This window comes from Sphingobium sp. TomTYG72 (assembly GCF_055394715.1).
Genome location: NZ_AP027336.1, coordinates 2,017,131 through 2,073,025, shown reverse-complemented (window position 1 = coordinate 2,073,025; position 55,895 = coordinate 2,017,131). Strand labels below are relative to the sequence as shown.

Below are 55,895 nucleotides of genomic sequence, written 5' to 3'. Positions count from 1 at the left end.
CTCGACGCCAAGGACGCGGGCGCGCTCGCCGCGATCAGCCCGGCCGCTGCCGCCTACCTCCCGCTCATGGAAGCAACCGGCCCCTTCCACCCCGCGATGGAAAAGCTGGAGGCATTGAACGCCCAGCTCGGCGGCGCGATCGATAGCCGCATCGCGGGCCTGCGCGCCATCGCCAAGCCGATCGGCTGGGACATCACGCTGACCCTCGATCCGACCGAGCGTCACGGTTTCGAATATCAGAACTGGTTCGGCTTCTCGATCTTCGCGGAAGGCTTCATCGGCGAGATCGGCCGGGGCGGCAGCTATGCCATCACCCGCGCGGATGGCTCGGAAGAACCTGCGATCGGTTTCTCCCTCTACCCCGACCCGCTGATCGACGCGGGTTTCGGCGCGGAAGCGCCTCAGCGGCTGTTCCTGCCCCTGCACCATGACGAAAGTTGCGCCGCGCAACTTCGCGGGGAAGGTTGGCAGACCGTCGCCGCCCTCACGGCACAGGAAAATGGCGAGGCACTGCGCTGCACCCATTGGCTGGACGGCGACGAACCGCGCCCCTACTGACTTGACGCATAGGGGGCAGCGCGGCTAACGCGCGCCCCGCATAGGGCGTGATGCGTCCGCTTGATCCCACCGGCATGCCGAGTCCCGTCGAAGGGCATGGCCGGTCCCCGCGGCGGGCGGAGGACTGTATCTGTGGCTAACGTGACCGTGATCGGCGCCCAATGGGGTGACGAAGGCAAGGGCAAGATCGTCGACTGGCTGTCGGAGCGCGCCGACGTCGTCGCCCGCTTTCAGGGCGGCCACAATGCCGGCCACACGCTGGTCGTGGGCGAGAAGGTCTACAAGCTCTCGCTGCTGCCCTCGGGCATCGTACGCGGCACGCTCAGCGTCATCGGTAATGGCGTTGTCCTCGACCCCTGGCACTTCCGCGATGAAGTCGCCAAGCTGCGCGGTCAGGGCGTCGAAATCACGCCGGAAAACCTTCAGATCGCCGAAACCTGCCCGCTGATCCTGCCCTTCCACCGCGACCTTGACGGCCTGCGCGAGGACGCTTCGGGCGCGGGCAAGATCGGCACCACCCGGCGCGGCATCGGCCCCGCCTATGAAGACAAGGTCGGCCGCCGCGCCATCCGCGTCTGCGACCTCGCCCATCTGGACGATCTCGGTCCGCAGCTCGACCGCCTGACCGCGCATCATGACGCCCTGCGTGCCGGATTCAACGAAGCCCCGATCGACCGGGACGCGCTGATGGCCGAACTGCGCGACATCGCCGCTTTCATCCTGCCCTTCGTCAAGCCCGTCTGGCTGACGCTCAACAAGGCGAAAGCGGCGGGCCAGCGCATCCTGTTCGAAGGCGCGCAGGGCACCCTGCTCGACATCGACCACGGCACCTATCCCTTCGTCACCTCCTCCAACACGGTCGCGGGCACGGCGGCGAGCGGCACTGGCCTTGGCCCCAATGGCGCGGGCTTCGTGCTCGGCATCGTCAAGGCCTACACCACCCGCGTCGGCTCCGGCCCGTTCCCGACCGAACTGGAGGACGAAACCGGCCAGCGGCTCGGCGAGCGCGGCCATGAATTCGGCACCGTCACCGGCCGCAAGCGCCGTTGCGGCTGGTTCGACGCCGTGCTTGTGCGCCAGTCGGTCGCGGTTTCGGGCGTCACCGGCATCGCGCTCACTAAGCTCGACGTGCTGGACGGCTTCGACACGCTCAAGATCTGCGTCGGCTACAAGATCGGCGACCAGAGCTTCGATTACCTCCCCGCCCATGCCCAGGATCAGGCGAAGGCGGAGCCGATCTACGAGGATATCGAAGGCTGGCAGGACACCACCGCAGGCGCCCGCAGCTGGGCTGACCTGCCCGCACAGGCGATCAAATATATCCGCCGCATCGAGGAGCTGATCGGCTGCCCGGTCACGCTCGTCTCCACCAGCCCCGAGCGCGAGGACACCATCCTCGTGCGCGATCCCTTCGCGGATTGATCCCATGGCAGGCGATCGCTTCGAGCGGCACAAGCAACCTTGGACAGCGGACGAGCTGCAAAAGCTCCACACGCTGGCGAAAAAGGGCATGGCGCTGAAAGCGATCGCCAAGGCCCTGACCCGCAGCGAGGAATCGGTAAAAGCCCGCGCCAAGCAGGACGGGCTTTCCATCGCGAAGCTGCGCTGAGTCGCTGTTAAGGTGGTAATGCGACGCTCCCCTCCCGCAAGCGGGAGGGGCAGCGAGACTTGATGAGCGAAGCGAATTTAGTCGCAGCGGGGTGGGCAGTTGTTCCCGCGCCGCGCCTAAGCCCGCCTAAAGCGGGCATCTCGGGCCACTGTGTCGCGCCGATCCTGAGATGCCCTGAGTTCACGGAACAAGTGCAACACCTGCTAGGGGTGTTGTTGCGATGGGACAGAGATATGGCCAGCTCAGCCTTGAGGAGCGGATCGAGATTTACCGCCTGCATGCAGGCGGTAAATCGCAAAGAGCCATAGCGGCGCATCTCGGGCGGGCGCCAGCTACGATCAGCCGCGAACTGCGGCGCAACAGCGTGCGAACCAAGGTCTGGCCCGGTGGCTATGAGCCTGTCCGCGCCCAGCAGCTTGCCGAACGCAGGCGCCGATGGGATTGCCGCTTCAAGCTGGAACGCCAACCGGACCTGCGCGGCCTTGTGAGGAACGGCCTTGCGATGGGATGGTCCCCCGAGCAGATCGCAGGCCGATTGACGCGCGAGCACGGTCGCACCCTCATCAGCCCTGAGTCAATCTACCGCTTCATCTACCACCGTTCGGCGCAGAAGGATTATTGGCATCGCATGCTGCCACGCGCCCGCCACAGGCGCGGCCGCTATCCCCCTCAAGGCGGCAGCATGGTCGATATCATCCAGCAGCGCCGCCCGTTGACCGAGCGCCCGCCCGACGCCGACGACCGGCAAAGCCCGGGCCATTGGGAAGCCGATTTCATGCTGTTTGCCCGCTATGGCCAGGCCATCCTCGTCGCCCATGAACGCGCCTCCCGGTTCACGATCATCCACCGGCCACAGGATCGAAAGGCCCGCAGAACCGCAGGCCATCTGGCGGACATGCTGGCCGACCTGCCCAAAACCCTCCGACGCTCCATCGCTTTCGACAATGGACCCGAGTTCGCCCGGCATTACCAGCTCGCAAGCCAGATCGGCATCCAGACCTTCTTCTGCGATGTCCGATCACCCTGGCAAAAAGGAGGCGTCGAAAATGCCATCGGACGCCTCCGCCGCAGCCTCCCCCGCAAAACCAACCTCGATGCCATCACCCCCGAACATCCTCGCCGCCGTACAGCGCTATAATCATACGCCAAGAAAATGCCTCGACTTCCTTACTCCCGCAGAGGCATTCTCTCGCTTCAATCCAAATGTTGCACTTCAAACGTGAATCTACATCCCAGCTTCCGCTGGGATGACGAATGAAGGGGTGAGCGGACAGGCTGGACGAGCGCTCATGCCAATGCGACAATCCCCTGAACAGCAAGGGATTGCGCCATGCCACTCAACATCCTCGTCCTTTACGGCTCCTACCGCCGTGGCCGCATGGGCATCCGCCTCGCCGATTACCTGATCGACGGCTTTAAGCGGCTTGGCCACAAGCCGGAACTGATCGATGCCATGGCGATAAATCTGCCCATGCTCGACCAGCGTTACAGCGACTATCCCCCCGGTGAAGCACCCGCAGCCATAAGCGCGCTGGCTGACCGCCTCACTGCCGCCGATGCTTTCGTCTTTGTCGCAGGAGAATATAATCGCGGGGTCCAGCCGGGCCTCAAAAACCTCGTCGATCATTATCTGAAAGAATTCGACCGCCGCCCCGCCGCGATCGCCAGCTATTCTGCGGGCCGCTATGCCGGGGTCAACAGCCACGCCAACTGGACGGTCACGCTATCCGCCATGGGCATGGCGGTCATCCCCGAACGCCTCAGCGTCGGCCAGATCGCCCAGACGCTCGATGAACAGGGTCAGCCGCAGGGAGACGGCGGCGCGGCGCTCGAACGTGGGTTCACCACTTTCGCCCGCAGTCTCATCTGGTGGGCGGATGCGGCGAAGGCGGCGCGCTGACCTCCTCGGGAGGCTCGCCTGACGCGATAACCGTCGCCGCCACCAGATCGCCCGTGACGTTCAACGTGGTGCGACACATGTCGAGGAAGCGATCGACGCCCAGTACCAGACCGATCCCCTCGGGCGGCACGCCGACCATGCCCAGAATCAACGCCACCACCGGCAGCGAACCGGCCGGAACGCCCGCCGTCCCGACGCCGCCAAGAATGCACACCAGCATCACCATCAGCTGCTGCGTCCAATCCAGCTCGATGCCGAAGAACTGCGCTAGGAACAGCACGGTGATGCCTTCGAACATCGCGGTGCCGTTCTGGTTCGCCGTCGCCCCGATCGTCAGCACAAAACGGGTTATGCGGCCGGGCAGGTGCAACCGTTCCTCGGCCACGCGAATGGCGGTGGGCAATGTCGCATTGGACGATGCGGTGGCGAATGCCATCACCATCGCTTCCTGCGCGCCCGCGAAAAATGCGATCGGCGAACGCCGCGCGACAAACGCCAGCAGCAGCGAATAAACCACCACCATCTGCACCAACAGCGCCAGCAGCACCACCGCCACATAGGCCGACAGGCGTTCCAGCAATTCCCATCCGAACTGCGCGGCCAGGTTGAACATGAAGCAGGCGATGGCAATCGGCGCGAGCCGAATGACCAGCCCCATTAGCCGCATCGTGACCTGGAACAGCCCCTCCATCGCTGACAGCAGCAGCCGGGTCTGCTCCGTCTGCACCAGCATCAGGCCGATGCCGAAAAACAGGGCAAAGACCATGACGGCCAATATGTCGTTGTTGGCCATCGCCTTGATGATATTGTCCGGCACCATCGCGATCAGGGCGTCCATGCCCTGCGGCGCGTCGCCGCCCCGCGCCAATATCGCCCGTGCTCCCGAACCGGCCTGATCCAGCATCGCTTGCGCCTGCGCCGGATCGACTCCGTCTCCGGGGCGCAGCAGGTTGACGGCGACCAGGCTGATCGCGACCGCAATGCTCGACACCAGCAGCGTGTAGACAAGCGTCTTCAGCCCTACCCGTCGGAGCGCGCGCATCTCCCCCATTTCCGCGATGCCGACGATCAGTGCCGACACCAGCAGGGGGATCACCAGCATGAACAATAGTCGCAGGAAAACCTGTCCGACCGGGCTTGTGACATAGGTCGTAACTTGATCGACCCAAGTTGCATCCCGCGCGCCCGCATGGACTATCAGGCCCAGGATCAAGCCAACGAGGAAGCCCGCCAGCATCTGCCATTGCAGCGACAAGGCCGTCTTGCCGAGCCGGGTCATGATGTGCTTGCCGGAATGCGCATCTCCCTCAAACCGTTAAGCGTGCGTAATGTTGCAGCGCGAGCGGATTATGGCGGCGGTCAGCGTCTGCGATCCTCCTCCACCATGTCCGCCGCCAGCTCCAGCCCCGCGCGGCCATGCGCGGGCGTATGGGCAGGCGCCTTGGGATGCGGCACATAATCGGGTTCCTCGACCTCCAGCATCCCTTCCCATTTGGTGATGACCGACGTCGCGATGGCGTTGCCCAGAACGTTGGTGGCGGTGCGGCCCATGTCCATGAAATGATCGACGGCCAGGATGAAGGCTATGCCCTCGACCGGCAGGTCGAACTGGCCCAGGGTCGCCGCAACGACGACGAGAGAGGCGCGCGGCACGGCGGCGATGCCCTTGCTCGTCACCATCAGGACAAGCAATATGGTGATCTGCGTCGCGATCGGCAGGTCGATGCCATAGGCCTGCGCGATGAAGATCGTGGCGAAGGTCGAATACATCATCGACCCGTCCAGATTGAACGAATAGCCGAGCGGCAACACGAAACTGTAGATGCGACGGGGTACGCCGAACCGGTCGAGCTGCTCCAGCATCTTGGGGTAGGCGGCCTCCGATGATGCCGTGGAAAAGGCGATCAGCAGCGGCTCGCGCACATATTTGAGCAGCTTGACCATCCGCTGCCCCAGGAAGATCGCACCGGCGCCACAGAGCAGCAGCCACAACGCGAGGAGCGACAGATAGAATTCGCCGACAAGCTCGCCAAAGGTCTTGAGGACACCCAGCCCCTCGGTCGTGATCGCCGACGCCAGCGCCCCGAACACGGCAAGGGGCGCGACGCGCATCACATAGCCCGTCACTTGCAGCATCAATTCGACCATCGCCTCGATCACGGTGACGATCGGCTTGCCCTTCTCGCCAATGGCGGTCAGCGCGACGCCCACGAATAGCGAGAAGACGACGATCTGCAGGATCGAATTTTCCGCCATCGCGCCCACCATGGACGTGGGGAAGACATGCAGGACGAAATCCCTGAAATTGAGCGCTTCGGTATTCACGCCGGATTCCGCGCCCGACCGGACGAGGTTCAGGCCCTCACCCGGCGCAAAGAAATTGACGAAGATAAGGCCCAGCGTCAGCGAGATCAGGCTGGCGACGATGAACCAGGCCAGCGCCCGCCCGCCGATCCGCCCTAACGCCGCGCTGTCCCCCATATGCGCGATCCCCGCGACCAGCGTGGAAAAAACCAGCGGCGCAATGATCATCTTGATGAGGTGGAGGAAGATGTCGGCCAGCAGGTGGAAATATCCTGCCACATCCTTGGCAAGGGCCTTGTCGGCTCCGACCCACAAATTGGCCGCAAAGCCGGTGAGAACGCCCAGGATCATGCCAGCAAGGATGAAGGCCGTCAGTCGATTCCGCATGCAACCCCTCTTTGCCGTGCTGGCCGCACATCTAACAGGCGCTTGGGCAGCCGCCTATCATAATCCTCCCTGCGCCGGAGGCGTGGGGAGGGGGACCGCCGCGCAGCGGTGGTGGAGGGGAAATGCGCAACGTCGGCCCATATCACGCTTCGCGCGGCCCCCCTTGTTTCAAGGATAAAGCAGCCCCTCGCGCCAACCATCTCCGTCCCGCTCGAACAGCCGCCGTTCGTGCAGCCGATGCTCGCGGTCCTGCCAGAATTCGATCCGCTGCGGCACCACGCGAAATCCTGACCAATGTGGCGGGCGGGGCACCGGCCCGCCCTCGAACTGCGCGACCGCATCCTCATAGCGGGCCATGAAAACCTCCCGAGACGGCAGCGGCCGCGACTGGTCCGAAGCCCATGCGCCCAGCTGGCTGTCGCGGCTGCGCGTCGCGAAATAGGCATCGGCGGTCGCTTCATCGACCGTCTCCACCGGCCCTTCAATCCGGATTTGCCGCCGCAGCGACTTCCAATGGAACAGCAACGCCGCATGCGGATTGGCGAGCAGTTCCTCGGCCTTCCGCCCCTCGAAATTGGTGTAGAAGACAAAGCCGTCCGGCCCATGCCCTTTCAGCAGCACCATCCGCGCCGACGGCCGCCCGCGCGCATCGGCGGTGGCCAGCGCCATCGCGTTGCTGTCGTTGATCTCGGCCTCGCGTGCCTCGCCATACCATTGGTCGAACAGAGTGAAGGGGTTGGTCATGCTGCTGATCTACGGCTGGTTTCCGTTCATGTCGATGGCCGCGCCGCTTGAACGATCGTGACTATTTCGCCACATAAGGTGCAAATCAGCTTTCACGAACAAGGATAGACACTCGGCAATGGCGGATCCCTACTCCACTCTGGGCGTCGCGCGCGGCGCGAGCGAGGCAGAGATCAAGTCGGCCTACCGCAAGCTCGCCAAGGAGCTTCACCCCGACCGGAATCAGGATAATCCCAAGGCGGCCGAACGTTTTTCGGCGGTTTCCAGCGCCTATGAGCTGCTGTCGGACAAGGACAAGCGCGCGCGTTTCGATCGGGGAGAAATTGACGGCGACGGCAATCCCACCGCCCCCTTCGGATTTGGCGGCGCTGGCGGCGGCGGCGGTTTTCGTGGACGTCCGGGTGGCGGCGGTGGCTTTGAATTCAACGAAGGCGCCGACTTCGGCGATATCTTCGAAGGATTGTTCAGCGGTGGCGGCGCCCGGCGCGGTGGCGGCGGTTTCGGTGGCTTCGGCCGTGGCGCGCCTCCGCAAAAGGGCGCCAATGTGTCCTACCGCCTCGCCGTCGCGTTCGTCGATGCGGCCACCCTGGCGCCGCAGCGCATCACCTTGCAGGACGGCAAGAGCATCGACCTAAAGCTCCCCCCTGGCGTCGAAACCGGCACCCAGATGCGGCTGTCGGGGAAGGGGCAGGCCGGGCCAGCCGGGGCAGGGGATGCGATCGTCACCATTGAGGTGAAACCGCACCCATTCTTCACCCGCGACGGCGACAATGTGCTGCTCGACCTCCCCATCACCCTCGACGAGGCGGTGAAGGGTGGCAAGGTCAAGGTGCCCACCGTCGATGGCCCGGTTATGCTCGGCGTCCCTGCCGGAACTACATCGGGCAAGACGCTGCGCCTGCGCGGCAAGGGCTTCACGCATAAGGCGGGAGAACGGGGCGATCAGCTCGTCCGGCTGCTCATCGACATTCCCGGCGACGATCCGGCGATCCTGTCGCTCGTCGAAAGCTGGCAGGACAGCCGGGCCGTTCGCGCCCATCTGGGCGTCTAGGACGTTAGGAGGGCATGCCGCAGCCTTCACCCTATTCGCCTGAATCCCGCCGCAAACGGATTGCGGACGACGCTCGTGCACACCTCAACCGCAGCATAGCCCGCGTTCGACCCGGTAGCCACGCCTTCGAAATCATGAAGCGCGTGGCCGTCGGCACCTATAGCGACGGCTTCATCCATGCAGGGAACCTCGCCTATCTCTCGCTGATGACGCTCTTTCCCTTCTTCATCGTCGCGGCGGCGGTGGCCAGCATCTTTGGCCGGTCGCAGGATGGGCTGGCGGCGGTGGGCGCCTTCCTCGAAACCGTGCCGCCGGGCGTCGCCAGCGTGGTGAAGCAGCCCATCATCGATGTCCTCACCGCGCGCACCGGCCCGCTGCTTTGGCTCGGCGGCCTCGTGGGCCTCTGGACCGTAGGCAGCCTCATCGAAACCATCCGCGACATCCTCCGCCGCGCCTATGGCACCAAAAGCACGCGCCCTTTCTGGCACTACCGCCTGACGGCCATTGGCATCACCCTGATCAGCGTCTTTGCGGTGATGTTCGCCTTCTCGCTTCAGGTCATCATCACCGGCATCGACCAGTTCCTGCACCAGCTGCTGCCCTTCGCCGACCAGGCGATGCAGATCGTCACCCTGACGCGCGCCCTGCCGATGCTGATCCTCTGCGTCGCCCTTTATTATCTCTATTTCTCGCTCACCCCCAGCGCCTACAAGGACAAACGCTTCCCCAAATGGCCGGGCGCGGTCGCCACCGCCCTGTGGTGGTATGGCGTCACCATGCTGCTGCCCCCGACTCTTTCGCTGCTTGGCGGCTATGACCGCACCTATGGCAGTTTGGCTGGCGTGATGATCACGCTCATTTTTTTCTTCCTCGTCGGGCTTGGCGTGGTAATTGGCGCGGAACTCAATGCGGCGCTTGCCGAATTTCCCGAAGAGGAAGTCGAGCGTGGCATGGAGGATCGTAAAGGGAACGGGACGGTAGAATGACGGGCTTGATGGCGGGAAAACGGGGTCTCATCATGGGCCTGGCAAATGACAAGTCGCTCGCATGGGGCATTTCCAAGGCATTGCGCGCACAAGGGGCGGAACTGGCCTTCTCCTATCAGGGTGAGGCGCTGGCCAAGCGCGTGCGCCCGCTTGCCGAGGAACTGGGATCGGACTTCCTGCTCGATTGCGACGTGTCCGACATGGACAAGCTCGACGCAGCTTTCGACGAAGTGAAGGCACGCTGGGGCAAGCTCGATTTCGTGGTCCACGCGATCGGCTTTTCCGACAAGAATGAGCTGCGCGGCAAATATGTCGACACCAGCCTCGAAAACTTCCTGATGACGATGAACATCTCGGCCTACAGCTTCGTCGCCGTCGCCAAACGCGCCCGCGCGTTGATGGCGGAGGGCGGCAGCCTGCTGACGCTGTCCTACTATGGCGCGGAAAAGGTCATCCCCCATTACAACGTCATGGGCGTTGCCAAGGCAGCGCTGGAAACCAGCGTCAAATATCTGGCGATGGACTTGGGGCCTGAAAATATCCGCGTCAACGCCATCTCGGCAGGCCCCATCAAGACGCTGGCGGCCAGCGGCATCGGCGATTTCCGCTACATCCTGAAGTGGAACGAACTGAACAGCCCGCTCCGCCGCAACGTGACGATCGATGATGTCGGCGGCGCAGCCCTCTATCTCCTGTCGGATCTGGCATCGGGCGTCACCGGCGAAGTCCACCATGTCGATGCGGGCTACAATGTCATCGGCATGAAGGCCGAAGACGCGCCCGACATCGCTCTCGACAAGGCCTGATCCGGGAGCCAAAGGGCAGGGCATGAGCTTCAACACCTTCGGCCGCGTATTCCGCTTCACCACCTGGGGCGAAAGCCATGGTCCAGCCATCGGCGCGATCGTCGATGGCTGCCCTCCCGGCCTGCCGATCAGCGAAGCCGACATCCAGCCCTATCTGGACAAGCGCAAACCCGGCACGTCGAAATTCACGACCCAGCGCCGGGAGCCGGATGAGGTACGCATCCTGTCGGGCGTGTTCGAAGGCAAGACCACCGGCACCCCGATCAGCCTGATGATCGAGAATACCGATCAGCGGTCAAAGGATTATTCGGACGTCGCCAAGGCCTACCGCCCCGGTCATGCCGACTACGCCTATGACGCCAAATACGGCTTTCGCGATTATCGCGGCGGCGGCCGTTCGTCGGCGCGCGAAACCGCCAGCCGTGTGGCTGCGGGAGCCGTCGCCCGCCTCGTCCTGCCCGAAGTCGATATCTTTGCCTATGTCAGCGAAATCGGTGGCGACGCGATCGACTATGCGCGCTTCGATGCTGCGGAAATCGACAACAATCCCTTCTTCTGCCCCGACCCCGAAGCTGCCAAACGGTGGGAGCAGCTGGTCGATGGCGCGCGCAAGGACGGTTCGTCCCTCGGCGCCGTGGTTGAGTGCGTCGCGTCCGGCGTGCCCGCAGGCTGGGGCGCGCCGCTCTATGCCAAGCTCGACAGCGAACTCGCCGCCGCGATGATGAGCATCAACGCGGTCAAGGGCGTGGAAATCGGCGACGGTTTCGCCGCCGCCCGCCTGCGCGGCGAAGATAATGCCGATCCCATGCGCCCCGGCAACGACGGCAACCCAGTCTTCCTCGCCAACCACGCCGGCGGCATCGCAGGCGGCATCTCCACCGGCCAGCCCGTAAAGCTGCGCGTCGCCTTCAAACCGACCAGCTCGATCCTCATCCCGGTCGAAACCGTCACGCGCGAAGGCGATGCGTCGGACATCATCACCAAGGGCCGCCACGATCCCTGCGTCGGCATTCGCGGCGTTCCCGTGGTCGAAGCGATGATGGCCTTGGTCCTTGCCGACCAGAAATTGCTCCACCGCGCCCAATGCGGCGGCGAATAACGGGCCGAAACGAGCCGATCAGCCGGTAAATGCGCGATTTGGGCGAGACGACTCGCCCAATCTAGGTTAGTATCCACCCCACAGATCGCCCGCGGGAGGGCGAGCGGCAGTGCGTAAGCCTGGGGAGCGTCATTCCTCACCGGCCTTCGGGCCAAAATTGGATTGACGGTCAAAACGTCCCCTCAAGCCGCGAACACGGGCCAGCCATTTCATATGGCTGGCCCATTTCGTTTCCGCCCCCCGTCATGTCAGCGAAAGCTGGCATCTCAGGCCCCTGCATCGAACGCCAGATCACTCTCTCCCCTCGACGCACATCCAGACCAATGTCTCCTCGCTGGCCCTATCGCCCGGCGTCACCGCGCGTCATCATCCGCCTCACAAGCCAGCGGAAACCCAATCCATGACCAGCCTTCCTTTTACCCAGGTTGACGCATTCGCCGACGCGCCCTTCACCGGCAATCCCGCCGCCGTGATGCCGCTCGGCCGCTGGCTGGACGATGCCACCCTCCAGGCGATCGCGGCTGAAAACAACCTGTCGGAAACGGCCTTCACCGTTCCGACGCCCGATGATCCCGACGCCGATTATGCGCTGCGTTGGTTCACGCCCACGGTTGAGGTGAAGCTTTGCGGCCATGCCACGCTGGCCAGCGGCCATGTGCTGATGGGCGGCCGCACCGCGCTGCGCTTCCGCACCCGTGACGCGGGCGTGCTGACGGTTATGCGTGACCGGGACGGCTACGCCCTTTCGCTTCCCGCATGGCACATGGAGCCGCGCGCGCTGCCCGATCTTGCGGCCGGGCTCGGCGGGAAGCCGCTTGAGTCCCATTGGCGCGACGGCGGATACAGCCTGTTCCTCTTCCCCGATGCCGCCGCCGTTCGCGCGCTCCAACCTGATTTTGCGGCATTGCGAGCGCTTGGCGACATCATGCTGATAGCCACCGCGCCCGGCGAAGACAGCGACATCCTCAGCCGCGTCTTCGTGCCCGGCGGCGGGGTGGACGAGGATCCTGTGACAGGCTCGGCCCATTGCCTGCTTACACCTCTCTGGGCGTCCCGGCTCGATAAGGTAAAGCTCAGCGCCGTGCAGGCATCTGCTCGCGGCGGCCGCCTCGGCTGCCGTCTGGACGGCGACCGAGTCATCCTGACCGGCGCCTGCCGCACGGTGATAGAGGGGCAGTTCCTGCTTTAGGCGAGCGATATCAGCTGGGCGGAGTTCGGCCTCAAGCCTCGTCGCCGAGCATCCCGATGATCGGGAAGATATGCCGGACCTTGCTGCGGTGAATGGACGCGGTCACCCGGTCCTTATACTGGGTCAGGCCGATCAGGTTGCGGTCCCGCGCGCTCAGTCTGCCTATCGTCCAAAGCGACCGTTCCTCTTCGTCGCGCAGTTGCACGATTACGTCGGTATCGATGGACGCGGGCTTGATCCTGTCCAATATCACCCGCTCGCCTGCCCGGAACCTCGGCTCCATTGCTTCGCTGGGGATGTAGATCGCGAAATAGCGGCTCGCGTCGGCACGGCCGAATGGCGCGGGGATAAAGGCGGCCGGTTGGGTGAAGTCGCCCTCCCACATCTCCAGGTCGTTGGCCAGCGATATGCTGTCCTCGTCTGGGAACAGCAGCGACGCGGCATAGACCGGGATGGTCCTTTCACTCGGCATCGCAAAGGGCAGGGGCCGCTCTTTCACCAGATGAGTAGGTGCCGGTGAAGGGGTGGCAGTGGTCCCCCTTGCCTCGCACATGGCGAATGGCTCGGGGAATGCTTCCTTGAGCTTGGATATGCTCCGCGCCGAAAGGGAATAGCCGACCGAAGGTGTGGGATAAATCCGCGTCAGCGTGGATGGCGCCAGCCCTGATCGGCGCGCTACTTCCGTCGCCGAAAGGCCAGTTTCCTCGATCAGGCAGCTGATCAGCCCGCGCGCTTTCTGCTGATCCCACTCATAATCAAAAGGCATGTTTTCCTGCGCCTGCTCTGGGCACACCCGTGCGACCACCTGGAGAAACGACGATCGCAAATCTTGCGTCGCCTTTTGTTCGTCGTTGTTTCTAGAAGCGTTCACACCGCTGCCGCAAACCTGCCAAGTGCATATTGAACAATCATACAATTTGCGCACTCAAGAATCCAGAATTTTCCTGAAAACGGCCGATAACCGGCCATAAATCCATCAAATCTCGCAGCAATGTGCGCACACATGTGCGTCGCCGCAAAAAGCGATTGCGAACCAATGCGATTGCGCATAGGAGATTTGCGCAAGTTGCGCACACGCACGTGAAGTGCGTCTGGCAATGTGCAGGGGGTGAAGGGGATTTCACCGCGCATTTTAGATGCGGCAGGTCGGGTGGTGTCGTCCCGGCCCGGATGTCCCCTTGCGCCGTCTGGCTTTGCGGCTTTGCACGATGACTAGGGGAATAAAGAATGAGAAATAACTCGAAACTGCATCGGATGCTGCTCTTGTCAGCCTCGATGCCGGCGATGGCGCTCCTCGCCAACGCCAGTGGAGCCTCAGCCGCTCCCGCAACTGTGAACGTGCCCACCGGCGCGGGTACAAGCGCCGCGGTGAACGCCAGCATCGATGCCGCGATCACCACTCCTGCAAACCCTGATCTTACGGTAACGATCGCCGCAGGTGCGGACATCAGCGGCGGTAGCGTCGGCTATGATTTCGTCGCGGGCGGCTATGCCGCTGGCGAGGGTGATGGCGCTGTTTCACTGACCAATGACGGCCGGGTCACCGGCATCGCCTTTGGCGGCGTCGGCAGCACGGCCGCCGCGAACAGCTTCACCGCCACCAACAATGGTGAAGTCACGGGCGGCATCAGCGCAACGGACTTCGGCGGCACGGCTTCGGTCACCAATAACGGTTCGGTGGGCGGCAGCCTGTTCGGCTCGGCCTATGGCGACGTCGCGCTCGTCAACGGTGCCGCAGGCGAAGTCGGCGGCAGCCTGATCGGCTCAGCCCTTGATACCGCGAACGTCTCCGTCACCAACAACGGTTCCGTCGATGGCGACCTTGTCGGCACGGCAACGTCCGGCTCCGTCACCCTGGCCAACAGCGGCTCGGTCGGGGGCAGCGCCTTGGCCTCGACCACTGATGGCGCCATCTCGATCACCAATGCCGCCGCTGGCCGCATCAGCGGCGACGTCGATGCCGATTCGGACACCGGTGCGATCACCATCGCAAACAACGGCCAGGTCCTCGGCCAGACCAATGCGTCGAGCGGCAGCACGGTCTCGACCAGCACTGGCCCCACGGTCACCGTATCGGGGACGACCACGACCACGCAGTCGAGCAGCTCGAGCGAAACCGTCGGCGGCGATGTGACCGGCACCTATGCGGGCATCAACGGCTCGCTGAACTTCGGCACCGGCAATGACGGCAGCGTCAGCCAGTTCTCCGCCGCCAACAGCACGGCTACCGTCAGCGGCAGCGTCTACGGCAATGTGTCGTCCGTCGCGCAGGGCTTCTCGCAGGCCGATGCAAGCACGGATGTTGTAACCGACTCTCGCGATGGCGCGGGCACCGGCACGGTCGTCGCCACCAGCGTCGATACAATCGACTTCGCGTCAACCGGCGGCACCAGCACCGTCAATGTCAGCGGAACGGTCGCCCCCGGCGATTCCGGCCTCAATGGCAATGTGACCTCTGTCGGCACCGCAGGCAGCGCGGTCAACGTCAACGGCGGCCAGATCTCCGGCAACGTCAGCTCGACGAGCCAGGGTTTCGCCATCAATGTGACGACCAGCTCAGAAAGCACCGACACCTATGACGCTGGCGTCCTGCAGGGAACCGTCTCGTCCAACAACCAGCAGTTCACCCAGAGCCAGACCGGCGGCGCGGCTTCGGTCGCACTTCAGGGCGCTGCGAATGTAGGCGGCAACGTCAACGTCGCAGGCACCGCTTCGGCCTCCGCCGATATCGGCGCGGATGCAGCAGTGGGTGGCAATGTGTTTGTCAGCACCGCGGAGACCGTCGGGTTCATCTTCACGCCCGCTGACGTCGCCGCCGCCACCGCCGCAACGCGCACGGTAGACGCCGCTGGAGATGGTACGGCTACTGTCACCGACACCTTTACGGCAGTTGCTCCGGCTGTCGCGGGTAACGCCACGCTCAACAATGCCGGACGCATCGATGGTGATGGCACCGTCGTTTCGGCTTTCGGCAACGCGAGCGCAAACATCACCGGCTCGGTCGGCGGATCGGTCTTTGCCTCGTCCGGCACCGACCTGTTCAACAGCGAGAGCGTTGACAATTACAGCGTCACCGGCGGCATCGACACGCTGACGACCAGCACCGACAGCAGCAGCTTTACCTCCGCAGGCGGTCAGGCTTCGGTTGTCGTGGACGCTCCGTCGCAGCAGGGCGTGCCCAGCGTGGCAGGCAACGTCTTCGCTTCCGGCGTAGGCGGTGCATCGATCACCATCGGCGAAGGCAGCGTCATCGGCGATGCCAACAGCGGCACGGGCGGCAACCTGTTCGCCAGCAGCTCGGGCTTCGACAGCAGCGAAGAAACTGTCACCACCTATGCGGCTGATGGCTTCACCCCCGTCACCGAAGTGACGACGTTCACCGGTCAGCCGGTCGGCGCTGCGGCTTCGGTCACGAACAATGGCACTGCCCTTGGCAATGTCGATGTTGAAGGCCTGACTTCTGCCTCGCTCGTCAACAATGGTTCGCTTGGCACTTTTGGTGCAAGCAATGACTTCAGCGTTTCCGCGCTGGATCAGGGCGGCAGCGCGACGATCACCGACACCAACCCCACCAATGCGGGCACCCGCACGATCGCGGCAAACGTCACGGCGGCGCCGGTTGGCGGCAACGCCAGCTTCACCAACAACGGCATCGCTTTCGGCGACGTTGACCTGGAGGGTGTCACCGGCGCAGTCACGAACAACGGCATTCTGACGGGCAACACGACGCTCGGTGGATCGGTGTTCAGCGGCACGGCCACTGTCGATGCGACGGTCAACACGACCGCCGTCACCGTCACGGCTGCTCCTGCGGCTCAGACCTACACGGTCGATCAGAACGGTATCTCGCGCGGTTTCACCGTGACGGGTGCGGTATCGACGCAGGCCGAAGTCGCCTCCGAACTGGCTTCGCTGGTTTCCGGATCGGGCGTCCCGCTGAACGCATCGCAAGTCGATCCTGCCGCGTTCAACCTGACCGTCGATGGCGAAGCTGCCGTCAAGACAGCCGATATCAAGGCGACGATCAACCTCAATAACGGGTCGATCACGCTTGGCGACATCGACGCACAGCGCGACGATAGCGGTGCGTATCTGACCGATACGACCGTCAACCTGAACGGCAGCGGTTTCCTGGGCGCCAGCGAGCTCAAGATTGCCGGATCGACCGCAACGTCGAACTTCACGCCGGTCGCGACCCTGCCGGAAGAAGCGGAAGGGCTGTTCAACCCGACGGCGGTTCGCGTGCTGGGCGTCAACACCGTCAACAAGACGGGCGCTGGCACCTTCGTGGTGACGGGCGACGAATATGTTCCGGCTGAAGGCTCCTCGCCTGCAAACTGGACAATGGATGTCGGCAACCTCAACGTGCAGGCTGGGGAACTCCAGCTGGACGTTGCTTCGGACGATGCGGTCTTCGGAATCAAGGGCAACATCAACAATGATGCGACCCTCGTCCTCGGCCGCCGCGCGCCTACCTTCATCCGCACGGTCGGCAACAGCATCGTCACGCCGGGTCCCGAAGCCATCAAGGGTATCGAAGTCTATCAGCAGGGCAACTACACCCAGACTGCCAACGGCACGACGGTTGTGGGCGTCAACCCCTCACTGGTCCGCTTCGGCAGCCTGAACGTCAACGATGGCGGTTCGGCTCCAGAAATCCTGGGTCCGATCACGGGCGGCGTCGGCATTCCCTACTTCACCACCCCCGAAAATGCCGGTGTATTCTCGACCCCGTCATCCGTCACGGTGGATGGGAACCTGAACCTGGCTGGCAAGGTCGCGGTGACCGTGTCGAAGGACAGCCTCTATTCCACGGGCGACGGCTACACGCTGTTCACCTACACTGGAACGGGCGACGTCACGGCAACTGCAACGCCTTCGCTGAACTCGCAGTTCGTCACCTTCGGCCTCAACCATGACACGACCGCCAAGACCGTGTCGATCGAAGCAACCCGCAACAGCTATGCTGTCGGCGCGACCAACCGCAACGCGGCTGCTGCCGCTGTGGGCCTGGACAGCGCTCTGGCTGACGTCATCGCCCGGGTGAAGACGGACGCTGCTGGTGGCAATGGCTTTGCTTCGGTCACGGAGATCGCCAACGCTCAGGACATCGCCAACATCGCGGCCGGTCTCGACTGGCGCCTGAACAGCGCACAAGCAGCGCAGGTCTTCAACGAGCTTTCCTCGGCGGAGATCTACGGTTCGCTTGCTGCGGTGGATCAGAACGCGGTCTTCAACACCACGGTCAACCGTCTGGCGGCACGTCGCGGTTATGGAGAGGCTCTGGGTACCCAGCTCTGGTTCAACCCCTCGGCTAACTTCGCCAAGACGGGCGGCACCCGCTCGGGCGCGTCGAAGATCAAGACCAACAGCTATGGTGGCGCCTTCGGTATCGACGTCGCTTACCAGGAAGACGGCGCCTTCGGGATCGGCTTCGGCTATGGTCAGCATGACGTGTCGGCCAAGGGTTCGCCGGAAGAAGCGCAGGTCCGTACCTACACGATCGGTGCCTACGCGACCCAGGGCTTCGGTCCTTTCTACGGCAGCTTCCAGTTTGCCTACGGCTTCTCGAAGTTTGAAGTCGAACGCGACCTGACCCTGCTTGCCCGCACCATCGAAGGTGACTTCAAGGGTTCGCAGTGGGATGCCAGCCTGGAACTGGGCTATGACTTCGCGGCCGGTAACGGTCTCGTCGTAACGCCCTATGGTAAGCTGGCTCTGCGCCGCTGGTCGATGAACGGCTTCACTGAAGAAGGTGGCGCTGGCATCGGTCTCAACGTCGATGACGCGTCGAAGACGGTCTTCTCGCCGGTCCTCGGTGTGAAGGCAGGCGCTCTGCTGGGTGATGTCGAAGGCGTCGCTTACCGCCCCTATGCCAAGGTGCAGTACAGCTTCCAGGGCAACATCGGCAGCGATCGTACCGTCCAATATGTGGGCGGCGGCAATGCCTTCAACCTGAAGGGCGTCGATCCCGATGGTCATGGCCTGATCGAACTGGGCGTCGACACTTCGGTGAACAAGCGCGTCAACCTGTTCCTGTCCGGCGGCTACGGCTTCGGTGGGCACAACAGCCTGGCTCAGGTCCGCGGCGGCATCAGCTTCGGTTTCTGATCCAACCCTCCTCATGCACTGGGCGCGTCGATTTCGACGCGCCCTTTTTTTGCTCCAGCCACCGTGCTGGCAGAACATGACATTCCAGGATTGGAACGACGGGCATGAATATGAAATGGGAACACTATGTCGCTGACATGCTGATCGAGCGGCTAAGGCAACATCATGTCGAGCTTCTGACGGGCGAACAGGAAACGATATGCTTCTTCGTCGATCCAACGTCCCCGTCCACTCGCCGTGGGACAGTCAGTGATTATGACAAGGGTGTGGTCGATGGCGCCATTCGCGAACTACAACACCTCATCCACTCGTCCCCGTTGCTGAAACGTGCCATATTCGATCGACTGTCGGCGTTAGGCAGCGCCGAAGAGGCGCGCCGCCAACGGGTTCGAGGGTAAGCCGCGATGCCCAAAGGTACATGGCATGTGGAAACCGGAATATTGCGTGCCCGCCAATGGGGATACGCACTGGAGAGACATGACGGCGGCATGTGGCAACTCGACGTGCCAGGATCGGCGCGGCGCTATCTCGGCATGCGCGTGACGGTCGAGGGAAGGCGGTCGGGCTTCGACATGCTGGACGTGCATCGCATTTGGCAGGTCGATGAGCTGGGAAAACGCCCGCTTCGTGGCTGGTCGGCACTATTTCGGCGCTTCAGCCTCGGCTGACGTGGCGGCCTCTAACGGGCGGGTGCAGACCTGGAGAGTTCGCCATCATGCAACAGGAACATCATCAGCACGGCCCCACCATCCGTTCGCCCTGAGCCTGTCGAAGGGTTCTACTTCTTAAAAGGAAGGATAGGGGTCCGACACCAGTTCGAACGGCCAAGCGCAATGTCCTGGTCGCCGTTAAGCCGAAGCTTCGGTCCGATCACCGGAACATATTAACATCCGGCCGAAATCGCCCTCAGGCAGGGAACAACCGCATCAACCGCGCAAGCCCTTGCTTCACGGCCGTTCGCTGCTCCTTTTCCGGCGACGCACCGATCCGCACGACCGTCAGCGCCTGACCCGGCGACACCAATATATATTGCCCCCCATGTCCTACACAGCCGAACAGGCTGCGCGGCGCATCCCCCGGCATCAGCGCGCTTTCCTCGCTTTCGCGGTTCAGCCAGAGATGCGCGCCATAGGCTGCATTGCGCCCTGAAGGCGTACGCATGAAATCGACCCATTTTTCCGGCACGATCTGATGGCCGTTAGGACCGCGCCCATGGCTCCGTAGCAATTCGCCAAAACGCGCATAATCGCGCGCCGTCATATGCAGGAAACTGCCGCCGATCATCGTGCCAGCGGCGTCATATTCCACCGCCAGGCTCTTGATCCCCGCCGGAATCTTCAGCCGTCCATCGATGAATGTCTGCATCGCCTGCCGCCGTGCATCCGGATCGCGATTGCTGGTCAGCATGCGCGCCATCAGGTCGCCCAGGATCAATGTATTGCCGGTCGAATAGGAAAAGCGCGACCCCGGCGCATGCGCCAGCGGCTTCGCCTCGGCAAAGGCGCTCATATCCTGCGCGCCGTCGGTGAACAGCATCCGCACCGTGTCCGCCTCGGCCAGCGGCTCGTCATCCTCGACATGGTCCAGCCCTGACGTCATGGCGAGCAATTGCCGCAGCGTAATCTTTCCTCGCGGATCGCCCGGCTGACCCCATGCCGCGACCGGCACCGGTGAATCCAGCGCCAGGCGCCCGTCAGCAACCATCAATCCGACCAGCACCGCCGTCACGCTCTTCCCCATCGACCAGCCAAGCAGCTTGGTCTCCGGCCCGAATCCGGGCGCATAGCGTTCCGCGACGATCTCGCCCCGATGCATGACGATCAGCGCCCGCGTATCACCGACATCCTCGTCGCCGTCGAACAGCGGATCGATCGCGGCGCGCAAATCCCCTTCATTCACGCCCGTATCCGCCGACACGCGATAATCTGTCGCCGGATCGGCGGCGCGCACGGCGAGGCCCCCCGCCAGCGCCAGCAGCGACAAAATGGCAGCGCCTGCGCCAACAGCCTTTACGCTTTTCCGATCGAGCTTCATAAGCCGCGCCCTTAGCACGGCTCATCGGAAAGGGGAGCATGTCCGCACGCCCGAAATGGATTTATGCGCTCGCCGCCATTGCCGCGCTGCTCGTCCTGCTGCTGGCATGGAACTGGAGCGCAATGCGCGCCCGCGCGACGGTGGGGGCGGGTTTTGGCGCGCGCGTCACCTGCTCCTGCCGCTATGTGGAAGGGCGCGCAATGGACAGCTGCAAGGGCGACAAGGAACCCGGCATGGCCTTCGTCACCCTCTCGGACGACCCCGAATCGCACAGCGTCGAAGCCAGTGTCCCGCTCCTGGCTTCCAGGTCCGCCCGCTACCGCAAGGGCTGGGGCTGCCTCCTCGATCCCATCGACTGATCCGGGTCGCGCTCAGGGCCTAAAGCAAAAGCGTCTGACCCTTCTCCGCAAAACCTCGGCGCCTCTGCGCGCAAAAATTTTGCCCTCTTCCTTCTCCGCGTCTCCGCGTGAACCCAAAATATTGCCTCGCCAGCCGAACCCGCTACAGCCGCCCCATGCGCCCCGACATTCCAACGCTCCTCCACGACATCTTCGGCTTCCCCGGCTTCCGAGGTGTGCAGGAACAGGTTGTCGGCCGCATCATGGCTGGCCAGCCGACCCTCGCCATCATGCCCACCGGCGCAGGCAAGTCCCTCTGCTACCAACTACCCGCCGTCGCGCTCGACGGCTGCTGCGTCGTCATCTCGCCGCTCATTGCCCTGATGCACGACCAGCTACGCGCGGCCCAGGCGGTCGGCATCCGCGCCGCCAGCCTGACCAGCGTTGACGCCGACTGGCGCGAAACCCAGGACCGCCTGCGCAATGGTGATCTCGACCTGCTCTACGTCGCCCCCGAACGCGCCAGCGGCGAAGGTTTCCGCAGCCTGCTCCGCTCGGCAAAGATCGCCCTCTTCGCCATAGACGAAGCCCATTGCGTCTCCGAATGGGGCCATGATTTCCGCCCCGACTACCGCCTGCTCCGTCCCCTGCTGGACGAGTTCCCTACCGTCCCGCGCCTAGCGCTGACCGCCACCGCCGATCACCACACTCGCGACGACATCCTCGTCCAACTCGGCATCCCGCGCGAAGGCCTCATCATCGCGGGGTTCGACCGGCCCAACATCCGCTACGCCGTCCACCCCCGCGACGGCCTGCCGCGCCAGCTGTCCGACCTGATCGCCGCCAGCGAAGGCCCCGGCATCGTCTACGCCCCCACCCGCGCGGCCACGGAAAAGCTGGCCGACACCCTGACCCGCGCCGGCCGCCCAACCCGCGCCTATCATGCCGGGCTCGACCCAGCCGTCCGCGCCGCCAACCAAGCCGCTTTCATCGCCAGTGAAGATATGGTCATGGTCGCGACCATCGCCTTCGGCATGGGCATCGACAAGCCCGACGTCCGCTTCGTCGCCCACGCCGCGCTCCCCAAATCGATAGAAGGCTATTATCAGGAGTCCGGCCGCGCAGGCCGCGACGGCGAACCAGCCGAAGCGCACCTCTTCTGGGGCGCCGACGACTTCGCCCGTGCGCGACAACGCATCACCGAACTGGACCCCACCCGCCAGCAGGGGGAACGCACCCGCATCACCGCTCTGGGCGGCCTCGTTGAAACCGGCACCTGCCGCCGCGCCATCCTGCTCCGCCATTTCGGCGAGCACCCGCCTGCCAGCTGCGGCAATTGCGACAATTGCCTCAGTCCCCCTGCCAGCATCGATGCCACGGAAACCGCCCGCAAATTCCTCTCGGCCGTCTATCGCACCGGCCAGAGCTTCGGCGTTGGCCATATCGAACAAGTGCTGACCGGGGCCGTAACCGACCGCATCCGAGAGCGCGGTCACGACAAAATCTCCGTCTATGGCATCGTGTCGGGAGACGAGACAGCACTGCTCCGCCCAGTGTCCCGCGCCCTCCTCGTAAACGATGCTTTGCAAACTAACGAACATGGCGGCCTAGAACTAGGCCCCGCCGCCCGCCCGATCCTGCGCGGAGAGGAGGAGGTCAGCCTGGTCCTCCCCCCACGCCGCGAGCGCCGCCGCCGCAGCGCCCGAAACGGCAATCCGGAAAACCCCGTCGGTGATCCGCTGTTCGACGCCCTACGCACCTGCCGCCGCGAACTCGCGCAGGAACAGGGCGTGCCCCCCTATGTGATCTTCCATGATTCCACCCTGCGCGAAATGGCCGAACAACGCCCATCGAGCCTCGCCGAACTCGGCCACATCAGCGGCATCGGCCAACGCAAGCTGGACGCCTATGGCGACGCCTTCCTGGCCGCGATCCGCCCCTACCTCTAACTTCCTCGCCCCTTCAGGGGAGAGGATAGGGAGCTTTGCTGCTGTAAGCAGCTAGGCGAACTTGGAGAGGGGGGAGGGGCGGAGTTCTCCCAAAACCCCCTTGAATCCCTCCCCCCACAAGCGCATGGCTCCCCACAGAAGGAGTCCCGCCCCATGTTCCGCCAAATCACCCCCAACCTCTACGTCTCCCCCCAGATCAGCGTCGATCAGGTCGAGGAAGCCAAGGCCTTGGGCGTGACCGTCATCATCAACAACCGCCCCGATGATGAGGAACCGGGCCAGACCAACGGCGCGGAAATCGAAGCCGCCGCAAAAGCCGCAGGCCTCGCCTACGCCGCTGTCCCCGTCGCCCACGGCGGCTTCGCCCCCTGGCAGCTTGACGGAATGGCCGCAGCGCTTGGCCAAGCAGGCGAAGGCAAGGTCCTAGCATACTGCCGCTCCGGCACCCGCAGCACGCTCCTTTGGGCATTGACCCGCGCCCGCGCCGGTGAACACCCCGCAGCGCTCAGCGAAAAGGCGGAAGCGGCAGGCTATGACCTCACCCCCATCCGCCAGATCATGGACGCGCTCTCCGCAGGCTGATCTTGTCCACCACAGCCGATCAGTTTGACGCCATCGTCCTCGGCGCTGGCGGAGCGGGCCTCATGTGCGCGGCGGCGGCCGGGCAGCGCGGCAAGCGCGTCCTCGTCCTCGACCATGCCGATCAGCCGGGCAAGAAGATCCTGATCTCCGGCGGTGGCCGCTGCAACTTCACCAACATCCACACCGCGCCGGATCGTTACCTCTCGGCCAACCCCCATTTCGCCAAGTCTGCCCTCGGCCGTTACACCCCGTCAGACTTCATCGCCATGGTCGATCGCCACGGCATCGCCTGGCATGAAAAGACGCTGGGCCAACTGTTCTGCGACCAGTCCGCGCGTCAGATCGTCGCGATGCTGCTCGCCGAATGCGATGCGGGCGGCGTCACCCTCGGCCTCGGCCATTCGCTAGGCCCCATCACCCACGCCGATGGCCGATATAGCGTGACCTATGGCGGCAAGACCGCACAGGCGCCCGCGTTGGTGATCGCCACTGGCGGTCCCTCCATCCCCAAATTGGGCGCGACGGGCTTTGCCTATGACCTCGCCCGCCAGTTCGGGCTCAAGGTGGTGGAGCCGCGCCCCGCGCTCGTTCCGCTCACCCTTGGCGGCGAAGACATGCTGTTCCGCGAACTTTCCGGCGTTTCGACGCCCGTGATCGCCCGCCATGGCAAGACGGCCTTCCGCGAAGCCGCACTTCTTACCCATCGTGGCCTGTCCGGACCCGCGATCCTGCAAATATCATCCTACTGGCGTCATGGCGACACGCTCGCCCTCGACTTCCTGCCCGACATGCCCGCCAACTGGCTGACGGAAGCCAAGCGTAGCAAGCCGCGCACGTCGCTCGTCACCCTGCTACGCGCGCATCTGCCAGCCCGCCTGGCCGACGCCTTGGCCGAACGCCTCGCGCTCGCTGGCGACCTTGGCAACATCGCCGATCGTAAGCTGGAAGAAGCGCAGCGCCGCCTTGCCGCCTGGTCTTTCACCCCAAACGGCACAGAAGGCTTCGCGAAAGCGGAAGTCACGGTCGGCGGCATCTCCACCGCCGAACTTTCCTCCCGCACCATGGAGGCGCGCCGCGTCCCCGGCCTCTACGCCATCGGCGAAGCCGTGGACGTCACCGGCTGGTTAGGCGGCTATAATTTCCAATGGGCATGGGCCAGCGGCTGGGCAGCGGGGCAGGCGATCGCCGAAGGCTAGTTAAATCCGCAACACCTCAATACCGTTCGCCCCTGTCCTGAGCCTGTCGAAAGGCTAGCCCGAACGGGACTGAGTGCTTCAGTTTAAAGGCACTCTACTCTGACCGCCGACCCGCACCTCATCAATAATTCCACTGCACCTGCGTGCGGATCAAATCACCCGTCGCACGGCCCGTGCGGCGTTCATCTGCTTCGGCCCGCTTCATCCGCGCATAGGCCAGCGTGATCTCCAGCGCCTTCCACGGCTGCCATTCCAGCCCCAATTCAAACTCGTCCGTTTCCAGGCGAGGCGCGTTGGTCCCGGCCTTCCACCCGCCACGATAATGCTGCCACCGTCCGTAAGGCATTAGGACACCGACCGAATCCGTGGGCAGGCGGTACATCATCTGGACATAGCCGCCATTCAGCTTCTTCTTTTCGATCGACTGGCTTACCCGGTCGAACTCCGGCCCCTTGCCCCAATTCCATTCCGCCTGAATGCCGAAGGGCTGGGGATAGAGCATCGCATGGATGCCGACACGATCATCGTCATAGGACTGCTCACTGATCGCGACCGCCGATCCGTTGCGCACTTCCGGCTGGTAGTCGTTCATCATCGCCGACCCGCCGATTTCGAAGACCTGATCCTCGAACATGCCGCCCAGCCCATCCAGTTCGAACGGCCAGGTTGCAAAGGCAACCTTCATCAACCCGCGATTCTGCTCTGTCTTGTTGATGCCCTGACCATTGAAGACGCCCAGACCGAACGCACCATAATTGCCGAACAGCTTCTGCCCGTCATGCCCCAGCCGGTCCCAGATCTTCTGCACTGAAGGTGGCGTGTAATAGCCGACGATGCCCAGATCCCGCTCGCCCGGCACGGCGCTGTTGATCGCGTCGCTGCGATCGAGCGTCAGGCGATTGGAGGACGACTGCATATTCTCCCAGCCATAGGGCACCTTGGACTGGCCCAGGCGCACGCGGAATGTCTTGGCCTTGTCCAGGAAGACGTCGGCATAGGCGTCGCGCAGCTGCACAAAACCTTCCCGCCGCTCACTGCCTGCCTGATTGTTTACGGCAGCGGAGAAGTCGGACTGAAGGTAGAGCGACACGCGATCGGAAATGTCACCCTGAACGACAAGGCGCGTCCGGCGGAGCGAGAAGCTGCTCTTGTCGGAAATTCCGCTGTCATGGACCGAACGCAGCCGCGACTGGCCAGCGGGCGCCGTATCATCGCCCGACAGGAACGCATTATAGCGCATCTGGGTATAGCCGCGCAGCGACAGCCGCTCATACCAGGCCTTCTTCTGTCCGGATGACGATGCCTGGGTGACGACCGGCTGAGTGGGAGCTGCGGCAACAGCTACAGGAGCCGACCCTGCGGCTGGGGCAGGGGCGGCCGAAGTCGGCGCGGACGACGCGTTGCTGGCGGTTTCGGCATTTGTCTTGCTTGCGGCCAATGCGCTGGTCAGTGCTTGCACCTGCGCCTTCAACTCGTCGATCTGCCGCTGCAACGCTTCATTGCTCTGCGCCTGCGCCACTTCCGGCATCAACGCCAGCAGGCTCACCGCCAGAGCCATGTTTTTCATCTTGGAACCTGTCACGGAAGAATCCCCTGTCTCGATCGACGCGGGGGCTATGTCTTTTCGGTGACAATTTAGTGACAGATATCTTTCGCTTACATGACAACGAGCCACTGACGTATTTTTTAACCGTCATCCTAGCGAAGGCTGGTATCTCGTGTCCCAAAGCCGAACAGCGGTGCCCCGGACGAGGAGCGGCGTATCACTCCAGCACCGCATATCATCTTACCGGCGATCGCGGCGTTTCACCCGCACTCGACCGTGACATGCTCCATCCTTGGTAGCGCGCGCACCCGCTGGCGCACTGCGGTGACATCGCCGCCCGGCGCTAGGCTGATGATCGCGGCATGGGCATGCGGCCCGATCCGCCAGACATGCAGGTCATGGATGATCGCGCCCTCTGTCTCCACCAGCGCCTTGATCCGCTTCGTCAACGCCGGTTCGGCGGTATCGAGCAAGATGGCCGATGTGTCCTTCATCAACCCCCAGGCCCAGCGCGCGATCACCACCGCGCCCAATATGCCCACCGCCGGGTCGAGCCACCACCAGCCCATATAGCGCCCGGCCAGCAACGCCGCGATCGCCAGCACGGATGTCAGCGCGTCGGTCAGCACATGCACATAGGCGGCGCGCAGATTATTGTCGGCATGACCCTTTTTATGATCATGTCCATGATCGTGATCCGCAGCATGCTCATGGCCATCATCATGATCATGGCCATGATGATCATGGCTATGGTCATGTCCCAGCAGTAGCGCGCTGATCAGGTTGATGGCCAGGCCAATGACCGCGACCAATGTCGCTTCGCCAAACTTCACAGATACCGGCTCGAAGAAGCGCAGCACCGATTCGACCAGGATGAACAGCGCCGTGACGCCCAGCAGCAGGGCGGATGCAAAGCCCGAAAGGTCGCCGACCTTCCCCGTGCCGAAAGTAAAGCGCGGGTTGCGGGCATGGCGCCGCGCATAGCCATAGGCCGCCGCTGCCACGGCCAGCGCGCCCGCATGGGTCGCCATGTGGAACCCATCGGCCAGCAGGGCCATCGATCCGGTGATCCAGCCAAAGACGATCTCGACCACCATCGTCGCCGCCGTCAGCCACACGACCCACATCGTCCGCCGGGCATTCTGGTCATGGCCCGCGCTCAGGTAGATATGATCGAAATAATGGCTTTCTTCCTCATCCCCGTTTGCGGGGAAGGGGGGCAGCGCCTCGCTTTGGGCCTTTGCTGCGTCATGATCGTGGCTGTGGCCGTGCATCGTCATTTCCCGTACCGCCGGATCAGCTCCAGCATTTCTTCCGCCGCCGCCTGCCGCTCTTCATCGGTCAGGCCGGGGCGAGCGACATGGTCGCGCATATGCTGCTCGATCAGCTCTTCCATCAGGCTGCCGACCGCGCCGCGCACCGAAGCGACCAGCTGCAACGTCTCCGAACAGCCCGCATCTCCTCCCAGCTGCCGCTCGATCGCGCCGACCTGCCCCGCAATGCGCCGCACCCGCGCCAGCAGCTTGTCCCTGTTCTCAACCACATGCATAGGATACCCCCCTATCCTATAGGGGCATTTTCGTCAAACGCTGTCTTTTCGCCAATTGCTTCATTAATTCGCCCTCCCTAACAGGACAGCATGGCCAAGACGTTCGACTGCGACCTAGCGATTCTGGGCGGCGGCCTCTCCGGCGCTCTGACCGCACTAGCTTTCGCCCGCCTTCGCCCCGACGTCGATCTGCTGCTGATCGAACGCGGCCAATCGCTGGGCGGAAACCATCTCTGGTCCTTCTTCGACGGCGATGTCCGCCCCGCCGATCGCTGGCTGGTCGATCCGCTCATCACCCATCGCTGGCCCCAAGGCCATGAGGTTCGCTTTCCCGCCTATCAGCGTCGCCTCGACACCGCCTATAACAGCATCGCCTCCGTTCAGCTTGACGCCCACGCCAACCAGTTGCTCGGCGATCGCGTCCTACTCAACGCCGACGTCACCCACATCACGCCCACCAGCGTCACCCTTGGCGACGGCCGCGATATCCAGGCTCGCGCTGTCCTAGATACTCGCGGCGGCGGCGATATGTCGGCGCTGGAGTGCGGCTGGCAGAAGTTCGTCGGACAGGCCCTTCGCCTAGGCCATCCACACGGCCTGGAGCGCCCCGTGATCATGGACGCGACCGTCGCCCAGATCGACGGCTACCGCTTCATCTATCTCCTCCCTTTCGATGAACGGACCATCTTCGTCGAGGACACCTATTATAGCGACGACCCCGTGCTCGATCTCCCAGCGCTCACCGGCCGGATTGCCGCCTACACGAAAGATCATGGCTGGCAGGTCGAAAAGGTCATCCATCAGGAAAGCGGCGTTCTTCCCGTGGTCCATGGTGGCGACTTGGATCGTTTCTGGCCAGCCGAGGATGAGATTGCCCGCGCAGGCGTTCGCGCCGCATTGTTCCATCCGATGACCGGCTATTCGCTCCCCGATGCGGTCGCCACCGCGCTCTGGCTTGCCGATCAGCCGCTCGAAGACCTTGCTACCACAACCCGCGCCCGCGCGGCGGCGCACTGGCGCGTTGGCGGCTATTACCGGCTGCTCGGCAAGATGCTCTTTCGCGCGGCCCGGCCGGACCAGCGATGGCGCGTGTTCGAGCGCTTCTATCGGCTCAATCCCCATCTGGTCGGCCGCTTCTATGCGGGCCGTTCGACCTGGGCCGATCGCATCCGCATCTTGTGTGGACGCCCGCCGGTGCCCATAAGGAGCGCCATGCGAGCACTGTTGACCCCCTCCGCCTGATGAACCGCAAAGCGATAGTTATCGGGGCGGGCTTTGGCGGCCTTGCTCTTGCGATCCGTCTGCAATCGGCGGGCATCGACACCACTCTGGTGGAAGCGCGGGACCGTCCGGGCGGGCGCGCCTATATGTGGGAGAAGGACGGCTTCGTCTTCGACGCAGGCCCGACCGTCATCACCGATCCAGATTGCCTTGCAGAACTCTGGCGCCTGTCCGGCCATGACATGGCGGAAGACGTCAGCCTGGTGCCGGTCACCCCCTTTTACCGGCTCAACTGGCGCGACGGCACAAACTTCGATTATTCCAACGACGAAAACAGCCTGCGAGCGCAGATCGCGAAGCTGAACCCACAGGATGTCGCCGGGTATCAGCGCTTTCTCGACTATGCTGACGGCGTGTATGAGGAAGGCTATCGCAAGCTCGGCTCGGTGGCTTTCCTCGACTTCGCCTCCATGATCCGCGCTGCTCCAGCGCTGGCCAAGCATCAGGCGTGGCGTTCGGTCTATTCCATCGTCTCTTCCTATGTGAAGGACGAAAGGCTGCGGCAGGCGCTGTCCTTCCACACGCTTCTGGTGGGCGGCAATCCGATGCAGACCAGCGCGATTTATGCGTTGATCCACAAGTTGGAAAAGGATGGCGGCGTCTGGTTCGCCAAGGGCGGCACGAACCGCCTGGTGCAAGGCATGGCAACGCATTTCGAGCGGCTCGGCGGCACGCTGCGCCTCGCCGACCCGGTCGTGCGCATCGAGACCCATGGCGACCGCGCGGTCGCTGTCTCAACCGCCTCGGGATGGCGGGGGGAGGCCGATGCGGTCGCCACGAACGGCGACCTCATGCATAGCTATCGGGACCTTCTCGGCCATCACCCAAGGGGGCAGAAACAGGCGGAGAGTCTCGCGAGAAAGCGCTGGTCCCCCAGCCTGTTCGTGCTGCATTTCGGCATCAAGGGCAGCTGGCCCGGCATCCCCCACCATATGATCCTGTTCGGTCCGCGCTATGAAGGGCTGCTGACCGACATCTATGATCACGGCGTGCTGCCGCAGGATTTCTCGCTCTACCTGCACCACCCGACCGTCACCGATCCGTCGATGGCGCCGGACGGTCATTCAACCTTTTACGCTCTCGCGCCCGTGCCGCACATGGGCAAGCTGCCGATCGACTGGAAGCAGTTCGGCCCCGTCTACGCGGAGCGCATCCTTGACGAGATCGAACATCGCCTGATCCCCGACATCCGCTCTCGCATCGTCACGCAGTTCCACTATGCGCCGCCCGATTTCCAGAGCGACCTGTCCGCGCATCTCGGCAGCGCCTTCAGCCTTGAACCGCTGTTGACGCAAAGCGCATGGTTTCGCGCCCATAATCGCGATGACGTGATCCCGAACCTTTATCTCACTGGCGCGGGGACCCATCCGGGGGCAGGCATCCCTGGCGTCGTGGGCAGTGCGAAGGCGACCGCCGCGCTGATGCTCGAAGACCTGCTGTGAAGCGGCTGGCCGTCTATTGCGGATCGGCTTTGCCTGCTGATCCGGTCTATGTGGAATCCGCTCGCCAAGTCGGCCGTACGCTTGCTGGGCGCGGCATTGGAGTCGTCTATGGCGGCGGGCGGCTGGGTTTAATGGGCGCGGTTGCCGATGCCGCGCTCGAGGCCGGAGGCGAGGTGATCGGCGTCATCCCGGAAGCCCTGGTACGGGCGGAGGTAGCGCATCAGGGCTGCACCGAGCTTCACGTCGTCCAGACCATGCATCAGCGCAAGGCACTCTTCACCGATCTGTCTGACGGCTTCATCACACTGCCCGGCGGCGTTGGCACCATGGACGAGTTATGGGAGGCGATCAGCTGGGCGCAACTGGGTTATCATGCCAAGCCCGTTGGCCTGTTGAATGTGTCGGGCTTCTACGACCAGCTCATCGCCTTCAACCGGCATATGATCGACACCGGCTTCATCCGGCCGCAACATGCCGACATCCTGATCCATGCCGACTCGATCGAGGCGCTGCTCGATAAAATGGCAGCCTATAAGGCGCACGAGCCGATCTTTTCGATGACGGCCGACAGGCTCTAATTCGTGCCACGCTTGCGGCGGCCATCGGCGCGGGGCATGGCCGCAATGTGAACATTCTCGATCGCACCGCCCTCGTCGCCCATGCCCGCGAAAGTATCGCCCGGGGCTCCAAATCCTTCGCCTTGGCATCGAAGCTGTTTGACCGGCAAACGCGTGAGCGTGCTTGGCTTCTATACGCCTGGTGCCGCAAGTGCGACGATATCGCCGACGGGCAGGATCATGGTGGCGTAATGAGAGGCGTGGCCGATGGAGAGGCCCGTCTTGTCAGCATGCGCGCGATGACCGACGCGGCCCTGCGCGGAGAGCTCACGGGCGATCCTGCCTTCGATGGCTTTGGTTTGGTGATGCGTGAACGCGCCATCCCGGCGCGCTATGCCCATGACCTTATTGAAGGTTTCGCGCTTGATGCCGAAGATTGGCGACCTCAGAGCGAAGAGGACATGCTGCGCTATTGCTATCATGTCGCCGGAGCCGTCGGTTGCATGATGGCGGTGCTGATGGGGGTTGACCCGGCGGATGAGGCTACGCTGGATCGTGCGTGTGATCTGGGCTTGGCGTTCCAGCTCGCCAACATTGCGCGCGACATCAGTGAGGATCAGGCGGCGGGACGCTGCTACCTGCCCCAGCAATGGCTGGCGGAGATGCACATTCCTTCGGGCAGGCATATGGAGCCAGGCTTCCGTCCGCAGCTAACGATATTGGCGCGGCGTCTCGCCGGGCTGGCCGCGGATTATGAGGCGAGCGCGCGGCATGGCACCGGCGCATTGCCGCCGTGCTCCGCCTGGGCGGTTCTGGCCGCAGCGGGCATTTATGGCGATATCGCTCGGGAAGTGGATCGACGGGGCGGTCATGCCTGGGACGATCGCGTGGTGACGCCGAAGAGTGAAAAACTGGGCTGGGTGTTCCGGGCGGGGTTGCAGATCGTGGCCCGATCCCGCCGCTGGCCTTTATCGATGCCTCGACCGGCACATCTCTGGACCCGCCCAAAGGCCTGACATCAAAAAAAGGACCGATACTTTCGTACCGGTCCCGAGGCGTGTTCGCAGGAGGAACATCGTGTGGCGAGCGGGCCGTTCTTTCCGGCCCGCCCTGCCTAAAGAGTGATCAGGCGTTGTAGGCGCGTTCGCCATGCTCCCCGAGGTCGAGACCTTCCTGTTCGACTTCGCGGCTGACACGCAGGCCGGTCACGGCCTTGGCGATGAAGATGGCGATCGCAGTACCGATCGACGCCCAGACGATGGTGGTGGCAGTAGCGAGAAGCTGCGTCACAAGCTGGCTGCTCATCGAGAAGTCAGCGCCGCCGGGGCCGCCCAGAGACGGCGAGTAGACGATGCCGGTGCCGATCGCGCCGATCATGCCGCCGATGCCGTGGATGCCGAACGCATCAAGCGAGTCGTCATAGCCGAGCTTCGGCTTGAGGACGGTCACCATGTAGAAGCAGACGATCGAAGCCACTGCGCCGAGTACGATGGCGCCGAACGGGCCGGCATTGCCAGCGGCGGGGGTGACGGCAACGAGGCCAGCGATAATGCCCGAGCAGAAACCGAGGGCCGAACCCTTGTGGCCGTTGACGCGCTCGGCGATCATCCAGAACAGGCCGCCCGCAGCGGTGGCGACGAAGGTGTTGATCATCGCCAGTGCAGCCGAACCATTGGCTTCCAGCGCCGAACCTGCGTTGAAACCGAACCAGCCGACCCACAGCAGGCCAGTGCCAACACCAGTCAGCGTCAGCGAGTGTGGCGGCATGGGTTCCTTGGGGAAGCCCATGCGCTTGCCCAGGATGAGGCAGGCGACGAGCGCAGACACGCCAGCGTTGATGTGCACCACGGTGCCGCCAGCGAAGTCCAGTGCGCCCATTTCGAAGAACAGGCCGCCCGCTGCCCAAACCATGTGGGCGATCGGGAAATAGACGATCGTCAGCCAGACCGCTGCGAACACCATCACGGCCGAAAATTTGATGCGCTCGACGACCGAGCCCAGCACCAGCGCGATCGTGATCGCCGCAAAGGTCATCTGGAAGCAGACGAACACATATTCTGGAATGACGACGCCGTCAGTGAAGGTCGCCGCTGTCGAATCCGGCGTAATGCCCTTCAGGAACACCTTCGACAGGTCGGAGATGAAACCGTTGCTGGGACCCGCGAACGCCAGACTGTAGCCGTAGGTCACCCAGATCAGCATCGCGAGGCACGCGACCGCGCCGATCTGCGTCATGACGGACAGCATGTTCTTCGTGCGGACCAGGCCGCCGTAGAAGAGAGCCAGGCCCGGCAAGATCATGGCCAGCACCAGGACGGTGGAGGTCATCATCCAGGCGGTGTCGCCCTTGTCAGGTGTCGGCGCGACGGCCGCTGCCACCTCTTGTGCCCAAGCGGGCAGCGCGGCGAACAGGGAGAGCCCGGTCGCCCCCATTACGCCGCAGAATTTCTTGGAAAAGGTCATCATTCCCCCCTTCTTACAGCGCGGTTTCGCCGGTCTCGCCGGTGCGGATGCGCACGGCCTGACCGACATCAAGGACGAAGATCTTACCATCGCCGATTGCGCCGGAATTGGCCGCGGTCTGGACCGCTTCGACTACGCGCGGTGCGAGATCGTCATCGCAGACGACCTCGATCTTGATTTTCGGAACCATGTTCGTGGAATATTCGGCGCCCCGGTAGATTTCGGTTTGCCCCTTCTGGCGGCCGAAGCCCTTCACCTCGGACACCGTCATGCCGGCGATGCCTAGCGAGGAGAGTGCCTCGCGGACATCGTCAAGCTTGAACGGCTTGATGATAGCCATGACAAGTTTCATGTCGCCCCCTGTTAATGGTGTGCGGCGACATTCCAGCAAGAGGCGTGCCAATTGATCAGCGCCGTTCAAAAGCGGGCTTTTTAGATTGGGCCTAACCTCCGCCCGCCAAAAAAATGGGCAGCCTGCCTACGCTGCCCAAAAATTGGGCAGTCCTGACTACCAGTCGGCAGTCATACGGGCGGCGTCTTTTTCCTCCGGCAAAGTGGGCCGCCCGAGCGCAGCGTTTCGATGCGGGAACCGGCCGAAACGTGCGATCACGTCGAGATGCTGACGGGCATATTCCAGCGACTGCGCATCGCCTGCTGCTTCGAACAGGCTGAGTGACAGCTTCTGATCTTCGATATCCTCGCTATGCTGAAACGGCATGTAAAAAAACCTACGGCCCGCACCACCAATCTGGATGTCATAACCATGGGCAATTGCGCCGCGGGCAACGGTTCGAGCGAGTTCGTCAGTTTTATACGCATTAGCGGTGCCACGGAACATGTTACGCGGCAATTGATCGAATAGCAGGACTGCCGCCAATGCGTCGTCAGCCCGATCAAGGAATGTTTCCGCACCTAAAGTCCGCTTTTCTTCCCACAGCTGACAAAAGCGCGCCGCGCACTGTTGGTCCAGCTTTGGATCATGCTTCCACCAGCCCTCTTCCCCAACCTGATTGAACCAGAAGTCCAGCAGGGCAGCCGCCCAATCGGCGGTCACGGCGTCATGGCTGTCCGTAAGCATGTTCATACAAGGAAAAAGAAGCAGTGGGCCGCAGGTTCCGCAGCCCATGGCGCCAGTATATCAGGTCGCCGTGCCGCCGACCGTCAGCCCTTCGATCAGTAGGGTCGGCTGCCCGACGCCCGCCGGAACGCTCTGTCCACCCTTACCGCACATGCCGATGCCTTCATCCAGAGCCCAGTCGTTGCCGATGCCGACCACCTTGGTCAGGGCTGTTGGTCCATCGCCTATCAGTGTCGCACCCTTGATTGGGGCGCCCAGCTTTCCATTCTCGACCTTGTAAGCCTCGGTGCAGGAAAAGACGAACTTGCCAGAGACGATGTCGACCTGGCCTCCGCCAAAACTCTTGGCGAAGATGCCGGAACCCATGCGGGACAGCAATTCCTCTGGATCGTCTTGGCCGCCCTTGATGAACGTGTTGGTCATGCGCGGCATCGGCGCATGGGCATAGCTTTCGCGACGCCCGTTGCCCGTGGGCTCCACGCCCATAAGTCGGGCGTTGAGGCGATCCTGCATATAGCCTTTAAGGATGCCATCCTCGATGAGGACATTCTCTCGTGTAGGCGTGCCTTCGTCATCGATCGAGAGCGATCCACGACGGCTGAGGATCGATCCGTCATCCACCACCGTGACGCCGGGAGCCGCGACACGCTCACCGATCCGGCCGGAAAAGGCGCTCGTACCCTTGCGGTTGAAATCGCCTTCAAGCCCGTGGCCGATCGCCTCATGCACCAGTACGCCCGGCCAGCCCGGCCCCAGCAGCACCGTCATTTCGCCCGCAGGCGCAGCGACCGACCGCATGTTAACTTGCGCCTGCGCCAGCGCCTCGTCGATGGCACGGTTCCAGATCGCGGAATCCATCACCTGATCGTAGAGATAACGTCCGCCGATACCGAAACTGCCGGTTTCGCGGCGGCCATTTTCTTCTAAAATCAGCGAGACGTTCAGACGCACCAGCGGCCGGACGTCGGTGGCGGTAAAGCCATCGGCACGGACGATTTCCACGACCGACCAGCTTCCCGCCAGACTGACCGAAACCTGCGCAACGCGAGGATCGCGCGCGCGCGCCGCCGCATCGATGGCAGCGCACAGCGTGACTTTCTCAGCGAACGGGACGATGTCCAAAGGGTTGGCGTCTGTATAGAGATGGCGGTTGGTCCGCTGTGGCGGCGGAGCGGGCTGGCCCTTGGCCGGGTCCAATAAGGTCAGTGTTTCGGCCGCCCGGCGGATCGCCGCTTCGCTGATATCATTGGCATGGGCAAAGCCGGTCATCTCGCCCGACACGCCGCGCAGGCCAAAGCCTGCATCGGTCGAATAGTCGGCTGTCTTCAGCCTTCCATCGTCGAACCCGAAACTTTCGCTGGCCCGATACTGCAGATAGAGTTCGCCATCATCGCAATTGGCGAGCGCCTGCGCCGTCAGTCGCTGCGCGCCATCGGGATCAAGCAAGCCCGGCCGGTAGAGAAGGCCGCGCGCATCGGTGAACTGGGAAACGATGTTGGTCATGCCGCCCGATATAGGAGCGACACAGCCCAAGCCCAATCAAATTCGAAGGGCGCTTCTTTAGATGCTCGCGCCGGACGAGATGTCGGGCAGGCCCGCGATTTCAGGGGTATCAGCAGGACCGCCAATCAGAACGAAGCGTCTATCGCAATAACCGCAATCGACATAGCCATGCTCGTCAATCTCCAGGAACACGCGCGGGTGACCCAGAGCAGCGGGAATGTCGCCCGAACCGTCGCACGCAACGCGGGGCTTGGTGACTCGAAGAATTTCAGGCGGCTGTATCATGATGGCGTCGATTAGCAGCGGCTCCATCGCACCGCAATATCCGGCACGGCTTTCTGGCAGCATAAGGGGTGGTGGGCGATGACGGGCTCGAACCGCCGACATTCTCGGTGTAAACGAGACGCTCTACCAACTGAGCTAATCGCCCGATACCGCATCCATGCCGGTGCAGCCGGAGCGCGCCTATCTAGGCCAATCAGCGCGCGGGTCAAGCGTTGATGACGACCTTGTCACGCGCAAAGAAAACGGCGGCTGGCCATGAACCAGCGAGTCAGGGCTTGGGCCGTCTCTTCCGCAAGGGCGATGAACACACGGCGGCCATCATGCGGATCCGCCTGGCGATGCACGATGCCCTTGTCTGTCAGTGTCCGAATCCAGCGCAGCGCTGTGGTGGGCGGCACTGCCGACGCGATACACAGGCTGGAAACGGACACGCGCTCCTGCTCCAGACGCGCGGCCAGCAGATCGAGCAGCATGTCCCATGCCGGATCGGCAAACAGTTCGCCGGGCAGGAAATCCTCGCGCAGCCGCCGCGCACGCAGCATGTCCCGCACCTGCGCGGCACCCAGTGCTACTTCGTCGGTGGCGGTTGGCTGACCACCCATCGGCTCGACGGTGGGCATGCCGATATAATCGCTCGCCCGATCGGAAATGCGGGGGCCCAGTGCGAAGGAGGGGGTGGCGTGGCGCGGCCGTGATGTCAGCGCCTCCAGCGTCCGCGCAAGGCGGCTGACCTCTTCGCTTAGCTGTTGCAGGCGGACGCCCTCGCTTTCCTGATTGACCTCATGAACCGTGCGCTGCGGCGTCGCTCCACCCGCAGTCAGCAAAGCGGCGGCGAGGTCGGTGTGATCCGGAGTGCAGAGCAGTTGCGTGCGGTCGCTCCGCATGCAAGCGAAGGCAAGGTCGATCGTGTCGAGACCGGCAACCAGGATGACGGACATGTCATTCTGAACCGCCAGCGTTTCCACCTGCACCAGCAATCGCTCGAGCAATGCGGACGGGTTTATGCAGAAGAGCAGAATGACGTCGCACCCCACCTGCATGTCGAGCCGCAGCATCGCCTGATCCAGCGGCACGATATCGAGGAGCCGGAACTGGGCGGCCTCTGCCAGTCCTGCGACATCGTCGAGAAAGACGTCGTCCGCCAGAATGAGGAGCCCTGCGCGAGGGTCTCTCATCCCATAAATTTCCTCGCTGCTGGATCCAAATTCAGTCCGGGGGCGATCCATTTCCACCTGTTACTCCTGTCCCTGCTTTGTTCCGAACCTATCGTAATATCGCGGCGGCGCGCCTGCTCTTTCCTCCGGATCGGACATGCCAGCTTCCCTTCATTGACCGATAATCCTGCTGACCCGCCCGATTTCACGAGGCTCGGCCCTCGCTGTCGCCAAAACGGTTTGGCTTTTCGCCGAAATGGCGGGACGTAAAGAAGAAGAGACGACCCATCCAAAATGGATGTTGTTATGCCCGATTGTCGTTTCAGACCGCCGTCCGGCGCGCAAAATCGATATAGAGCTGGCGTAGCCGGGTGGCGACCGGGCCGGGGGTGCCATCGCCGATCTTGGTCCCGTCGATACGCACGACCGCTTGGCAGAGCGTCGATGCACTTGTGATGAAGGCTTCGCGGGCCTCCTTCGCTTCCGCCACGGAAAAGGGGCGGTGGACTACGCTGAGGCCACTCTCCTCGGCCAGCGCGGTCAGCGCGGAGCCGGTGCATCCGGCAAGCACGGCCTGGGAATAGGGGCGGGTGATGATGCCCTCATCCGTAACCAGAAAGGCCGTGGAAGAGGCGCCTTCGGTTATGAAGCCGTCCTCCATCATCCAGGCTTCCTGTGCCCCGGCCTCGGCCGCGATCTGTTTCGCCATCGCTTGGGCCAACAGGCCAACACTCTTGATGTCGCGCCGCGCCCACCGCAGGTCGGGTGTCGTGACAACCGCAATGCCGTTCTGCACAGCGGGAGAATCGAGAAAGCGCTTGGCCTGCGTGAACATCACAAGCGTTGGCTGCAAAGCCGACGATGGCAGGAAGTCGCGCCCTGCGTCAGCGCCCCGCGTCAGTTGCAGATAGATCAAGCCCTCTTCGAGATCATTGCGCGCCGCCAATTCCTTCTGCACCGTTTCAATTTCGGCAAGGGAGACGGGAAGACTTAGCCCGATCGCCGCCGCCGAACGTTCAAGCCGGATTAAATGCGACACGCTGTCGATCAGTCTGCCATCAAGGACCGCCGTCACCTCGTAAACGGCCTCGGCGAACAGAAAGCCGCGATCCAGCACCGACACCTGCGCTTCGGCGAGCGGCAGGAACTGGCCATTGAGATAGGCGATGGACATGAAGCGGTAAATCCTCCGGGCTGAACATCCGCGATGTTGCCGGGGCAGGATCGTCGGTCAAGCAGTGATCATCGGTTTAGCGCCTTTACCCGCTCTCCTATCTCTCGCAAATCTTCGACAAAGCGCGCTCGCTCGGTCGCCTTTCGCGCTTCATCGGGTACGCGCAACAGGAAACTCGGATGCACGGTCACCCAAGCTTCGGTGCCATGTTCGAGTGGAATCGGCGCGCCTCGCGTCCGGCTGATCGTCACGGCTTTGCCCAATATGGCACGGGCGGCAGTCGCGCCCAAAGCCACCACGATGCGCGGACGAACGAGAGCCAACTCCTGATCCAGCCACCAGCGGCAGGCAGCAATCTCGGATGTGTCAGGCGTCTGGTGGATACGCCTCTTGCCCCGTCGCTCATGCTTGAAATGTTTGACGGCATTCGTGACATAGACGCTCGCACGGTCGATCCGGGCCTCCTCCAGTGCCCGATCGAGCAACTGGCCTGCGGGACCCACGAAGGGGCGCCCGGCAATATCTTCCTGATCGCCCAGCTGTTCCCCCACGAAAACGAGAGGCGCATCAATCGGGCCTTCGCCAAACACAGTCTGGGTGGCGTCGCGATAAAGGGGGCAGCGGGTGCAGCCCATCGCCTCCTCGCGCAATCCGGTCCAGGCAGCAATCGCGTTGCTGGCGCGGGCAGGGATTTTGGGAGGAGTGGCGATCATGGCCGCTTCCCGTGCCTGCGCCCCGGCAACAAGGTCGGGGATAAGGGCCGCCTCCGGCAGGTTGCGCCAGTATTTCTTGGGCATCTCGGACAGCATGGCCCGCTGTTTAAGCCGGGCGGGGTTGAATGTCGCAGCATAATAGCTTTTCCAGATTTCCTCGACCGGGTCGCCGCCCGGCGCATCTGCCTTTGAAGCGCCGGGACTTTCTTCCAACCTTTCGCCATCCCAATGGATACTGAGTTCGGGCGTCAGGATCGACCATCGCATCGAGGCGAAACGTCGCACGAAAAGCCCGGCATTCGCGCGGACGATATGATGATCCGGCTCGAACCATGCGACGAAACGGGTTCCGTCATCATCCTGCATTTCGCGAAATCGGACAAAGGCGCGCATCTTATGCATGTCGCGCCGAACCGCTTTTGCCAGCATCTCGACGCGGCGGACCAGGGGATCGGCTTTATCGTCCAGACGTGCGGGGATTTGCCGCACCTCGATCAAAAGGGCGTAGAGCAAGGCAAAGCGCTCTCCATCCCGATGCAGTATTGCGCTCTCGGCCAATTCCAGAAAGGCGCGCGGCACTGAAAATGCTCCGCCGCTATTTTCCGAAGGCGGCGGATCGAAGGCCAGCAGCGACCCGCCTTCTCCTTCGACCCGCCAATCAATATCCTGAGCAGGCACAGCAGCCAAAGCGAAGCGACGGGCGGCATCGCGCCACCCGTCGAAATCATCCGGCTTGCTCAGCAGGACCTGATACATGAGAGATCAATCCGACGATTCCGCTCGCTCCAGTTCGGCGGGCTTGCGACGGGCAAAGGTGGCGGCGAGTTTCAGTTCCTCTTCATCCGTCAACTCCTCAGCCGCATCGGGAAACATCTCCTCTTCCTCCTCCTCGATATGGTGGAGATAACGCTTCTTTAGCGTGGCGAAGGTTTCCCGCCATTCAGAGCCGTTGAATGGCTGCTCCTGCAGCTCCTCGAGATAATCGTCGATTTCCTTGTGCTCGGCTACGCTATGCTGGGCATCTTCGCGCAGGTCAGGACGGGCGAGCATCGTTGCATAGAGCGTCTCTTCCTCCGCCGCCGCATGTGCGGTGACTTCGACGCGAAACTGTTCGAACAGCTTCTCCAGCCGGTCGTTATCGTCCTTCGCGTCAGCCATTTTCTCAAACAGCTGGCGATGGGCGTCATGATCTTGCTTCAGTTTGTCGAAAATCGTGGCATTGGCCATGATGTGCTCCTCTTGATTTAGAGGACACAACGAAAGGCGAGGAGCTTTGGGTCCGCTGGTTCAGCCGAACAGGAAATGGAAGATGATCGCAACCGGTATCCACAGCAGGCTGCTAGCGATGCTGGTCAGCCACACCTGTGCCACATCCCTGCGAAAGCGCAGGTCCAGGCCCGACATCGACAGGCCGCTTTCATCCAGTAATTCCCACCGGCGTTCCATGTCCCTCGCCACCATTGCAAAGCCGCCGATTGCGATGATCAGGGCAAGGTGCAACACCAGTGAGCCGCCCATCCTGGCGACGATACCGATCTGAAGAAGGCAGAAAACGACAAGCGCAATGGCCAGATGGCTGCTCATGCGCTTGGCATACCGCCCGCCATGAGATCGTGCTGAATCCTTGTTAAATGCCGTTGCCACCAGCGCCTTCCCCTCGACCTTTATTAAATCTCAAGAAATCACGAAGTGCCGCACTTATCAATAAGGAAAACTACCGTCAGTCGAAAAGCTCCAGTTGCGAAGGGGGAGGGGCGAGCTGCCGTTGAAGGTCGGCCTTGTCGGTGAGGTGAACCGGCCTCCAATCGCTGGCGATCAAAAAGGGCCGAAGCTTGGCAATCGAATTTGTTACCCGCGCGACATCGTCCAGCCGAAGGCGGCGGACCCTGCGGCTCGCCAATATGCGATCGACGGCTTTTACACCAAGGCCCGGCACCCGCAGCAACATCTCCCGTGGGGCGCGGTTCACATCTACCGGAAATATGGCCCGGTGCCGCAACGCCCAGGCCAGCTTGGGATCAATGTCGAGGGGCAAATGCCCCGTTGCGGGGTCGGTCGCTTGCTCAAGATCATCCACTGAAAAGCCATAAAAGCGCATCATCCAGTCCGACTGATACAGGCGGTGTTCGCGCAGCAGTGGAGGACGCTTTAACGGAAGGACGCTGCTCGGCGAGGGAATGGGTGAGAAGGCGCTGTAATAGACACGCCGAAGAGCATGGCGGTCATATAGAGACCGCGCACGCCGGATGATGGCCCGGTCGTCCGCATCGTCAGCACCTACTATCATCTGCGTGGATTGTCCCGCAGGGGCAAATCGCGGCGCATGGCGGTAGCGCTTTCTGGCGTCGCGCGTGTCTTCGATGGCCGCGCGCAGCCCCTTCATCGCGCCTTCGATGCGTCCTCCATCTTTTTCGGGCGCCAGTCGCCGAAGGCCCTGCTCGGTCGGCATCTCGACATTGATCGACAGCCGGTCAGCGAAAAGACCCGCTTGATGCGTCAGTTCCGGATCGGCATCCGGGATCGTCTTGAGGTGAATATAACCGCGAAAATCATGTTCTTCCCGCAGTGCCCGGGAGACGCCGACCAGCTGTTCCATCGTATAGTCGGGTGATCGAATGATGCCGGACGAAAGGAAAAGCCCTTCGATATAATTGCGCCGGTAAAAGCTCAGCGTCAGTTCGACCACTTCGCCCACGGTGAAGCGCGCCCGGCGAACGTCGCTCGACCGGCGATTGATGCAATAGTGGCAATCAAAGATGCAGCTGTTCGTCAGCAAAATCTTGAGCAGCGATATGCATCGCCCGTCAGGCGCATAAGCATGGCAGATACCCATGCCTTCGGTTGATCCTAGCCCGCCCTTCCGCCCTGACAGGCTATCGCGCTTCTTCGTTCCGGAGGATGCGCATGATGCATCATATTTGGCCGCGTCGGCGAGGATTTTCAGCTTTTGCGGAATAGAAAGGGCGGCCATTAGTTCATGTTATGTTCTTTTCCTCCACTTGTCTTTGATCCAGATTGCGAATTGCGTTGAGTCCGGCATCAGTTTTTCCATCCTGGATCGATCCGATCGATCAACCGAACCATCGCCTCAAAATCAGGAACGCCCGGACCTGCCGGTAACTGCACGCCGCTGATATCACGCTGATGCACGGCTATTACTTCGTCCGGAATGTCGATGGGTGTGCCCGCAGAACCCGTCGCTACCTGTATCTCGCAGGCCCGCTGAAGCATCCAGTGCATGAGGAAGGCTTTGGGAAGGGTGTCAGCCATGACCAAGGTGCCGTGGTTGCGCAGCATCATTAGTCGGCGGTCGCCCAGATTGGCGATCAGTCTTTCGCCTTCCTCGGGCCGCAGCGTGATGCCCTCAAAATCGTGATAGGCGATTCGCCCGGCAAAGGCGGCGGCATAGAAGTTGGTTGGACGTAGGCCCTCCTTTGTCGCGCTGACCGCCATGGCTGCGGTGGTGTGCGTATGGATGACGCAATGAGCATCGGGCAGGTGGCGGTGGAAGACGCTGTGCTGGGTGAAGCCGGCGCGGTTCACTGGATAGGGGCTGCCGTCCAGTATGTGTCCATCAATGTCGATCTTGACGAGGTTGGACGCCGTCACCTCGGAATAAAGCAAGCCGAACGGGTTGATCAGGAACGCGCTGTCGTCACCGGGCACGCGCAGGGTGATATGATTGTAGATAAGTTCTGACCATCCCATGTGGTCGAATATGCGGTAACATGCAGCCAATTGCTGGCGCGCTTTCCATTCTTCGATGGGTATGTCATCAGCGGAAGCGGCGGTTGCCATGGTGGTCCTCCTTTACCCTGTCGTCGTAACTATCGTCCCCGGCGGCGCTGCTGTCGAGCGAAACGGCTTTGGGGTTGAATTTGGCCGACTCTGCTGGTAGGGCGCGCCCCACACGGCGCAGGCTGCCCTGCGACGACTCATTGCTATTACTTTCGGTAGGCCCGTCGGGAAGGGTTTGTTTCCTGACGAACCGCCCGTTTTCGACTGGAGTTTGACTGGATTATGCAAATCATCGTTCGCGACAACAATGTCGACCAGGCCTTGCGCGCGCTCAAGAAGAAGCTGCAGCGTGAGGGCGTGTATCGCGAGATGAAGCTGCGCCGTCACTACGAAAAGCCCTCGGAGAAACGCGCCCGCGAAAAGGCCGCTGCGGTTCGCCGCGCGCGCAAGCTGGAGCGCAAGCGCGCTGAGCGTGACGGCGTTCGTTAAGACGCCCATCTCCTAAGGGGCGGCGGTTTCTCCGCCTCTTTCTGCTGATCATCCGCATCGCGAGGCTTAGGTCCATGTCCACGACCGCTGTTCCCCTTCGTCCCATCGCCAAGGGGTCGCTGACGCGCCTCTGGATCGGCGTTGCCGCCGTGGCGATTGCCGCAGGCGGCTTGGCTTGGGCTGGGCAGCGCGGGGTCGAGCCTTCGCCTGCCAGCTACTTCGCCCGCAATGCTGGGGAGGAAGGTGTGGTCACGACCGAATCGGGCCTCCAGTACAAGGTTCTGGAAGAGGGCACTGGTCCCAGCCCCACCGCAGCGGACGTGGCGCTGGTGGGATATAAGGGCACTTTGCTCGACGGCACCGTCTTCGACGAAAATGCCCAGACCGCGATGCCGGTCGATGGCGTTGTGCCGGGCTTTTCCGAAGGTCTGCAGAAGATGAAGAAGGGCGGCAAGTACCGTCTCTGGATTCCGCCGCAGCTCGGCTATGGCGAACAGGCGGCTGGACCTATCCCCGCCAATTCCGTGCTGGTCTTCGATGTTCAACTGCACGATTTCAAATCGAAGGCCGACATTATGCGGATGCAGCAGATGATGCAGCAGGGCGCGGCTCCTGCGCCCCTTCCCGGCCGCTGATCGCATCGCCGAAAGGTAAGAGAATAGAAAAGGGTCCGGTTTTCGGACCCTTTTCTATTCGGTGACGACAATCCCCTTTGATTCGGGATCATCACTGATCGCCTTGGACCGTTCCTCGAGATAGACCTTGATCATCGCCACGATCGGGTCGGCCAGGAACAGGCCCATTATTCCAAACAGCGCGCCGAACAATATCTGCGCAGCCAGGACCAGCGCGGGGGCAAGGTCGGTTGCCCGCTTCGCCACCATGGGAACGATCAGGTAACCATCGACGATCTGCACTACGAGATACACGAAAAAGGCATAGATTCCGGCATCGACCCCCGCCGAAAATCCGACGAGTACGATCAATACGCCCGATATGATCGACCCGATGTTCGGCAGAAAAGCGAACAGCCCGGTCAGGATTCCGAGCAGGCCAGCCATTGGGACGCCCCCCGCGAGCAACAGCAGCCAAGTTCCAACGCCCTCGACCGCCATGCCAATCAGACGGCCGAACATCAAACGGCGCAGCGTCCACCCCATCCTGTCGACGACATTATAGAAGCTTAAGCGGGTGCTCATGGGCAGCATCCATGCGACGCCTCGCTCATAAAGGCGCGGCTCCACCGCAATGAAAATCGCCAGCACCAGCATCATTACGCCGCTTGTGACGGCGCCCATGACGGTGCCGACCGCCGCAGTGACCCGACCGATAGAATTGAAAGCCTGCGTAGCGAGGCTCTTGAAATCATTGGGTGTCGTCGTCACGCCCAGTTGCTGCATCCAGCCACCGATGCGGGTGGCCTGTGTCTCTATGATCGTCCGCATCGCCTGCGCCTGCGCAGCCAAACTCGCCCCTGTCAGGTAAAATGTATAAGCTAGAAACAGCAGTATGGAGAGGAGCACGATCGTCAGGCGCCAACCTCGGCCGACCGGCAATATGCGGCCGAGCAGCCGAGTGCCGCCGTCCATCATGGTGGCCAGGACCAAGGCTCCAAGGATGAGCATGATCGGCTGCGCAAGCAAGGCTAGCAGTGCGACGGCGACCGCCATGGCGATCCACACACCCGCGCGTTTTATCTCATGTTGAACGAGCGGGCTGCGCAGTTCGCTCGGACCCGGTTGCTCAATGTGCACGTGTTTGCCGCTCAATCACCAGCCCCTTTGCAGATGTATTATTTCGGGGGTGGAACGCTCTCCGGGCGTAAGCGGTTCCCCGCCCGGCCACTACGCAGCGCGTGAATCCAGGTCACGGGATTCCAGCTGGAATTGCCGTCGAGTGAAAAAGTAATGAATTCGGCCCGTCCGCCAATCGCCTCCCAAGGAACAGGCCCCCCAAGGCCATTCTCCTCAAGCGGCGCGCGGCTGTCGGCGCTATTGTCCCTGTTGTCACCCATCAGGAAGACATGGTCGCGGGGAATGCGCACCGGACCATACCAATCCAGCGCGCTCGGCCCCATGTCGATCGTCACATAGCTTTTGCCATTGGGCAGGATTTCCCGCCGGACAGGCAACTGACAATATTCCCGCCCGTCCACCCCCGTGATGCGGGCGCCAGGGAACTGGGTGGGGGAACAGGGGGCGTTGCCATCGATCGGGATCAGGACCGGCTTGATCGCCTTCTGGGGAACAGCGGTGCCATTCAGGATGACCTGTCCGCCCCGAACCTCGATGATGTCGCCCGGCAGGCCGATAACCCGCTTGATATAGTCTTCCCGCCGGTTATGCGGTGACACGATGACGATGTCGCCCCGTTCGGGCAGGCGGCCGAAAATGCGGCCCTTCAGAAAGGGCAGGGGGTGGAAACTCGGCGAAACATAGGACCAGCCATAAGGGAATTTGCTGACCACCAGTCGGTCGCCCTTCAGCAACACCGGCATCATGGACTCGCTCGGAATGTAGAAGGGTTTGGCGACGAAGCTGTGAAAGGCCAGGACCGCCAGAATCAGAAGCGCGATGCTCTTCACCTCATGCCACCAGTCGATCGCACTCTTGTCCGTTCGGGCTGGCGATGCCGCCGCCGGTTCTTCTGTGGAAAGCGGGTCGTTCTCGCTCATGTCGGCTGCCGTCATGGATGGCTTCTCGGATGCTGGTGGTGCCGTGGTCACTGGGGCAAGGCCTCAATGATGACAAATGCCTGCGCCCATGGATGATCATCGGTTAGCGTGACGTGAATGACCGCCTTGTGTCCATCGGGTAGCATAGTTTGAAGCTGTGCGAGCGCGCCGCCAGTCAGTTCCAGCGTCGGTGCGCCGCCGGGGCGATTGACGACGCCGATGTCCTTCATGAACACCCCACGATTAAAGCCCGTCCCTACGGCTTTGGAAAAGGCTTCCTTGGCGGCGAAACGCTTGGCGAGCGTCCCTGCCTTGGTGAACGGGCGGCGGTTTGCCTTGGCGCGCTCGACCTCGGTAAAAACGCGCTGCTCGAACCGCTCACCAAAGCGATCGAGCGAATTTTGGATCCGCTCGATGTTGCATAGGTCGGATCCGAGGCCGATGATCAACGCGCCAGGTCCATCTGCCGCCGCATTTCGCGGATGCTGCTTTCCAACCCGCTGAAAATGGCCTCGCCAATCAGGAAGTGGCCGATGTTGAGTTCGGCCACCTGCGGAATTGCCGCCACCGGGCCTACATTGTCGAAAGTGAGGCCATGACCAGCATGGGGTTCGATACCATTTTTGGCCGCAAGCGCCGCAGCATCGGAGATGCGCCGCAGCTCTTCCGCGCGCGCTGAGCCGGAAATATGCGCATAGCGCCCGGTGTGAAACTCCACCACCGGCGCGCCCAGGCGCATCGCTGCCTCGATTTGCGCTGGATCGGGTTCAATGAAAAGGCTGACGCGAATCCCCGCGTTCCCCAGCGCGCCGACGATCGGTCGCAGCACCTCGATCTGCCCCGCCGCATCCAGACCGCCCTCCGTTGTCCGCTCCTCGCGTTTTTCAGGCACGATGCATGCCGCATGCGGCCGATGCTTCAGCGCAATGTCCAGCATCTCCCGCGTTGCGGCCATTTCCAGGTTCAGCGGAACGGTAAGAGCCGCCATCAGCGTGGCGATATCCTCGTCCCGGATGTGCCGCCGATCCTCGCGCAGGTGCGCGGTGATGCCATCGGCTCCCGCCTTCACGGCCAGCAACGCCGCCTTGACGGGATCAGGATGTTCTCCCCCCCGCGCATTCCGGATGGTGGCAACATGGTCGATGTTGACACCCAGGCGCAGGTGGGCGGGAGTTTGCTGCATGATGCCTATTGTTTCCGGCTTCCAGGTTTGATCGCGGGGATGGCCGCTAGTTCCGGCGGGACATCATCTGCTTCATATACAGGGAAATTGATGCTGACGAGCGGGTAGAAGGGGACGCCCAGATCCACTTCGCCTGCGGATCGATCGACCAGCGCTACTTCGGCGATAACGATGCCGCCTTCGGCCTCCACCGCTTCAATCGCCTGGCGCGACGACAGGCCGGTCGTGACGACGTCTTCGACCATCAGCACTTTTTGGCCTGGTGTTATGGCGAAGCCGCGCCGCAGCTCGAATTTTCCCTCGGGCCGTTCCAGGAAGACGGCATCCTTGTCGAGAGCGCGCCCGACTTCATGGCCGATGATAAGGCCGCCCATGGCGGGCGAGACGACAAGGTCGATGTCCTGCCGCAGTTCGCGGGGCAGCTTCTGCACGACTGCACGCGCGAGGCCGCCTGCGCGTTCGGCGTTCATCAATACCCGCGCGCATTGCAGATAATTGGCGCTACGGCGGCCGGAGGACAGAATGAAATGCCCTTCCAGCAGCGCCCCTGCGGCCCTGAATTCTGCCAGTACTTCCTCGTCGGTCATCCGTTCTTCGATCCATTAGTACATGCCCAGGCCTATTTCGAAGCCATCCGGCACATCAACTTTTAATATGGGTAATGCCCATGAACGCGCCCCTGCGCGCGAGGTGCGAGATAGGCGGACGACCGGGGCGTTGCAACAGCGAAGAAAATCTGCTCCTGCCCGCTTGAGGCAGGAAAAAAGCATGCCTATAAGCCGCGGCAGACCGACCGGGCGGGGGGGGATGCGTATGCGCGCGCCTTCGTTGCAGCGGCGCCAAGGGGTTACGGGGTAAGAAGACGCTTATGAAAATGGTGAAATCGCTCGTTCTCGCCGGGTTGCTGGCCTTTGCGCCGGCAGCGGTGGTGAACAGTCAGGCGCTGGCGCAGGACAATGCCGCCGTCGCAGCCGCCGCAGCGGGCAGTGCCGCCGCACCGGCCGACTCGGGCGCCAATGCGGCCGTTCCGGCTGCCGAGGCCGCGCCTGCGGCCAAGGTTGCCGCGCCGCCCCGTATGAAGCCGACCGAAGGCATTGGCATGCCGCGCCCCGGCGAAATCACCCTGCAGGAACAGTTCAGCCCCACGGGTCATACCGCGCGCTGGCTGCACGATGTGCTGCTCCTGCCGCTCATCACGATCATCTCGGTCTTCGTGCTTCTTCTGATGCTCTATGTGATGGTTCGTTTCCGTCGCAGTGCCAATCCGGTGCCGTCGAAGACGTCGCATAATACGCTGATCGAAGTGATCTGGACCGTGGTTCCCGTGGTGATCCTCCTTGTGATCGCGGTGCCTTCGATCGGCCTGCTGGCAGACCAGTACAAGCCTGCGCCCAAGGATGCGTTGACCGTGAAGGTTACCGGCTATCAGTGGTACTGGGGCTATGAATATCCCGACAACGGCATTCCTGAATATGTCTCGAACATGCTTCCCAAGGAAAAGGCCGAGGCAAATGGCGAGCCTTATCTGCTCGCGCCTGACAATCGCATGGTTCTTCCCGCTGGCCGCCCGATCAAGCTTATCATCACTGGGGCTGACGTGATTCACGCCTTTGCGATACCCTCGCTCTGGGTGAAGATGGACGCGGTTCCTGGCCGTCTCAATGAGAAGACATTCACCATCGAGAAGCCGGGTGTCTATTACGGGCAATGTTCCGAACTGTGTGGCGCGCGCCACGCTTTCATGCCGATCGCGATCGAGGCGCTGCCTCCAGCCCAGTTCGACCAGTGGGTTCTCTCGCAGGGCGGCAAGCTTCAGGGCGCTGACGCAGCAGCTACGGCTGCTGCTCCCGCAGCGCCTGCCGCCGCCCCCGCCGAAAAGCTTTGATGTAAGGGCATAACGCCATGACCACCATTACCGCAGATCATCACGGCGATCATGCTCATGATCATCATGACGCCGATCACAAGCCAGCCTTCTTCCAGCGCTGGTTCATGTCGACGAACCACAAGGACATCGGCACTCTTTATCTGATCTTCGCGATCCTTGCTGGAGTGATCGGCGGCGCGATTTCGGGTCTGATGCGCGCTGAGCTGGCGCAGCCTGGCATTCAGTACCTCCACACCTGGGCGCAGATGACGGATGGCCCCTCGGCCACGCTCGATCAGGCCTATCACCTCTGGAACGTGCTGATCACGGCGCACGGCTTGATCATGGTCTTTTTCATGGTCATGCCCGCCATCATCGGTGGCTTTGGTAACTGGTTCGTGCCGATCATGATCGGTGCACCGGACATGGCCTTCCCGCGCATGAACAATATCAGCTTCTGGCTGTTGATCCCCGCTTTTGCTCTGCTGCTCGGTTCGACCTTCGTTCCTGGTGGTACGGGTAATGGCGCGGGCACGGGCTGGACGGTCTATGCTCCGCTCTCGACCAGCGGTTCTGCGGGGCCAGCAGTGGATATGGCTATCCTGTCGCTCCACATCGCGGGTGCCAGCTCCATCCTGGGCGCCGTCAACTTCATCACCACCATTTTGAACATGCGCGCGCCGGGCATGACCCTGCACAAGATGCCGTTGTTCGTCTGGTCGGTGCTGGTCACTGCCTTCTTGCTGCTGCTCGCGCTGCCGGTTCTTGCCGCCGCGATCACCATGCTGCTGACCGATCGTAACTTCGGCACCACTTTCTACGATGCCGCCGGGGGTGGCGATCCGGAGCTTTACCAGCATCTTTTCTGGTTCTTCGGGCACCCTGAAGTGTACATCATGATCCTGCCTGGTTTTGGTATCGTCAGCCAGATCATCTCTACCTTCAGCCGTAAGCCAGTATTCGGCTATCTCGGCATGGCATATGCCATGGTCGCGATTGGCGTCGTCGGGTTCGTCGTCTGGGCGCACCATATGTTCACCACTGGCATGTCGGTGAACGTGAAGATGTACTTCACGGCCGCGACGATGGTCATTGCCGTTCCCACCGGCATCAAGATCTTCTCGTGGATCGCGACGATTTGGGGCGGCTCGATCAGCTACAAGACCCCCATGGTCTGGGCGCTGGGCTTCATCTTCCTGTTCACCGTGGGCGGTGTCACCGGCGTGGTCCTGGCAAATGGCGGCGTCGATGACGTGCTGCACGACACCTATTATGTTGTCGCCCACTTCCACTATGTGTTGTCGCTGGGCGCCGTTTTCGGTCTCTTCGCGGGCTTTTACTATTGGTTCCCGAAGATGTCGGGTCGCATGTACAGCGAATTTCTCGGTCACCTGCACTTCTGGGTGTTCTTCGTGGGCGTGAACCTGCTGTTCTTCCCCATGCACTTCCTCGGCCTGTCGGGCATGCCGCGCCGCTACCCTGACTATCCGGAAGCCTTCGCATACTGGAACAGCGTGGCCAGCCATGGATATGAAATCATGGCCGTGGGCGTGTTGATCTTCTTCATCAACGTCTTCTGGTCGCTCGCTGCGGGTAAGAAGGCTGAAGGTAATCCTTGGGGTGAAGGTGCAACGACGCTGGAATGGACGCTGCCCAGCCCGCCGCCGTTCCACCAGTTCGAAACATTGCCGGTCATCGACTGACGACCGGCGAGAAAGAAAGCATCTCGCAGGGTGCAGGGTGGCGACCAACAGCGCGAACCCGCAATTAGCAGTCCCGGCGTCCGTGATGGCGCCGGGCTGCCGCACGAGGAGCATATGGCAAGTTCGCCGTTCATGACCGGGAGCGCCGCTCCCACAATTCCCGCGCACTGGCGCGACTTTGTCGCGTTAACCAAGCCACGCGTGATGACATTGGTCGTCTTCACGGGTCTTTGCGGGCTGCTCGCTGCGCCCGGTCAAATCCATCCCGTGCTCGCCTTCACCGCCATCCTGTGCATAGCGCTGGGCGCTGGCGCAGCCGCAGCGCTCAACCAATGGTATGAGGCGGATATTGACGCAAAGATGAAGCGGACCGCTAACCGTCCGCTGCCCGCTGGCCGGATGGACCGGCAGTCGGCGCTTCATTTCGGCGTCGGCCTTTCCTTCTTCTCGGTCCTGCTGATGGGCGTGGCGACGAACTGGCTCGCCTCTGCCATCCTGGCGGTGTCGATTCTTTTCTATGTTTTCATTTACACTATTTGGCTCAAGCCCCGGACGACGCAGAATATCGTCATTGGCGGCGCTGCGGGCGCCTTCCCCCCCGTTATCGGCTGGGCCGCGGTCACAGGTGATGTCAGCGCGCTCCCAGTCGTGCTCTTCATGCTCACATTCTTTTGGACGCCGCCTCATTTCTGGGCGCTCGCGCTGTTCGTGAAGACCGATTATGCTGCGGCAAACATTCCGATGCTGCCAGTGGTATCTGGTGAAGTCGCTACACGCCGTCAGATATGGTTCTACACGGCGATCATGGCTGCCGCAGCAATGGCACCCGTGCTGCTTCGTCTTACCGGTCTGATTTACGGCCTCACAGCCTTGCTCGGGACTGCGCTGTTCGTGATCTTCGCCTTTCAGGTCTTCCGGCGGCGTGAAATGGATCCCAGCCGCATGGGTCCGGAACGCCGGCTGTTCAAATATTCGATCCTTTATCTTTTCCTTCTGTTTGGAGCGGTTGTCATCGACCGTTGGTTGCTGGCATGACGCCCGAGGAAGAGGAGCAGGTACGCGGTCGGCAGAAGTCGCGTGCCATTATCACCGGGCTGCTGCTCGGGGCGCTCGTCATTCTTTTTTACGCGATTACGATCGCGAAAATCGGTGCGGGCCAATAATGGCTAATCTGCCGCCGTCGCCCTTTGACCGGGATCGCCGGAACCGCCGCACGCTCATGACTATGGCAGCGGTAGGATTGGCTATGCTCGGGCTCGGTTTCGCGTCGGTCCCGCTCTACCGGATCTTTTGCCAGCAGACGGGATTTGGCGGCACGACGCAGCGCGCCGCTGCTGACGTCAAGTTGCGGCCTGCGGTCGGCCGCACAATGTCGATCCGGTTCGATTCCAATGTCCAACCGGGCATGCCGTGGCAATTCTATCCCGAACACCGGACGGATACGGTGACCGTTGGCGCGCGCGACATGGCGATCTTCATCGCGAAGAACATGTCGGACAAGCCGGTTACGGGCACAGCCAGCTTCAACGTGACGCCGACCCAGGCTGGTGCTTACTTCACCAAAATCCAGTGTTTCTGCTTCACTCAGCAGACATTGCAGCCAGGCGAGCAGGTCCGCATGCCGGTGATTTATTATGTTGATCCCAAAATACTGAATGATCCAGACAATAGGGACACTCAGCAAATTACGCTAAGCTACACCTTCTATCCTGTTGAGCAGGACAAGAAGCCGAGCTAAGGCAATCCACGATAACGCGAACGCGAACAGGGAAGAGTACGTCATGGCAGGCGCCAAGCAGCACGATTATCACATTCTACCGCCCAGCATCTGGCCGTTATTCGGGTCCATGTCGGCGCTGGTAATGGCGATGGGCGCGATCATGTGGATGCACCCTGATGCCATGCCTGCCGGCGGTGGCTGGGTATTTCTGATCGGCGTCGCGGGCGTGCTGTTCACCATGTACAGCTGGTGGGCAAACGTCATCGCAGAGGCGCATGCGGGCGATCATACGCCTGTTGTGCAACTGCATCTGCGCTACGGCATGATCCTGTTCATCGCTTCGGAAGTCATGTTCTTCGTTGGCTGGTTCTGGGCGTTCTTCGACTTCTCGCTCTTCCCGAGCCAGCTTGCTCCGATCGAAGGTCTGTTCCCGTCCAAGGGTATCGAGGTGATGAACGCGTTTGAGCTGCCGCTGCTCAACACGTTGATCCTGCTCTGCTCAGGCACGACCGTCACCTGGGCGCACCACGCGCTGATCCATGGAGATCGCGAAGGTCTGAAAACCGGCCTGTGGCTGACGGTGATCCTCGGCCTGCTCTTTTCTTCGATCCAGGCCTATGAATATATGCACGCGCCGTTCCCGTTCGGCGGCAGCCCCTACAGCTCGGCTTTCTACATGGCGACGGGCTTCCACGGCTTCCACGTTCTGATCGGTACGATCTTCCTGATCGTCAATCTGGTGCGCGTCTATAAGGGGCACTTCACACCCCGCCAGCATTTCGGCTTTGAGGCCGCTGCCTGGTACTGGCATTTTGTCGACGTCGTCTGGCTGTTCCTGTTCGTCGCCATCTATGTGTGGGGCGGCTGGGGCGCTCCGATGCACGGCGGCTAAGGCCTCTGTCTTATCCATCAAGCAAAAACGGCCGGTGATAACCGGCCGTTTTCTTTTAGACGGAAGATAATTATGCCTGCCGTCATGCTTCTTTCCACACCAGCGCTCTTCCAGCCGTCCTGCGTCTCTCTGCCCGGCGTCCGGCCGTCGAATATGAGCGCCGCGCCTGCCTTCCGGCAGCTCGGCCCGTCCGCTTTGGCCGGGGCGACCATAGCGTCGGCGACCACGCCATGACCGCGCGTCGCATCCCTCTTTTTGCCAGCATTATCGTGGCAGGGGCCGTGCTGGTCATGATCGCCCTTGGCATCTGGCAGTTGCAACGCCGCGGCGAGAAGGAGGCGATGCTCGCCCTAGCGTCGGCCAATCCAGCTAAGCCAACTGTCAGCTTCCCGCAAATGCCACCTGTTCCGCCCGTGCTGCTGTTCAGGCGCTCTTCCATTCATTGCCTGAATGTCGTTGGCTGGCAGACGGAAGCGGGACGGGCTGCCGATGGATCGGTCGGCTACCGCTATATCGCGCAGTGCGCTACCGGGGCAGAAGGGCCTGGCGCGCTCGTCGCTTTGGGCGTCGCCAAGCAGCCGGACCTGAAGCCAAATTGGAAAGGTGGGCAGGTCACCGGCTGGATATCCGAAGAGCCTGATCACCGGACGTTGTTGTCGCGGTTCACGGCTAATGTTCTTCCGCTGCGGCCGATGCTGATCGCGGAGCGCGCGCCGGAAGGGTTGAAACCGGTTGCCCCGCCGAGCGTCAACGACGTTCCGAACAACCACCTCGCTTACGCCATCCAATGGTTCTTCTTCGCTGCGGTGGCCGTGGTCATTTACGTCCTTGCGCTTCGCAAGCGGGTGCCTCCACCGGCCGATCCGTCGTAAAGGCTTGCTCCAACGCTCCAGCCTCGTTACCGCGCTTCCCCATCATGCAATATGTGAGCACCAGGGGAAGCGCGCCTGCGCTGGGTTTCGAGGATGTGACGCTGGCAGGGCTGGCGTCCGATGGCGGCCTCTATGTTCCGGAAAGCTGGCCGCGCTTTTCGGAGGCGGACATACGCGCGCTCGCCGGGCTTTCCTACGTGGAAACCGCCGTTCGCGTCATGGCCCCCTATGTCGCGGGCTCGCTCAGCGAAGATGAACTGCGCGAGCTATGCACTGCCGCCTATGGCCGGTTCAGCCACAACGCGGTGACGCCGCTGGTGCAGCTGGACCACCAGCACTGGCTGCTTGAACTTTTCCATGGCCCGACCCTCGCGTTCAAGGATGTCGCGCTGCAATTGTTGGGGCAGCTGTTCGAGCGGTTCCTGTCTCGCCGTGACGATCATCTGACGATTGTCGGTGCGACGTCGGGCGACACGGGGTCGGCAGCGATCGACGCCGTTGCAGGACGCGAGAAGATCGACATCTTCATGCTGCACCCCGAAGGCCGCGTGTCCGACGTACAACGGCGCCAGATGACCACGGTGCGCGCGCCCAACGTCCATAATATCGCGATCGAGGGCAGCTTCGACGATGCGCAGGCGCTCGTGAAGGCGATGTTCAACGACCCTGCCTTTTCGAAGAAGTTCAATCTGTCGGCGGTGAACAGCATCAACTGGGCGCGGTTGATGGCGCAGGTGGTCTATTATTTCTACGCCGCCGTAAGGCTTGGCGCACCGGAGCGGCAGGTCGCTTTTTCGGTCCCCACAGGTAATTTCGGCGACGTGTTCGCTGGTTATGTCTCGGCGCAGATGGGGCTTCCGGTTGCGAAGCTGATGGTCGCGACCAACGTCAACGACATTCTGCACCGCGCGCTGGCGGACGGTGACTATAGCCAGGGTCAGGTCGTTCAGACAGCGACGCCCAGCATGGATATCCAGATCAGTTCGAATTTCGAACGACTGCTGTTCGACGCGGGTGGCCGTGGCGGCCCGGCGCTGGCCGAGCAGATGAAGGGGTTCGAAACAAGCCGGGCGATGCGCCTCACCAATGCGCAGCGGGCTGGCGCGGCGAAGTTGCTCGCCTCGGCGCGTGTCGATGGCGACGCAATGAACATGGCGATTCGTTGGGCC

Annotated in this window: 56 protein-coding genes, 1 tRNA gene and 1 pseudogene (2 of these 58 cut by a window edge); 32 read left to right on the top strand and 26 right to left on the bottom strand. The window is 62.4% G+C overall.

Translation table 11 applies throughout. From position 1 onward, the window contains the following. From ACZ5U1_RS10295 to ACZ5U1_RS10275, 5 genes and pseudogenes are all read left to right on the top strand, one after another. Positions 1-558 carry the 3' end of an ATP phosphoribosyltransferase regulatory subunit gene (locus tag ACZ5U1_RS10295; RefSeq protein WP_464778320.1) on the top strand. Its footprint begins 585 nt before the window's first position, so 558 of the gene's 1,143 nt are visible here — the last part of the coding sequence; the start codon falls outside the window, past its left edge; the stop codon is at positions 556-558. A 132-nt stretch (positions 559-690) separates the two neighbouring features. Further along, on the top strand, positions 691-1,980 hold the full coding sequence (locus ACZ5U1_RS10290; protein WP_464778319.1) for an adenylosuccinate synthase: 1,290 nt from the start codon (positions 691-693) through the stop codon (positions 1,978-1,980). Positions 1,981-1,984: 4 nt separating this feature from the next. Then, complete coding sequence (locus ACZ5U1_RS10285; RefSeq protein ID WP_021245469.1) at positions 1,985-2,167, top strand: hypothetical protein; 183 nt, start codon at positions 1,985-1,987, stop codon at positions 2,165-2,167. A 220-nt stretch (positions 2,168-2,387) separates the two neighbouring features. After that, a pseudogene (locus tag ACZ5U1_RS10280) lies at positions 2,388-3,390 on the top strand (IS30 family transposase). 107 nt (positions 3,391-3,497) lie between these two features. Then, positions 3,498-4,067, top strand: coding sequence for an NADPH-dependent FMN reductase (locus ACZ5U1_RS10275; RefSeq protein WP_464778318.1), 570 nt, complete (start codon positions 3,498-3,500; stop codon positions 4,065-4,067). Here ACZ5U1_RS10275 and ACZ5U1_RS10270 read toward each other — a convergent pair. The 3 genes from ACZ5U1_RS10270 to pdxH form a co-directional block, all read right to left on the bottom strand. Continuing rightward, positions 4,030-5,346, bottom strand: coding sequence for a dicarboxylate/amino acid:cation symporter (locus ACZ5U1_RS10270; RefSeq protein ID WP_464778317.1), 1,317 nt, complete (start codon positions 5,344-5,346; stop codon positions 4,030-4,032). The genes ACZ5U1_RS10275 and ACZ5U1_RS10270 overlap by 38 nt on opposite strands. An 80-nt stretch (positions 5,347-5,426) precedes the next feature. Continuing rightward, positions 5,427-6,758, bottom strand: coding sequence for a dicarboxylate/amino acid:cation symporter (locus tag ACZ5U1_RS10265; protein ID WP_464778316.1), 1,332 nt, complete (start codon positions 6,756-6,758; stop codon positions 5,427-5,429). Positions 6,759-6,926: 168 nt separating this feature from the next. Continuing rightward, complete coding sequence (gene pdxH / locus ACZ5U1_RS10260) at positions 6,927-7,502, bottom strand: pyridoxamine 5'-phosphate oxidase (protein ID WP_464778315.1); 576 nt, start codon at positions 7,500-7,502, stop codon at positions 6,927-6,929. A 118-nt stretch (positions 7,503-7,620) separates the two neighbouring features. On the opposite strand from pdxH, the gene ACZ5U1_RS10255 reads away from it, so the two are divergent. From ACZ5U1_RS10255 to ACZ5U1_RS10235, 5 genes are all read left to right on the top strand, one after another. Continuing rightward, positions 7,621-8,553: a DnaJ C-terminal domain-containing protein gene (locus tag ACZ5U1_RS10255; protein ID WP_464778314.1), complete on the top strand. Its 933-nt coding sequence runs from the start codon at positions 7,621-7,623 to the stop codon at positions 8,551-8,553. Positions 8,554-8,567: 14 nt separating this feature from the next. Further along, positions 8,568-9,539 (top strand): YihY/virulence factor BrkB family protein, encoded by a 972-nt coding sequence (locus ACZ5U1_RS10250; RefSeq protein ID WP_464778313.1) that lies wholly within the window; start codon positions 8,568-8,570, stop codon positions 9,537-9,539. Then, complete coding sequence (fabI, locus tag ACZ5U1_RS10245; protein ID WP_464778312.1) at positions 9,536-10,345, top strand: enoyl-ACP reductase FabI; 810 nt, start codon at positions 9,536-9,538, stop codon at positions 10,343-10,345. The genes ACZ5U1_RS10250 and fabI overlap by 4 nt, the downstream gene beginning before the upstream one ends. 22 nt (positions 10,346-10,367) lie before the next feature. Further along, positions 10,368-11,444: a chorismate synthase gene (gene aroC / locus ACZ5U1_RS10240; RefSeq protein WP_464778311.1), complete on the top strand. Its 1,077-nt coding sequence runs from the start codon at positions 10,368-10,370 to the stop codon at positions 11,442-11,444. Between the two features lie 400 nt (positions 11,445-11,844). Further along, positions 11,845-12,633: a PhzF family phenazine biosynthesis protein gene (locus ACZ5U1_RS10235; RefSeq protein ID WP_464778310.1), complete on the top strand. Its 789-nt coding sequence runs from the start codon at positions 11,845-11,847 to the stop codon at positions 12,631-12,633. Positions 12,634-12,664: 31 nt separating this feature from the next. Here the strand turns inward: ACZ5U1_RS10235 and ACZ5U1_RS10230 are convergent, their stop codons facing one another. After that, positions 12,665-13,399, bottom strand: coding sequence for a hypothetical protein (locus tag ACZ5U1_RS10230; protein ID WP_464778309.1), 735 nt, complete (start codon positions 13,397-13,399; stop codon positions 12,665-12,667). 461 nt (positions 13,400-13,860) lie between these two features. Between ACZ5U1_RS10230 and ACZ5U1_RS10225 the strand changes: the two genes are divergently transcribed. The 3 genes from ACZ5U1_RS10225 (at position 13,861) to ACZ5U1_RS10215 (ending at position 19,412) form a co-directional block, all read left to right on the top strand. Beyond that, positions 13,861-18,744, top strand: a complete 4,884-nt coding sequence (locus ACZ5U1_RS10225; RefSeq protein ID WP_464778308.1) for an autotransporter domain-containing protein — start codon at positions 13,861-13,863, stop codon at positions 18,742-18,744. Between the two features lie 110 nt (positions 18,745-18,854). Next, the gene (locus ACZ5U1_RS10220) at positions 18,855-19,142 is read left to right on the top strand and encodes a hypothetical protein (RefSeq protein ID WP_464778307.1); all 288 of its coding nucleotides are present in this window, start codon (positions 18,855-18,857) and stop codon (positions 19,140-19,142) included. Positions 19,143-19,148: 6 nt separating this feature from the next. Further along, a complete protein-coding gene (locus ACZ5U1_RS10215; protein ID WP_464778306.1) occupies positions 19,149-19,412 on the top strand; it encodes a DUF5818 domain-containing protein in 264 nt (87 codons plus the stop codon). 238 nt (positions 19,413-19,650) lie between these two features. Here ACZ5U1_RS10215 and ACZ5U1_RS10210 read toward each other — a convergent pair whose 3' ends face one another. Next, complete coding sequence (locus tag ACZ5U1_RS10210; RefSeq protein ID WP_464778305.1) at positions 19,651-20,778, bottom strand: serine hydrolase domain-containing protein; 1,128 nt, start codon at positions 20,776-20,778, stop codon at positions 19,651-19,653. Positions 20,779-20,816: 38 nt separating this feature from the next. Between ACZ5U1_RS10210 and ACZ5U1_RS10205 the strand changes: the two genes are divergently transcribed. The 4 genes from ACZ5U1_RS10205 (at position 20,817) to ACZ5U1_RS10190 (ending at position 24,843) form a co-directional block, all read left to right on the top strand. Beyond that, positions 20,817-21,137, top strand: a complete 321-nt coding sequence (locus ACZ5U1_RS10205; protein ID WP_464778304.1) for a hypothetical protein — start codon at positions 20,817-20,819, stop codon at positions 21,135-21,137. 155 nt (positions 21,138-21,292) lie between these two features. Then, positions 21,293-23,065, top strand: a complete 1,773-nt coding sequence (gene recQ, locus ACZ5U1_RS10200) for a DNA helicase RecQ (protein WP_464780026.1) — start codon at positions 21,293-21,295, stop codon at positions 23,063-23,065. 153 nt (positions 23,066-23,218) lie between these two features. Continuing rightward, a complete protein-coding gene (locus tag ACZ5U1_RS10195) occupies positions 23,219-23,647 on the top strand; it encodes a protein tyrosine phosphatase family protein (RefSeq protein ID WP_464778303.1) in 429 nt (142 codons plus the stop codon). 62 nt (positions 23,648-23,709) lie between these two features. Then, a complete protein-coding gene (locus tag ACZ5U1_RS10190) occupies positions 23,710-24,843 on the top strand; it encodes a BaiN/RdsA family NAD(P)/FAD-dependent oxidoreductase (RefSeq protein ID WP_464780025.1) in 1,134 nt (377 codons plus the stop codon). A 121-nt stretch (positions 24,844-24,964) separates the two neighbouring features. On the opposite strand, the gene ACZ5U1_RS10185 is transcribed toward ACZ5U1_RS10190, so the two are convergent. From ACZ5U1_RS10185 to ACZ5U1_RS10175, 3 genes are all read right to left on the bottom strand, one after another. Then, the gene (locus ACZ5U1_RS10185; RefSeq protein WP_464780024.1) at positions 24,965-26,401 is read right to left on the bottom strand and encodes a porin; all 1,437 of its coding nucleotides are present in this window, start codon (positions 26,399-26,401) and stop codon (positions 24,965-24,967) included. Positions 26,402-26,649: 248 nt separating this feature from the next. After that, the gene (dmeF, locus tag ACZ5U1_RS10180; protein WP_464778302.1) at positions 26,650-27,669 is read right to left on the bottom strand and encodes a CDF family Co(II)/Ni(II) efflux transporter DmeF; all 1,020 of its coding nucleotides are present in this window, start codon (positions 27,667-27,669) and stop codon (positions 26,650-26,652) included. Continuing rightward, on the bottom strand, positions 27,666-27,938 hold the full coding sequence (locus ACZ5U1_RS10175; RefSeq protein ID WP_464778301.1) for a metal/formaldehyde-sensitive transcriptional repressor: 273 nt from the start codon (positions 27,936-27,938) through the stop codon (positions 27,666-27,668). Before ACZ5U1_RS10175 ends, dmeF begins: the two co-directional genes overlap by 4 nt. A 90-nt stretch (positions 27,939-28,028) precedes the next feature. On the opposite strand from ACZ5U1_RS10175, the gene crtY reads away from it, so the two are divergent. From crtY to ACZ5U1_RS10155, 4 genes are all read left to right on the top strand, one after another. Then, a complete protein-coding gene (gene crtY / locus ACZ5U1_RS10170; RefSeq protein ID WP_464778300.1) occupies positions 28,029-29,180 on the top strand; it encodes a lycopene beta-cyclase CrtY in 1,152 nt (383 codons plus the stop codon). After that, the gene (locus ACZ5U1_RS10165) at positions 29,180-30,661 is read left to right on the top strand and encodes a phytoene desaturase (RefSeq protein ID WP_460986884.1); all 1,482 of its coding nucleotides are present in this window, start codon (positions 29,180-29,182) and stop codon (positions 30,659-30,661) included. The genes crtY and ACZ5U1_RS10165 overlap by 1 nt, the downstream gene beginning before the upstream one ends. After that, the gene (locus tag ACZ5U1_RS10160; protein ID WP_464778299.1) at positions 30,658-31,239 is read left to right on the top strand and encodes an LOG family protein; all 582 of its coding nucleotides are present in this window, start codon (positions 30,658-30,660) and stop codon (positions 31,237-31,239) included. Before ACZ5U1_RS10165 ends, ACZ5U1_RS10160 begins: the two co-directional genes overlap by 4 nt. 95 nt (positions 31,240-31,334) lie before the next feature. Next, entirely contained in the window at positions 31,335-32,234 is a 900-nt protein-coding gene (locus ACZ5U1_RS10155; protein ID WP_464780023.1) for a phytoene/squalene synthase family protein, read from the top strand. Positions 32,235-32,343: 109 nt separating this feature from the next. On the opposite strand, the gene ACZ5U1_RS10150 is transcribed toward ACZ5U1_RS10155, so the two are convergent. The 13 genes from ACZ5U1_RS10150 to ACZ5U1_RS10090 all read right to left on the bottom strand — a co-directional run bounded on the left by ACZ5U1_RS10150 (position 32,344) and on the right by ACZ5U1_RS10090 (position 43,386). Next, complete coding sequence (locus ACZ5U1_RS10150; protein ID WP_464780022.1) at positions 32,344-33,681, bottom strand: ammonium transporter; 1,338 nt, start codon at positions 33,679-33,681, stop codon at positions 32,344-32,346. Between the two features lie 13 nt (positions 33,682-33,694). Beyond that, on the bottom strand, positions 33,695-34,033 hold the full coding sequence (locus ACZ5U1_RS10145; RefSeq protein WP_097092464.1) for a P-II family nitrogen regulator: 339 nt from the start codon (positions 34,031-34,033) through the stop codon (positions 33,695-33,697). Between the two features lie 156 nt (positions 34,034-34,189). Beyond that, a complete protein-coding gene (locus tag ACZ5U1_RS10140) occupies positions 34,190-34,765 on the bottom strand; it encodes a DUF924 family protein (RefSeq protein WP_464778298.1) in 576 nt (191 codons plus the stop codon). 54 nt (positions 34,766-34,819) lie between these two features. Further along, positions 34,820-36,262, bottom strand: coding sequence for a metalloprotease TldD (gene tldD, locus ACZ5U1_RS10135; protein WP_464778297.1), 1,443 nt, complete (start codon positions 36,260-36,262; stop codon positions 34,820-34,822). Positions 36,263-36,319: 57 nt separating this feature from the next. Beyond that, positions 36,320-36,547: a zinc-finger domain-containing protein gene (locus ACZ5U1_RS10130; RefSeq protein WP_464780021.1), complete on the bottom strand. Its 228-nt coding sequence runs from the start codon at positions 36,545-36,547 to the stop codon at positions 36,320-36,322. 69 nt (positions 36,548-36,616) lie between these two features. Next, a tRNA-Val gene (locus tag ACZ5U1_RS10125) sits at positions 36,617-36,692 on the bottom strand. 82 nt (positions 36,693-36,774) lie between these two features. Further along, complete coding sequence (locus ACZ5U1_RS10120; protein WP_464778296.1) at positions 36,775-37,722, bottom strand: MarR family transcriptional regulator; 948 nt, start codon at positions 37,720-37,722, stop codon at positions 36,775-36,777. Between the two features lie 301 nt (positions 37,723-38,023). Then, on the bottom strand, positions 38,024-38,875 hold the full coding sequence (locus ACZ5U1_RS10115) for a D-amino-acid transaminase (RefSeq protein ID WP_464778295.1): 852 nt from the start codon (positions 38,873-38,875) through the stop codon (positions 38,024-38,026). A 68-nt stretch (positions 38,876-38,943) separates the two neighbouring features. Then, a complete protein-coding gene (locus tag ACZ5U1_RS10110) occupies positions 38,944-40,344 on the bottom strand; it encodes a UdgX family uracil-DNA binding protein (RefSeq protein WP_464778294.1) in 1,401 nt (466 codons plus the stop codon). 6 nt (positions 40,345-40,350) lie between these two features. Then, the gene (locus ACZ5U1_RS10105) at positions 40,351-40,815 is read right to left on the bottom strand and encodes a hemerythrin domain-containing protein (protein WP_464778293.1); all 465 of its coding nucleotides are present in this window, start codon (positions 40,813-40,815) and stop codon (positions 40,351-40,353) included. Positions 40,816-40,875: 60 nt separating this feature from the next. Next, positions 40,876-41,232: a hypothetical protein gene (locus ACZ5U1_RS10100; RefSeq protein ID WP_443020046.1), complete on the bottom strand. Its 357-nt coding sequence runs from the start codon at positions 41,230-41,232 to the stop codon at positions 40,876-40,878. A gap of 76 nt (positions 41,233-41,308) precedes the next feature. Beyond that, positions 41,309-42,559 carry a putative DNA modification/repair radical SAM protein gene (locus ACZ5U1_RS10095; RefSeq protein ID WP_464778292.1) on the bottom strand — a complete coding sequence of 417 codons (1,251 nt, stop codon included), beginning with the start codon at positions 42,557-42,559 and terminating at the stop codon, positions 41,309-41,311. Positions 42,560-42,627: 68 nt separating this feature from the next. Next, a complete protein-coding gene (locus ACZ5U1_RS10090) occupies positions 42,628-43,386 on the bottom strand; it encodes a class II aldolase/adducin family protein (RefSeq protein WP_464778291.1) in 759 nt (252 codons plus the stop codon). A gap of 222 nt (positions 43,387-43,608) precedes the next feature. Between ACZ5U1_RS10090 and rpsU the strand changes: the two genes are divergently transcribed. Both rpsU and ACZ5U1_RS10080 read left to right on the top strand, forming a co-directional pair. Further along, positions 43,609-43,815: a 30S ribosomal protein S21 gene (gene rpsU, locus ACZ5U1_RS10085; protein WP_004208618.1), complete on the top strand. Its 207-nt coding sequence runs from the start codon at positions 43,609-43,611 to the stop codon at positions 43,813-43,815. Between the two features lie 74 nt (positions 43,816-43,889). Further along, a complete protein-coding gene (locus ACZ5U1_RS10080) occupies positions 43,890-44,450 on the top strand; it encodes an FKBP-type peptidyl-prolyl cis-trans isomerase (RefSeq protein WP_464778290.1) in 561 nt (186 codons plus the stop codon). Positions 44,451-44,504: 54 nt separating this feature from the next. On the opposite strand, the gene ACZ5U1_RS10075 is transcribed toward ACZ5U1_RS10080, so the two are convergent. Genes ACZ5U1_RS10075 through pyrE form a run of 5 tightly spaced genes read right to left on the bottom strand, consistent with a single transcriptional unit; the run spans position 44,505 to position 48,259 of the window. Beyond that, positions 44,505-45,584: an AI-2E family transporter gene (locus ACZ5U1_RS10075; protein ID WP_464778289.1), complete on the bottom strand. Its 1,080-nt coding sequence runs from the start codon at positions 45,582-45,584 to the stop codon at positions 44,505-44,507. Positions 45,585-45,607: 23 nt separating this feature from the next. After that, entirely contained in the window at positions 45,608-46,504 is an 897-nt protein-coding gene (gene lepB / locus ACZ5U1_RS10070; protein ID WP_464778288.1) for a signal peptidase I, read from the bottom strand. Between the two features lie 32 nt (positions 46,505-46,536). Then, positions 46,537-46,938 carry a holo-ACP synthase gene (acpS, locus tag ACZ5U1_RS10065; RefSeq protein ID WP_464778287.1) on the bottom strand — a complete coding sequence of 134 codons (402 nt, stop codon included), beginning with the start codon at positions 46,936-46,938 and terminating at the stop codon, positions 46,537-46,539. Next, positions 46,935-47,672, bottom strand: a complete 738-nt coding sequence (locus ACZ5U1_RS10060) for a pyridoxine 5'-phosphate synthase (protein WP_464778286.1) — start codon at positions 47,670-47,672, stop codon at positions 46,935-46,937. The genes acpS and ACZ5U1_RS10060 overlap by 4 nt, the downstream gene beginning before the upstream one ends. Before the next feature lie 5 nt (positions 47,673-47,677). Then, a complete protein-coding gene (gene pyrE, locus ACZ5U1_RS10055; protein WP_196224698.1) occupies positions 47,678-48,259 on the bottom strand; it encodes an orotate phosphoribosyltransferase in 582 nt (193 codons plus the stop codon). Between the two features lie 281 nt (positions 48,260-48,540). Here pyrE and coxB point away from each other — a divergent pair, with 281 nt between their 5' ends. The 9 genes from coxB to thrC form a co-directional block, all read left to right on the top strand. After that, on the top strand, positions 48,541-49,557 hold the full coding sequence (coxB, locus tag ACZ5U1_RS10050; protein ID WP_464778285.1) for a cytochrome c oxidase subunit II: 1,017 nt from the start codon (positions 48,541-48,543) through the stop codon (positions 49,555-49,557). A 17-nt stretch (positions 49,558-49,574) separates the two neighbouring features. Continuing rightward, the gene (gene ctaD, locus ACZ5U1_RS10045; RefSeq protein WP_464778284.1) at positions 49,575-51,242 is read left to right on the top strand and encodes a cytochrome c oxidase subunit I; all 1,668 of its coding nucleotides are present in this window, start codon (positions 49,575-49,577) and stop codon (positions 51,240-51,242) included. A gap of 114 nt (positions 51,243-51,356) precedes the next feature. Then, entirely contained in the window at positions 51,357-52,277 is a 921-nt protein-coding gene (locus ACZ5U1_RS10040) for a heme o synthase (RefSeq protein ID WP_464778283.1), read from the top strand. Continuing rightward, positions 52,274-52,405 (top strand): hypothetical protein, encoded by a 132-nt coding sequence (locus tag ACZ5U1_RS10035; RefSeq protein ID WP_464778282.1) that lies wholly within the window; start codon positions 52,274-52,276, stop codon positions 52,403-52,405. Before ACZ5U1_RS10040 ends, ACZ5U1_RS10035 begins: the two co-directional genes overlap by 4 nt. Continuing rightward, positions 52,405-52,980 carry a cytochrome c oxidase assembly protein gene (locus ACZ5U1_RS10030; protein ID WP_464778281.1) on the top strand — a complete coding sequence of 192 codons (576 nt, stop codon included), beginning with the start codon at positions 52,405-52,407 and terminating at the stop codon, positions 52,978-52,980. The genes ACZ5U1_RS10035 and ACZ5U1_RS10030 overlap by 1 nt, the downstream gene beginning before the upstream one ends. Before the next feature lie 43 nt (positions 52,981-53,023). Beyond that, positions 53,024-53,854, top strand: coding sequence for a cytochrome c oxidase subunit 3 (locus tag ACZ5U1_RS10025; RefSeq protein ID WP_464778280.1), 831 nt, complete (start codon positions 53,024-53,026; stop codon positions 53,852-53,854). Positions 53,855-53,926: 72 nt separating this feature from the next. Then, complete coding sequence (locus ACZ5U1_RS10020; protein ID WP_464778279.1) at positions 53,927-54,088, top strand: hypothetical protein; 162 nt, start codon at positions 53,927-53,929, stop codon at positions 54,086-54,088. Next, positions 54,085-54,726, top strand: coding sequence for an SURF1 family protein (locus ACZ5U1_RS10015; RefSeq protein WP_464778278.1), 642 nt, complete (start codon positions 54,085-54,087; stop codon positions 54,724-54,726). The genes ACZ5U1_RS10020 and ACZ5U1_RS10015 overlap by 4 nt, the downstream gene beginning before the upstream one ends. A gap of 44 nt (positions 54,727-54,770) precedes the next feature. Then, on the top strand, positions 54,771-55,895 hold the 5' portion of the coding sequence (thrC, locus tag ACZ5U1_RS10010) for a threonine synthase (protein WP_464778277.1). It continues 276 nt past the right edge of the window; only the first 1,125 of its 1,401 coding nucleotides appear in the window; its start codon is at positions 54,771-54,773; its stop codon lies beyond the right edge, outside the window.

What these genes read in the sequence shown, in the direction of transcription:
- ACZ5U1_RS10275 (WP_464778318.1), top strand. Translation starts at nt 3,498, where the DNA reads ATGCCACTCAACATCCTCGTCCTTTACGGCTCCTACCGCCGTGGCCGC.
- ACZ5U1_RS10270 (WP_464778317.1), bottom strand. Translation starts at nt 5,346, where the DNA reads ATGACCCGGCTCGGCAAGACGGCCTTGTCGCTGCAATGGCAGATGCTG.
- ACZ5U1_RS10255 (WP_464778314.1), top strand. Translation starts at nt 7,621, where the DNA reads ATGGCGGATCCCTACTCCACTCTGGGCGTCGCGCGCGGCGCGAGCGAG.
- ACZ5U1_RS10215 (WP_464778306.1), top strand. Translation starts at nt 19,149, where the DNA reads ATGCCCAAAGGTACATGGCATGTGGAAACCGGAATATTGCGTGCCCGC.
- ACZ5U1_RS10185 (WP_464780024.1), bottom strand. Translation starts at nt 26,401, where the DNA reads ATGGCTCTGGCGGTGAGCCTGCTGGCGTTGATGCCGGAAGTGGCGCAG.
- ACZ5U1_RS10220 (WP_464778307.1), top strand. Translation starts at nt 18,855, where the DNA reads ATGAAATGGGAACACTATGTCGCTGACATGCTGATCGAGCGGCTAAGG.
- ACZ5U1_RS10150 (WP_464780022.1), bottom strand. Translation starts at nt 33,681, where the DNA reads ATGACCTTTTCCAAGAAATTCTGCGGCGTAATGGGGGCGACCGGGCTC.
- ACZ5U1_RS10015 (WP_464778278.1), top strand. Translation starts at nt 54,085, where the DNA reads ATGACCGCGCGTCGCATCCCTCTTTTTGCCAGCATTATCGTGGCAGGG.
- ACZ5U1_RS10225 (WP_464778308.1), top strand. Translation starts at nt 13,861, where the DNA reads ATGAGAAATAACTCGAAACTGCATCGGATGCTGCTCTTGTCAGCCTCG.
- ACZ5U1_RS10190 (WP_464780025.1), top strand. Translation starts at nt 23,710, where the DNA reads ATGTGCGCGGCGGCGGCCGGGCAGCGCGGCAAGCGCGTCCTCGTCCTC.
- ACZ5U1_RS10285 (WP_021245469.1), top strand. Translation starts at nt 1,985, where the DNA reads ATGGCAGGCGATCGCTTCGAGCGGCACAAGCAACCTTGGACAGCGGAC.
- ACZ5U1_RS10040 (WP_464778283.1), top strand. Translation starts at nt 51,357, where the DNA reads ATGGCAAGTTCGCCGTTCATGACCGGGAGCGCCGCTCCCACAATTCCC.
- ACZ5U1_RS10120 (WP_464778296.1), bottom strand. Translation starts at nt 37,722, where the DNA reads ATGAGAGACCCTCGCGCAGGGCTCCTCATTCTGGCGGACGACGTCTTT.
- ACZ5U1_RS10140 (WP_464778298.1), bottom strand. Translation starts at nt 34,765, where the DNA reads ATGAACATGCTTACGGACAGCCATGACGCCGTGACCGCCGATTGGGCG.
- dmeF (WP_464778302.1), bottom strand. Translation starts at nt 27,669, where the DNA reads ATGACGATGCACGGCCACAGCCACGATCATGACGCAGCAAAGGCCCAA.
- ACZ5U1_RS10115 (WP_464778295.1), bottom strand. Translation starts at nt 38,875, where the DNA reads ATGTCCATCGCCTATCTCAATGGCCAGTTCCTGCCGCTCGCCGAAGCG.
- ACZ5U1_RS10265 (WP_464778316.1), bottom strand. Translation starts at nt 6,758, where the DNA reads ATGCGGAATCGACTGACGGCCTTCATCCTTGCTGGCATGATCCTGGGC.
- ACZ5U1_RS10195 (WP_464778303.1), top strand. Translation starts at nt 23,219, where the DNA reads ATGTTCCGCCAAATCACCCCCAACCTCTACGTCTCCCCCCAGATCAGC.
- recQ (WP_464780026.1), top strand. Translation starts at nt 21,293, where the DNA reads ATGCGCCCCGACATTCCAACGCTCCTCCACGACATCTTCGGCTTCCCC.
- ACZ5U1_RS10165 (WP_460986884.1), top strand. Translation starts at nt 29,180, where the DNA reads ATGAACCGCAAAGCGATAGTTATCGGGGCGGGCTTTGGCGGCCTTGCT.
- ACZ5U1_RS10230 (WP_464778309.1), bottom strand. Translation starts at nt 13,399, where the DNA reads ATGCCTTTTGATTATGAGTGGGATCAGCAGAAAGCGCGCGGGCTGATC.
- aroC (WP_464778311.1), top strand. Translation starts at nt 10,368, where the DNA reads ATGAGCTTCAACACCTTCGGCCGCGTATTCCGCTTCACCACCTGGGGC.
- ACZ5U1_RS10030 (WP_464778281.1), top strand. Translation starts at nt 52,405, where the DNA reads ATGGCTAATCTGCCGCCGTCGCCCTTTGACCGGGATCGCCGGAACCGC.
- ACZ5U1_RS10080 (WP_464778290.1), top strand. Translation starts at nt 43,890, where the DNA reads ATGTCCACGACCGCTGTTCCCCTTCGTCCCATCGCCAAGGGGTCGCTG.
- ACZ5U1_RS10175 (WP_464778301.1), bottom strand. Translation starts at nt 27,938, where the DNA reads ATGCATGTGGTTGAGAACAGGGACAAGCTGCTGGCGCGGGTGCGGCGC.
- ACZ5U1_RS10235 (WP_464778310.1), top strand. Translation starts at nt 11,845, where the DNA reads ATGACCAGCCTTCCTTTTACCCAGGTTGACGCATTCGCCGACGCGCCC.
- coxB (WP_464778285.1), top strand. Translation starts at nt 48,541, where the DNA reads ATGAAAATGGTGAAATCGCTCGTTCTCGCCGGGTTGCTGGCCTTTGCG.
- ACZ5U1_RS10210 (WP_464778305.1), bottom strand. Translation starts at nt 20,778, where the DNA reads ATGAAGCTCGATCGGAAAAGCGTAAAGGCTGTTGGCGCAGGCGCTGCC.
- ACZ5U1_RS10130 (WP_464780021.1), bottom strand. Translation starts at nt 36,547, where the DNA reads ATGATACAGCCGCCTGAAATTCTTCGAGTCACCAAGCCCCGCGTTGCG.
- ACZ5U1_RS10145 (WP_097092464.1), bottom strand. Translation starts at nt 34,033, where the DNA reads ATGAAACTTGTCATGGCTATCATCAAGCCGTTCAAGCTTGACGATGTC.
- ACZ5U1_RS10110 (WP_464778294.1), bottom strand. Translation starts at nt 40,344, where the DNA reads ATGTATCAGGTCCTGCTGAGCAAGCCGGATGATTTCGACGGGTGGCGC.
- ACZ5U1_RS10095 (WP_464778292.1), bottom strand. Translation starts at nt 42,559, where the DNA reads ATGGCCGCCCTTTCTATTCCGCAAAAGCTGAAAATCCTCGCCGACGCG.
- ACZ5U1_RS10035 (WP_464778282.1), top strand. Translation starts at nt 52,274, where the DNA reads ATGACGCCCGAGGAAGAGGAGCAGGTACGCGGTCGGCAGAAGTCGCGT.
- ACZ5U1_RS10205 (WP_464778304.1), top strand. Translation starts at nt 20,817, where the DNA reads ATGTCCGCACGCCCGAAATGGATTTATGCGCTCGCCGCCATTGCCGCG.
- ctaD (WP_464778284.1), top strand. Translation starts at nt 49,575, where the DNA reads ATGACCACCATTACCGCAGATCATCACGGCGATCATGCTCATGATCAT.
- ACZ5U1_RS10090 (WP_464778291.1), bottom strand. Translation starts at nt 43,386, where the DNA reads ATGGCAACCGCCGCTTCCGCTGATGACATACCCATCGAAGAATGGAAA.
- ACZ5U1_RS10060 (WP_464778286.1), bottom strand. Translation starts at nt 47,672, where the DNA reads ATGCAGCAAACTCCCGCCCACCTGCGCCTGGGTGTCAACATCGACCAT.
- pyrE (WP_196224698.1), bottom strand. Translation starts at nt 48,259, where the DNA reads ATGACCGACGAGGAAGTACTGGCAGAATTCAGGGCCGCAGGGGCGCTG.
- ACZ5U1_RS10020 (WP_464778279.1), top strand. Translation starts at nt 53,927, where the DNA reads ATGCCTGCCGTCATGCTTCTTTCCACACCAGCGCTCTTCCAGCCGTCC.
- tldD (WP_464778297.1), bottom strand. Translation starts at nt 36,262, where the DNA reads ATGACCAACATCGTTTCCCAGTTCACCGATGCGCGCGGCCTTCTCTAC.
- pdxH (WP_464778315.1), bottom strand. Translation starts at nt 7,502, where the DNA reads ATGACCAACCCCTTCACTCTGTTCGACCAATGGTATGGCGAGGCACGC.
- ACZ5U1_RS10025 (WP_464778280.1), top strand. Translation starts at nt 53,024, where the DNA reads ATGGCAGGCGCCAAGCAGCACGATTATCACATTCTACCGCCCAGCATC.
- ACZ5U1_RS10250 (WP_464778313.1), top strand. Translation starts at nt 8,568, where the DNA reads ATGCCGCAGCCTTCACCCTATTCGCCTGAATCCCGCCGCAAACGGATT.
- crtY (WP_464778300.1), top strand. Translation starts at nt 28,029, where the DNA reads ATGGCCAAGACGTTCGACTGCGACCTAGCGATTCTGGGCGGCGGCCTC.
- lepB (WP_464778288.1), bottom strand. Translation starts at nt 46,504, where the DNA reads ATGACGGCAGCCGACATGAGCGAGAACGACCCGCTTTCCACAGAAGAA.
- rpsU (WP_004208618.1), top strand. Translation starts at nt 43,609, where the DNA reads ATGCAAATCATCGTTCGCGACAACAATGTCGACCAGGCCTTGCGCGCG.
- ACZ5U1_RS10105 (WP_464778293.1), bottom strand. Translation starts at nt 40,815, where the DNA reads ATGGCCAATGCCACGATTTTCGACAAACTGAAGCAAGATCATGACGCC.
- fabI (WP_464778312.1), top strand. Translation starts at nt 9,536, where the DNA reads ATGACGGGCTTGATGGCGGGAAAACGGGGTCTCATCATGGGCCTGGCA.